The sequence below is a fragment of the Gaoshiqia sediminis genome, from assembly GCF_025907915.1.
In the GTDB taxonomy this organism is placed as follows: Bacteria; Bacteroidota; Bacteroidia; order Bacteroidales; family Prolixibacteraceae; genus Gaoshiqia; species Gaoshiqia sediminis.
Map to the genome: position 1 here is coordinate 1 of NZ_JAPAAF010000012.1, position 57,671 is coordinate 57,671.

Genomic DNA, 57,671 nt, shown 5'->3' on the forward strand with positions numbered 1-57,671 from the left:
GGTGAATTTTTGGGCCCGCCTGCTCGATGGGAATCATGCCATGAAACTGATCAAAGATCAACTGACGCTGGTTGATCCGGTGAATGGCGGAAGAAGCGGGGGAACCTATCCCAACTTTTTCGATGCGCACCCGCCATTTCAAATTGACGGGAACTTTGGCTGCACGGCCGGCATTGCCGAAATGCTGATGCAAAGCCACGATGGTGCCATTCATTTGCTACCGGCCTTGCCCGATGAATGGAAAGATGGTGAAATAACCGGACTTCGGGCTCCTGGTGGTTTCGAGCTGAGTTTCACATGGAAAAATGGAGAAGTTCAAAAAATTGAGATTAAATCAACTTTAGGTGGAAATTGTCGTATTCGAGTTCCTAACGAAGTGGTTCAGGCAGCAGGAAATGGCTTGGTAGCAGCAACAGGAATCAATCCCAATCCGTTTTACGAGACAGCACAAGTTAAAAGGCCGCTAATTTCAGAAGCAGCCCAGCTGAATACCTTGGATCTCAAACAAACGAAGGTATACGATTTGCCAACCGAGGTAGGCAAAACGTATTCCATCGTGATTAAATAATGGATTCTGAAATATTAATGTCCGGTAAAAATAATTAGCCGGGCCACTCCTTTTTCAGACTCACCCGGTATGGTTACTTTTGAGTTACCACACAAAAAAGAGAGCCGTGGGTAAAAGTGTAAATTTTTGCGGATAGCTGATCTTTAGTCAGCTGTGAAAGTTCATTGACAAGAGTACGATTTAAAAGATAGCAGAAAATCTAGAGAAGAGCTATATGGAAGTTTACCGCCTACGATCATCTTTTGGTGATGCTTTTTATTGGCTATTATGGTTGTCTTACATAGGCGTGTGCCGTTTTACTCTTTTTCTATGGTGGGCAGCTGGTTAAGCGATTCAGCCTTAAAACGACTGTATATTATGGATCCATCCACCGTCTCCTTGTTTAAGAATATTTTGAAAGGGGGTGGACTCAATCCTAAAAATGGCCGGAAGAAAGGTGAATAAAGGCGCATGTCATCATCAAAGCCAGTGAGAATGTTCCCTGTTTAGGGTGGTACAGCGAAGCGTCAAAGCAAGACCATCTGTTGCTGAAAGATGTCCTGGGCCTGCCATTTATGTTGTTTTAAGCTTTCGATGCCATATAGCTTTATTTTATATTGGGCTGTTTTTGAGGAGGAAGGTCACTTTTGTTTTCATGTAAATCCGCTATCAGTATATTTATGGGAGGCAGACAACTTTTTTATATCTATTTTGTTTTTTATAAATGACAAAATATAGTATATTTGATTGTTTGTCACTTATAAATACAATGAAGCTATATATTACAAGAGAGATCTATAAGAAGCGGATTGACCGCTACATCGGTAAGGAGCTTATCAAAGTGCTTATCGGCCAGCGGAGGGTTGGGAAGAGTTATTTGCTATTCCAAGCAATGGACAGTATTCGTGAGCGGTTCCAAAATCCAAACATTATTTATATCAATCTTGAATTGAATGAGTATGAAAAACTCAATACATCGACGGCCCTTTATGACTACGTGAAATCAAAGTCAATTGATGGAGGGCTCAATTTCCTCATGATAGATGAGATTCAGGTAGTTCCTGAATTCGAGAAGGCACTGAGAAGTCTTTTGGCAGAAGGGGGCTTTGATATCTATTGCACAGGAAGCAATGCCAATATTTTGTCAGGAGAACTGGGTACATTTCTGGGAGGGAGATATGTTGAAATCCCTGTTCATACCTTGAACTATCCTGAGTTTTTAGTTTTTCATAGACTCGAAAATACAGTGGACAGTTTAAACCAATATCTGAAATATGGCGGACTTCCATACCTGATTCACTTGGATCTTACTGACGAGACGGTTTTTGACTACTTAAAGAATATAAGTCAATCGATTCTTTTTAGGGATGTTGTTTCCCGTTTTGAGGTTCGCAATGTCGATTTTCTGAATCGTTTAATCAGGTACTTGGCGAATGAAACTGGAAACTTAATATCGGCCAGAGGGATTAGTAAATTCTTGAAGTCGCAAAATGTGTCTATTTCAATCAACGCAATTTTGAATTATCTGAATTACCTGACAACTGCGATGTTGATAGCGGGCGTGCAGCGCTCGGATATTCAGGGGAAGAAAGTTTTTGAGGTGGGCGAGAAGTATTATTTCAACGATATTGGTTTGCGAAATTCGATTGCCGGCTTTTCTCCCTTTGACTTGGGACAGATCATCGAAAATGCAGTTTATCTTCATTTGAGAACAATTGGTTACGATGTTTTGGTCGGCAAGCAACAAGAAAAAGAAATTGATTTTATTGCAGAGCGGAAAGGGGAAAAGGTGTACATTCAGGTCGCTCTGAGAATCACAGAGAAGCAAACCATGGATCGGGAATTCGGGAACTTGCTTGCGATAAAAGATAATTATCCGAAATACGTTGTTACGTTGGACGAATACTCCGGAAGTAGCTTCGAGGGGATAAAGCACATCCCGTTGAGGCAGTTTTTAACCGAATTTGTATAGGGGGTATTGGCTGTTTTTGAGAAAAAATAGAAGCATTTAGCAAAATTTGGAGGATATCGCTAAATTTGCAGAGTGTATTGCTAATCAAATTATTGCAAAATATATGGTTATGAGTAATACCATGAGTTCTGATAGAGAACATTGAATTAAAGTGTTGTTATTGAGATGTTTGCTGGATATGGTTCGAATCCGGTACAGCCCACGAAGGCTATACTTCAAAATGAATCAAAATCCAGTAAATCAAATGATTACTGGATTTTTTGTTTCTTCCGGTACCGCAATAATCGAATCAAGTGACGGAAGAATCTAAAATATCTATGAAGAAGGAGGATCAGTCTTGATGTTTTTTGATTCTTATTTTGGAAAAAATACTCCGTAACTTTTGATTTCTATCATGAGCGAAAAAATGAATAGCTTTGTTGCCAATCGCGGCTTCAGGCTTATCATGCAAAAGAATTTCGATTTTGAAATATGGCAAAGGTTTAGGAGAGGGGATGAAAAGGCTTTCTCGTATATCTTCGATACCTATCATCTGCAGTTGTTTGAATATGGACGGCGGTTTACTTTAGATGAAGACCTTGTTCGCGATAGTATCCAGGATTTGTTCTTTGAGCTGGCCAGTAAAAAAGATAAGCTTTCACCCACTGATAATATTTTGTTTTACCTGCTTAAATCGCTCCGGATTCGAATTTTCGGGAACTTGCGAAAAAATAAAAACCACAGCATTGAGGTGAAAACTGAGCTTACTGACGAATTCTTTTTGAGTTATGTAACTGATTCGGATGAATTGGAAAAAGAGTTCAGGCTGGATTTGCTGGCTGAAGCCGTGAACGAATTACCGGCTCGTTTAAAGGAAACCATCTATTTAAAGTTCTACAAAAATCTTTCGAATGCTGAAGTGGCTGGAGTTATGCAAGTTAACTACCAGTCGGTTGCAAACAATATTCAAAAGGCCATCCATAAGTTGAAGTCCATTCTTCAATCCGATTCGGATTCCATTATCCTGTTTTTTCAAAGATATCTTCGTTAATTCCTCCAAATATGCTGCGCAGCATATTTTGGCGCAGGGTATATTTCTTCCTTTCCTGCTTTTGATGATAGAAAGCAATATTCCCGACAATGAAAAAAACAACTCCAGATTACTTGTTTGATCCGAAATTCAAGGACCGGATTTCAAAGGACTCCTTATCCGGGCTGAAATCGGGGAATCAAGAACCACAAAGAAAACTGGCCTGGCTTATTGGCTATGTATTAAAGTTAAAGCGGAATGAATTTCAGTTGGATTCCAGGCTTGATTTTGAAGATATTCGCGAACAATCACTTGAATTGTTCCGCGAAAATAAAACGGGTGCATTCCGCATCATGAACATCAGAAAGGTTGCTGTTGCTGCATCCATTTTAATCTTGGTTGGACTCGGAGGGTACATGATTGGTAAATCCGGCATAACAGCGGTTTCGGAACAACAAGCTCAGGTTATCGAATTCAATACCCCTAAAGGGCAGCAATCGGAGTTGACCTTGCCCGACGGAACGTTTGTTGCCCTGAATTACGATTCCAAACTGAAATATCATCTTGGCAACAACAAAAGTTTGCTGGAAGTTGAACTGGAAGGAGAAGCATTTTTTCAGGTCACGAAAAATAAATCACGCACATTCAGGGTAATTACACGCGATATGAGTGTGAACGTTCTGGGTACCCAGTTTGATGTACGCGCTTATGCCAACGATTTACATACCGAAACAACATTGTTGGAGGGAAGTATTGAAATTAAAGATATTCCGGACCAGGAAAAATCTGTTTTGCTGAAGCCTGGACAAAAGTGGCTTTATAACCGGAATGACCATCAGCAACAACTTGTTTCGGTTGATCCGCAACTTTCTACATTATGGCGCAACGGTGAATACTACTTCGAAAAGGTCCGGTTGGGAGAATTGGCCAAAACACTGGAGCGTATGTACAATGTAAGCATCCATTTCCAGGATTCCGGACTTGAGGATGAAATGTATTCCGGCAGTGTGTATCAAAGCGACGAAATCGGGAAGTTGTTTGAGATCATTGGCTTGACTATTCCAATTCACGTGCGGACGGATGGCCGGGATATTTGGCTGGCAAATAAATAAGATAAAAAAACCCGGGAAATGTTTGCAGCATCGCCCGGGAATAATCAATTAACGAATAGTTGACGCTATTCATTAGTAATTAATTAAGCTGTACAAATTTATGAAAAAAATGGTGAAATGTTGTGCCCTTCCCCGGAACGGCATAAGTAAACTGTGGCGAATTATGCGACTAACTTTCTTCATTTTCCTGATTAGCTTGATAAACGTATCAGGGAGTGTGTATTCTCAAGGGAATAAGATGAGCTTAAAGTACTTTAATGTGACTTTGAAGGAGGCTTTTGGGGCTATTGAGGAAAACTCGAACTACGTTTTCTTTTACAATGCTCAGCAAATCAAACTGGATGAAAAGGTCAGTCTGAATGTTGAAAACAAAAGTATTGAAGAAATTCTGGATGGATTGTTTCAGGATAAACCGATAACTTATAAAGTGATTGACCGCCGGATTGTGCTTTATCCGAAAAGTGAAGATGCCAGCCCCGGCATCATGCAGCAATCGTTACCGGTAAAGGGGAAAGTAACCAGCCGCAGCGGCGAGCCGGTCCCGGGAGTCACCGTGTTGGTGAAAGGGACCATGACAGGTACGGTTACCGACTTCGATGGTAACTATCAGTTCACTGACATCCCGGGAAATGCCATTCTGGTTTTCTCTTTTGTGGGATTGAAAACCGAGGAAATTGAAGTAGCCGGAAGGAGTACAATCAACGTGGTATTGCAAGAAGATGCTATTGGGCTCGAAGAAGTGGTTGCTATTGGTTATGGCACCCAACGCAAGAAAGATTTAACAGGCTCGGTTTCATCCATTAGCACCGAAGATATGAAATCCCTGCCCATGCCAAGCATTGGCGATGCCATGCAGGGCAAAGCGGCTGGTGTGCAGATTATTTCGAACGGAACACCCGGGAGTGACCCTACTTTTCGTATTCGCGGGGTAGGAACCATCAACAATAACAACCCACTCATGGTCATTGATGGTGTTCCAACCGAAGGTGGATTAAACCAACTCAATATGGATGACGTTGAATCCATCCAGATTCTGAAGGACGCTTCGGCTACGGCCATCTACGGATCAAGAGGAGCTAATGGAGTCGTGATCATTACTACAAAAAGTGGCGAAAAAGGGCAAGGTACAATCAATTTCAATGCATATTACGGTGTACAGGAAGCCACAAGCATGGTTGATATGTTGAATGCTTCGCAATTTGCCGCATTGCATAACGAGATGATGGAAAACGCAGGATTGGTCAAAAACCCGGCCTTTGGCGATCCGGCATCACTGGGAGTAGGAACCGATTGGGCTGGTGCGTTATTTAGTACAGCTCCCATTCAGAATTATTCCTTGTCGTACTCCGGCGGAAACGAAAAAACCACCTACTATGTTTCCGGCAATTATTTCGACCAGGAAGGCATCGTGCTCAATACCGGTTTTAAACGGTACACGCTCAAGTTCAATTCAGAAACTCAGCTGTTTGACAAGGTGAAATTTGGCAACATGATTTCACTGAACCACGATGACAAGTACAGTGGCTCCTTCAGCATCCTGGATGCCCTGCGTGCCTTGCCAACGCAACCAATCTATAATCAGGATGGAACTTACTCCGGCCCCGAAGGAATTCCGGCCTGGTCGGGCGACATTGCCAATCCCATTGGTAAAGCCACCATCAATGAAAACACTACCTTGGGGTACAATCTTTTAGGTAGCTTTTTTGGAGAAATTGAACTGATGAAAGGATTGAAGTTCAGGTCGCAGGCGGGCCTGAAAGCCAACTTCTGGCAAAGCCGAAACTGGGCGCCCAAATACGATTTTAAACCCAGTCCGCAGGAACAATCCTACCTGGGCGAAGCATCCAATAAATCCATCACCTGGAACTGGGATAATACGTTGACTTACAATACAACCATCAACGAAAAGCATCGACTGACCATTTTGGCAGGTACCAGTGCCCAGGAAAATAAGTTCGAGTACATTAGCGGATCAATTCAGGAATTTGCCAGCGATCTCACTCAGCAACTGGATAATGGACTGAGCCAGAAAAATATCAACGGAAACGGAAGTTCGTGGTCGTTGCTATCGTACATGGGACGTGTTAATTATACTTTTGCCGACAAATATTTGGTGACTGCAACCGTGCGTCGCGATGGTTCTTCCCGATTTGGAGCCAACAACAAATGGGGGATTTTTCCATCTGGTTCACTGGCCTGGCGAATTTCGGAGGAAAATTTTATGCAGTTGGCCGGGTTTATCGATGACCTGAAACTGCGCGCCGGCTATGGGGTAACCGGTAACCAGGAAATCGGAAATTACTCGTTTGCCTCAGCTCTGAGCACGATCAAATACAATTTCAACAACAACCTGGTCAATGCGGTGGTGCCGATTGTGATGCCGAACCCAAATGTGCAGTGGGAGTCGCAAAAGCAAGCCAACATTGGTTTTGATGCCACCCTGTTCGATCAGCGAATGAACCTGACGGTTGATGTTTATCAGAAAAATACGGAAGATATGCTTGTGCCAATGGCTGTGCCAATTACCAGTGGTTATTCCGATGTTGTTGTGCCATTCATCAATGCGGGAGAAGTCGTGAATAAGGGGATTGAACTTAGTGTTAATTCACATAACCTAACCGGGGATTTGACCTGGGATACCGATTTCAACATTTCATTCAACAAGAATGAGGTAAAAAGCCTGAACGACACCATTCCGCTGGCGCGTGGCAGTGTTGGTTTTAACCAGCAAGTTGCACGGATTGAAGCTGGTAAGGCAATGGATGCATTCTACGGGTTTGTTACCGATGGTATTTTCCAAACACAGGCGGAGGTTGATGCGCATGCCCTGCAAGTTCCCGGAGATGATATATACTCCAGAACCTCGCCCGGCGACATTCGCTTTAAGGATTTGAACAGCGACGGGATCATTGATGATGATGACCGTACCTATATCGGGAATCCAAATCCGGACTTCATTTTTGCCTTAAATAACCGGTTTGCGTATAAGGGATTTGATCTGAATATTTTTCTACAGGGAGTTTACGGAAATGATATCTACAACGCGAATCGGATTTGGAGCGAGGGAATGGCTGTCGCGCAAAATCAGAGTAGGGCAACGGTTAATCGCTGGACGGGAGTAGGAACCAGTAATGCAATGCCGCGGGCTGTTTTTAATGACCCAAACAAGAATATCCGGCCTTCTGACCGGTTTCTGGAAGACGGAACTTATTTGCGGGTGAAGAATGTAACCCTGGGCTACACCTTCAAAAACATGCTGGTAAAGCGATTGCACATGAAATCAGCCCGGTTGTACGTTTCAGGAGCTAACCTATTGACGTTGACCAATTACAGCGGTTTTGATCCGGAGGTTTCCCCTAATGGGATTGACCTCAATACCTATCCGTTGACCCGAACAGTCAGTATTGGTGCGAATATCAGTTTCTAACCCATTAAACTTTTAAAAATGAGAATTCTAAAATATATACCAATCATCCTGTTGATCGTCACAGCAGCATCCTGCAGCGAGGATTTTTTGGACAAATCGCCATTGGACACGATCAATACCGAAAACTTTTATCAAACTGAAGAAGATGCGATTGTTGCCATCAATGGCGCTTATCAGCCCCTGCAGTGGCCAAAACTATACAACATGCGCATGTGGACATCCGACATCATGGCCGGAAACAGCATCGTGGGAGCCGGTGGTGGTGATGACGGGCGTGAAACCCAAGACATGTCGAATTTTGTAACGGCAACCGATAACCCCGGTGTTCTTGACTTATTCCGCGGGCCTTCTCCCGGCATCTTGCGAAGCAATGTAATTCTGCAAAAAGTTCCTGAAATGGACATTGACGAGCAGGTGAAGAACCAGGTTTTGGGTGAAGCTCATTTTCTGAGGGGATTGTACTATTTCATTTTGGTTCGCTATTTCGGCGATGTTCCTTTAATTACTGAACCGCAGGAACCGGGTGATGATCTTCGTTTGGAAAGAACACCAAAAGCAGAAGTTTATGAGCTTATTATAAATGATTTGACTGCCGCTATGGAAATGCTGCCGCTTAAATCAGCCTATTCATCCAACGACTTGGGGAGGGCCACTAAAGGAGCTGCTACCGGGCTGTTGGCTAAAGTGTATTTAACGCTTGGAGACTGGGAACAGGTGGTGAGCCTGGCCAGCCAGGTCGAGGCTTTGGGCTACAGTCTGAACCTAAATTATGCCGATAATTTTGACGTGAATAACGAAAACTCGGTTGAGTCTTTGTTTGAGGTTCAGTATGTTGGCGATGCAGGAGAAGATTTCTGGGGCAATGAAAATCAGGCTTCCTGGTTAAGTACATTTCAGGGGCCGCGTAACTCGGGAATGGTTGCCGGCGGATGGGGATGGAACCAGCCTACCCAGGAGTTTGTCGATTCATACGAGACGGGAGACTTGCGCAAGGATGCTACGATCTTTTATGAGGGCTGCCCGGCTTTTGATGGTATGGAATACGATCCGGCCTACTCTTCAACCGGATATAATGTCCGTAAATTCTTGGTCACCAAAGCTGTTTCACCGACCTACGACAACAGTCCAAAAAACTTTCCTGTCCTGCGATTTGCCGACGTATTGCTTATGAAAGCAGAAGCGTTAAACAACCTGGGACGCACAGACGAATCCGAATCTCCTTTAAACAGGGTTCGCACCCGTGCCGGACTAGTTGCAGTTTCGGATCTTTCGCAGGCCGAAATGAAAGAAGTGATTTTGCACGAACGCCGGATGGAGCTTGCCTTTGAAGGCCAGCGCTGGTTCGACCTGATACGGGTAGATAACGGCCAGTGGGGACTGGACTTCCTGCATTCCATCGGAAAATTGAATGCTACGGAGAAGCACCTGCTCTTCCCGATTCCTCTGAAAGAGATTGAATCGAATCCAAACCTGACTCAAAATCCAGGCTATTAATGGCTTGAAGTGATTAAAAAGATAAATAATCACCATGATTAAATCGAATAAAATGAAAAATAAGAAATATAAAATCCAACCTGTCCGGAACATACTGAGCTCCGGAAGCCAATTTTTGCTGGGTGCATTGCTGCTGTGTGCAGGCTTTTTTCTGAATTCCTGTCAAAAAGAGGAAGAAATCGTCATCTCAATGGGCGAACCGATCGCGCTAAGTGTGTCGGACAGCATTTTAGTATTGTCTCAAAAGCAAGCGGAAAGTAACGCTCTGAATATTAACTGGACTCGCGGAACGAATCGTGGCACAGGAAGCTCCATGGCGTATACCCTTGAAATTGACAAAGCTGGCAATAACTTTTCATCAGCAAAAAGCTACGCTATGGGGAAAGGTGTTTTTGAAAAGAGCTTCACCGTTCGAAGTTTGAATCAACTGGTTCGCGAAGAATGGGCCATTGCTGACGGTGTCACAAGTAGTTTTGAAGCCCGGGTATTTGCCGACATTACCATGGAAGGAGTTGATGATGATACTACGGAAGTGAAAACCTTCTCGGTCACGCCATATAAACCGGTATCCGAAGTGCTCTACGTGGTAGGTGATGCAACACCCGCCGGATGGAACATTGCCGGCGCAACCCAGCTGACAGCGCTCTCTTCAACTCCCTGGGTATTTATTTACCAGGGGCAATTGTCATCGGGTAACTTCAAATTTGCGGTCAGCCAGGAGGATTGCTGGTGCCAGGATTTTTACACCAAAGATCCCGACAGCGAAGGAACGATTGTCTACAATGAAGGGGGTAGCGGCGATGATATTCAATGGAACCTGGAAGAAGGAGGAAACTATAAACTTACCGTCAATCTTCTTGACCTGACTATTCAAATTGACAAACTGGAGGGTGCCGCTTATTCCAACCTGTACATTGTGGGCGACGCCTCGCCAAGTGGTTGGAATATTGGAGACCCCGAAGCCTTCACCAAAAACCCGGATGATCCGTTCATTTTCACGTATGAAGCTCATTTGACACCAGGTGACTTTAAAATCTCAACCTTTGCCGGCGACTGGTGCGATGGTGACTGGCTCAATCCATCTCAGGCTGATCAAGTATTGACAGCGACTGATTTTATTGTTACCACCGGATGCGACGGACCAGATAATAAGTGGCGGGTAACTGCAGAAACAGCGGGACGTTACAAGATTACGGTGAACCTGTTCAACAGCACCATCAAAATTGTGCCGGTTAACCTGTATCTGGTTGGTGATGGAGGACCTAATGGGTGGAATATCAACAATCCGGAACCCTTGGCATTTGCTGACGGTGTGTACACCTTTACCGGTGAACTGGGTGCGGATAACCCAACCGGAGAATTTAAAATCGCCAAATTCAAAGGCGACTGGTGCGATGGTGACTGGATTAACCCTGCCAGCCCCAATCAGTCTCTTACTAATTCCAGTTTTATTGTTACCAAGGGCTGTGATGGACCTGACAATAAGTGGAAGCTACAGGACGGTGATGCCGGAACCTACGTCATAACCATTAACCTGGATACGGAAGAGATGACGATAACAAAACAATAGTTTGAGAAGCTACGGTTGCCTCTATAGCGCATTGCAACAGTGTTTGCATACCGGGGCAACCGCAGCTTTCAAAAAAATATAATAGATCGATGAGGAAAAGGCAGATGAAGCAGTTGAAGACACTATTTTTAAGTTTGATATTAACCGGTGTGTTTATCGGTTGTGGTCAATCAGATGACGGCATTGTTCCGGATCCGGATCCGGAAATTCCGGCTAATCCGGTCACCCCCGGCTTTCTGAGTTTGTCCATTGAAACCGATATGGCAGCATACAATCCCGGAGATGAAGTGACTTTTGCCATGGACAACTCCTCCCTGCCCTCAGGGGCCAGGGTAAGATACAAACACCTGGATGCAGTGATTGAAGAAGCTGCTGTTTCAGGCGCTACCTGGAAGTGGCAGACACCGTCAACCGATTTCCGCGGCTATATCGCCGAAGTTTACACGCAAACCAATGACACGGAAACCATTTATGCCACGATTGGCGTAGATGTGTCTTCAGACTGGACCAAATTTCCACGATACGGATTCCTGTCTAAATTTCATCAGCTAAGCGACGCGGAGATTGAGGAAGTGATTGGCAGCCTGAACCGCTATCATATCAACGGACTCCAGTTTTACGACTGGCACAACAAACATCACCAGCCATTGCCGGTTATCGATGGTGCACCGGCAGCCAGCTGGAAGGACATCATTAACCGCGATATTTATTTCAGCACCGTTGAAAAATACATTGCCCGGGCGCATAGCAGGAATATGAAAGCCATGCACTACAACCTGATTTACGGGGCATGGAAAAACGCTGAAGCCGACGGCACAAAAAAAGAGTGGTATGTATATACCGACAATACACACACCAATCGTGATTTTCATCCGCTTCCAACACCTCCGTTTCTGAGCAACATCTTTTTGCTCGATCCGTCGAACAGTGAATGGCAGCAGTACCTGGCCAGTGAGAATCAGAAAGTTTATGAGCACCTGAATTTTGATGGTTTCCATATGGACCAGTTGGGTGATCGCGGAAATCGCTACACCTATGACGGCAATTCGCTGAATTTGGCACAGACTTATCAGCCTTTTATTGAAGCCATGAGAACAGCCAATCCGGATAAGGAAATTGTGCTGAATGCGGTCAATCAATATGGCCAGCAAGGGATTGCACAATCCTCCTCCGATTTCCTGTATACCGAAGTTTGGTCGCCAAATGATAGTTATAACGATTTGGCGAACATTATACAGGTGAATAATGCCTACAGCAACAACTCTAAAAACACCGTACTGGCGGCTTATATGAATTATGAGTTGGCCGACAATCAAGGCTATTTTAATACTCCGGCGGTGTTGATGACCAATGCCGTTATTTTTGCTTTCGGTGGCGCCCACCTCGAATTGGGAGAGCACATGCTGGGGAAGGAGTATTTTCCAAATTCGAACCTGGCTATGAAGTCGGATCTGCAAAAAGCACTCCCTGCCTACTACGACTTTATGGTAGCCTACCAAAACCTGCTACGCGACGGTGGCTCATTTAACGTGGTTTCAGTGAGTTCTATGGATGGGAAACTGCCGTTGGCCAACTGGCCTGCAAGTAAGGGGAGCATCGCGACGGTATGCCGGAAAGTCGACGACAAGCAAGTGGTTCATTTCATCAACTTCAAAGATTCGAAAACATCCAACTGGCGAGACAACCAGGGAATTCAGGCAATTCCAGCCTTGGTGAAAGATGCACAGATAAGCCTGACCAGCGCTGGAACGGTGAAAAAGATCTGGACTGCTTCGCCGGATATGATTGGAGGAGCATCGCGTTCGCTAAACTTTGATCAAAGCGGGAACCAAGTCGCATTTACCTTGCCCGAGCTCAAATACTGGAGCATGGTCGTCGTCGAATATGAATAGCTGATTTCATCCCGGAAATTTTAATTACGGAAGGCATTTTTTGTCTTTCCGGGACTTTTTTGTTTTAATTTTTAACTTAAACCATCATGAAACCATTGATTCGATTTCAATATTTACTAACTCTTTTTTTGCTTGCAACGGTTGCCAGTGCACAGGACTTTGAAAAAGCAGGCAGTTGTTTTTCTTATGAAACACACGGAAACAAGGTCGTCTTCACCTGTGAAAACAATGTTCAGGTTGAGGTGGAACAGATCACTTCCGGTATTCTGAAAATCTGGTACGATCAGGATCATTTTCAGCGGAACAACGAATCCTTTGCCGTTATTAAAGCCGGTGACAGCAATCAAAAGATCAATCTTTCGGAACAACCTGCCAGTTACGAAATTTACACCGGCGAGCTCATTGTGCGGATCCAAAAGTCACCTTTCCAAATACGCATCTTCGATAAATGGCAAAAGCTGCTGATGGAAGATTACCAGGATCGTGGTTTTGTAGCCGATTCAGCTAAAATGACCAGTTACAAAACCTTCAAACCCGGGGAGCGGATTTACGGCTTGGGCGAGAAAAATGGCTCCATCAACCGCGTGGGTAGCCGGTTCCGTATGTGGAACAGCGAAAAACCTTGCTACCAAGCCAACGAAGACCCGTTGTACAAAAGCATTCCATTTTTTATGAGTAGCGAGGGCTACGGTATTTTCTTCGATAACACGTACAAGACGGAATACGATTTTGGAGTGGAGTCAGACCAGTACTACTCCTTTTCAGCCCCCGGTGGGGAAATGATGTATTACTTCATTTACGGACCAACGTTGAAGCAACAAATCAGTCGTTACACCGAGCTCACCGGCAGGCCCATCATGCCGCCAAGCTGGGCGTTTGGCTTTGCGCAGTGTCGCGGACTGCTGACCAACGAAACGCTTAGCCGTGAGATTGCGGCGGGTTACCGTCAAAGGCGGATTCCCTGCGACATCATCTACCAGGATATTGGCTGGACACAACATTTGCAGGATTTTGAATGGCGCGATGGGCGGTACGACGATCCTGAAAATATGCTGGCGGATCTTGAAGCGGACGGATTTAAGGTGATTGTTTCTCAGGATCCGGTTATTTCGCAGGCCAATAAAAAACAATGGCAGGAAGCGGATTCGTTGGGGTATTTTACCACCGATGTGCGTACTGGTAAATCGTACGATATGCCTTGGCCGTGGGGCGGAAATTGTGGCGTGGTGGACTTTACAAATCCTGAAGTGGCCGACTGGTGGGGTGCGTATCAGCAGAAAGCGCTTGATGCCGGAGTGCGTGGTTTTTGGACCGATATGGGCGAGCCTGCCTGGAGCAACGAAGAAAGCACCGATCGGTTGTTTCAGCAGCACCACCTGGGCATGCATGATGAAATTCACAACGTTTATGGGCATACCTGGGATGAAGTTGTGACTGAACAATTCAACAAACGCAATCCAAACACCCGGGTTTTTCAAATGACCCGCTCCGCTTTTGCAGGTATGCAACGGTTCACTTTTGGCTGGTCGGGCGACGCCGGCAACGGGAATGAGGTTACCGATGGCTGGGACCAGCTGGCGGCTCAGATTCCGCTAATGATGTCATCGGGCATGGGGCTGATTCCATTCTGGAGCTGCGATATCAGCGGCTATTGCGGCGATATTGACGATTATGATGCCATGAGCGAGTTGTACGTTCGCTGGCTGCAGTTTGGCGCTTTCAACCCGTTGAGCCGGATCCATCACGAGGGTAACAATGCCGTTGAACCCTGGCTGTTTGGCGCTGAGGCCGAGGCGATCAACAAAAAGACCATTGAGATGAAATACCAGCTTTTCCCGTACATTTATTCCTATTCGCGCCAGGCTTATGATACTGGTTGGCCTTTGGCTCGGGCGCTGGTCTTGGAGTATCCCAATGATGAGGAAACGTTCAATCTGAATAGCCAATTCCTTTTTGGCGAAAAGCTTTTGGTGGCCCCAGTCGTTGAAGAAGGCGCTGCAATTAAACGTGTCTATCTGCCCAAGGGAACTTGGTTTGATTTCAATCAGCCACGAGATCGTTATGAAGGAGGGCAGTGGATTGACTACCCTGTCGAGCTCGAAACCATTCCATTGTTTGTCAAACAGGGGTCCATTATTCCGCAGATGCCGGTGATGCAGTTTATAGGAGAAAGACCATCCTATCCACTGCTCCTTGAAGTATTTCCGGCTGGGATCAATAAAAAGGCGTCGTTCGATATTTACGAGGATGACGGCGAGACCAATAATTATAAGTCCGACGTATTTGTGATGCGGAATGTTCGATGTGTGACCAAACGCTCCGGGATGGAGATCAGCTATAAAGAAGTTGCCTCGACAGGGTTTCAAGCACAAAAACGAAATCTGGTCTATCGGATCCACATGAACAAGAAGCCGGCATCGGTCTTGTTAGGCGAGCAAAAGCTGAAAACCTTCAAAATAAAAAAGGACGAAGAAATACTTCCCGAGAACATTGAAAAAGCAGCATGGAGCTGGGATGAAGGGGCGGGGACATGCTTTATCCGGGTTCCGGATAATAGGAGGAATGAGAAAATCACAATTGAAAACTAAAAGAGAAGACCATGAAGAAATATCGGAGACTTGCAGTATTGTTGGTTGCTGGCTTGGTTGCCTGCAACCAGCAACCTGAAGTTCTGTACCAATCGAATGCCTTTACCGTTTATCCTGACAAAGTGGTACAAGGCGATTTTGAAGCCCGGGTGCTTTCGCCGGAGCACATCGTTTCAAACTACCGGAGTACAGCCAGCGAACAATATTCAAGACTAATTACCTTTAAATTCAGTATCAACGAAAAAGACAATGAAAAACCGTCGGGCGAAGATCATTGGTTAATTATTGAAGAAGGGGAGCATGCATCACCGCTTATTCAATTTGGTCAGGATAATGATCCCAACCCGATTGATTCCGGAACGAAACTTCCGGTCAACTACGAATACACTTTTCGGTTGGATCTGCGGCATGTATTGGAACAATTCAATGAAAAGGGCTACTTCGAAGCTTTTGATGGAAGCCGGATCGCAAAAGACGATTTCAAGGCTGTTTACATTGCGGGCGGCGCGGAACCACTGACCTGGGATTTTTCTAACCTGGATGAAAACGGGCTGGCGCTAAAAGACCCGGATGAAGATGGGATTTTTGAGTTGACAGTCACTTTAAACCCATTTGATGAGCAGCAAAATGATGTAAAAGAATGGAAATTATCTGAAGACATTTCCATGAAACCTTCCTACCAATCGGATCAGCCAATTGTCGATGCGCTGTTTAATCTGTCATTGGAAGAGGCGCAGTTAAATATTGAGCCGGACAGCACGCTGCGTACCGGTGCCAAATGGGGCGGAGTATGGACCCGAGACGTGAGCTACAGCACGCTTCTGGCCTTTGCTTATCATGAGCCGGAAGTGGCAAAAATCAGCTTGCTGAAAAAAGTAAAACGCGACCGGATCATCCAAGATACAGGATCGGGTGGGGCTTGGCCCGTTTCGTCCGATCGGACGACCTGGGCTTTGGCTGCCTGGGAAATTTATCAAGTGACTGGCGATCGGCAATGGTTGCATACAGCCTTCAAGGTGATTCGAAATACGCTGGAAGACGATTACAAAACCCTGAGAGATGAGCAAACAGGCTTGTATCGCGGAGAGTCGTCTTTTTTGGATTGGCGCGAGCAGACTTATCCCCGGTGGATGTCGAACGTGGATATTTATATTTCCGAAAACCTTGGAACCAACGTCGTGCATTACCAGGCTCACATTATCTTGGCTAAAATGGCAAAGATTTTGGGTGAGCCAGCCGATCAGTACCTGAGCCGGGCGCAACAAATCAAAGATGGCATCAACAGTTTTTTGTGGATGAAGGACAAAGGTTATTACGGTCAGTATTTGTATGGAAGAACCTACCTGAGCCGGTCGCCCCGGTTCGAAGCCTTGGGCGAAGCACTGGCGATTTTGTTTGATGTGGCGGATGCACAGCAGGCAGAATCGATCGTTGCCAATTCGCCGGTAACCAATTTTGGAACCACGTGCATCTACCCCCACATTCCGGATATCCCGCCGTACCATAACAATGGTATCTGGCCTTTTGTGCAGTCGTACTGGAACCTGGCAGCTGCAAAAGTTGGAAATGAGGAAGCATTGCTGCACGGACTCGCATCCATATACCGGGCCGGTGCTTTGTTTCTGTCAAATTACGAAAACATGGTTGCCGAAACAGGCGACTATGTAGGCACCGAAATCAACTCGCATCGCATGTTATGGAGTATGGCCGGCAACCTGGCCATGGTACACCGCGTGTTTATGGGTATTTCCTTCGAAGAGGGTGGGATGCGCTTCAACCCCGTTATCCCAAAAGCTTATGGGGGAGTGAAAACGCTCAAAAATTTCCGCTACCGTGATGCCGTATTGGATATTTCCGTGACTGGGTATGGGAACGAAGTCGCTTCGGTTTTGTTGGATGGAGAACTACTCGAAAACGCCTTCTTCTCAGCAAATTTAAGCGGAAAGCATTCGATTGACATCGTGATGAAAAATACTGATTTTGGTCCCGGTCAGATCAATTTGGTTTCGAATAAGTTTTCACCGCCCACGCCTCAGGTGAAATTGAAAGATCGGTCAATCAGTTGGAATGAGATTCCTGGTGCAGCTGGCTATCAGATTTATAAAAATGGAGTAATACTGGAGACGATAACTTCCAGTGAATTTCCAATTGAAGGGAATGATTTTGCAGCGTTCACGATCGTTGCAATCGACGCTGAAGGCATAGAATCTTTCGCCAGTGAACCGGTTTTGTTTTCCGAAACACAACAGGAAATGCGGTTGGAGCTGGAGGACTATACCACACGGTCAGATCTGCCCTATTCAAATTACTCAGGAAACGGGTTTATCGAAATCAGTTTGACAAAGAATACGGATCTCAGCATTCCGGTAACCGTTCCCTCAGATGGGAAGTACCTGATTGACCTGCGCTACTCGAACGGCACCGGCCCCTGGAACACCGATAACAATTGCGGCATCCGAAGCTTATACGTGAATCAGGCTTACGAAGGTGTCCTTGTATTTCCGCAACGGGGTGAAAATGAATGGTCTGACTGGGGCTATTCAAACGGCTGTCAGGTGAATCTAAAAAAAGGTAAAAACCAATTAGACATCCGCTTTGAGGATTGGAATACCAATATGGATGGTGAAATCAATGATGCCATGTTGGACTATCTCCGCGTAATCCGGATAGAATAAACCGATTAAAAGCTTTCTCCTGTAGCATCAATGTTTTTTATCTCAATGATTTGATTAGTCATGAAATCCGTTACAGATTTTTAAGACCAGTCAAATCATTGAGAATTATTTACTGCCCGCCGGATTTGGATGAATTTAAGGACCCTATCTCGATGATTGTTTTTATAAGGAACAAATATCCTTCTCAACTTAGAAGTGTTTGTTGTAAATGACAAGATATCCCGTTTTTAATTCACAAACTCGAAAATACAACCGAAAGCCTTAATATGTATCTCAAATACGGCGGGCTTCCTTATTTGATCTTTACGACAATTTCTATCCGAATTTGTCGAGAAACTGAATCTGGCATCATCTTCTTTCGTGTCTTTCGAGAGAAGGGATTTTTACAGAATCACCCCCAACTTCACCAAACCTGTCAGGTTTTCTATTACTTTTGAGGGAAGATAAAACCTGAAAAACCTTGACTTCACTATCCCGGCATATTGATTCGCTGAGTGTAAAGCAGCTGAAAGAAGGCGACCCCAAAGCATTCGATGCGCTTTTTAATAAATATGCCCAGCGTTTGTATAATTTTTCGCTCAAGTACCTCAAGTCGGCCGAGGAGGCCGAAGAGGTGGTGCAGGAGGTTTTTATGTACGTATGGGAACGAAAGGAAGGCTTAAAACCCGACAGCTCTTTTAACTCCTACATTTTCACCATTGCCTACAACATTATCCGAAAGCATTTTATCCGGAAAGCGCGCGACAATTCGCACAAAGACGATCTCATTTATGCTTTCCTGAATGAAGAAAACAACCTCGACCAGACAATCGACTATAAGTTTTTGCTGGAAAAGGTGGAAAACATCATCAACAATCTGCCCGAAAAGAGAAAGGCAATCTTTATCAAAAGGAAGTATGAAGGCTTACCGGTGAAACAGATAGCCGAAGAATTGGGCATCTCTCCCAATACCGTCGAAAACCAACTGGTAGCCGCACAAAAACAAATCCATCGCGAACTTCAAAACGAAAAACTGGCCGGCCTCATCTTTTATGTCCTGTTTTTATCTGTTTGAGGGTAGTTGCAATTAACAGAAAATCAATCGAATAGGAATTATTTAAAAAATAGTTCATTTTTTTCTTGTTTGCGGATAGTGGAAAATGGCCTGAAAAGGACATAACCAGTATCATGGATACCAACAAGGAAAAAATAAAACGATTTATCTCCGGCAAATTTTCTTTCAACGATTATTTGGCGGTTTCGGATTGGTTTCGCCAGGAGGAAAAGCAGGATGAACTCAGGATGAGCATGGAAGAGGAGTGGAGCGAAACAACATCCACCGGACCCGACCAGCAACGCTTAAGTCGGGTGCTCGATAAACTTCATCACCGGATCAACTTGGAGAAACCGGTTTCCGCGACAGCCCTTCAACGCTATTACCGCCTTTTCTCAAAGGTTGCTGCTATCTTGCTCATTCCGGCCCTGATCACAATTGCCCTGCTGGCCTATCTTTCAACAGATCGCCTGGGTTCTGTTGACGCCTGGGCCGAAATCCATTCGCCGATTGGCACAAGGACTAAATTTCAGTTGCCCGACGGAACGGTTGGTTGGCTGAACAGTGGCTCGGTAATCAAATACCCGGTAAGTTTTCTGAGCAGCAGGCATGTGGAGGTGTCGGGCGAGGCCTGGTTTGACGTCGTTCACCGGGAGTCCGATCCGTTTTACGTAAAAACTCCCTGGTTTCAGGTGAAGGTTTTGGGCACTCAATTCAATGTTATTTCTTACGAGGATGAAAAAACGGCTGAAGTGATTCTGGAGAGAGGAAAGGTTCAGGTTACCGGGGTGGATACCAAATTTAAAAATACGCTGGAGCCCGACCAGCACTTGGTTTATGACAAATCGGCCCGGCAAACCTTCCAGACGCGTATCGACGCAAAATCATATACCAGTTGGAAAGACGGGCTGATGATCTTCAAAAACGAACCCATGGCCGAAATTGCCCGGCGGTTGGAGCGCAGGTACCATGCCGAGATTATTCTGCATAGCGATTCGCTGAAAACATCGGTATTCCGGGCCACGTTTCAGGATGAAGACCTGGACGAAATTTGCCGAATGCTCTCCACGGTTGCTCCTATCCGGTACAAAATCCATGAGCGGGAGAAAAGACCGGACGACACATTTACAAAAACCAGAATTGAGATGTGGCTGAATAATTAACCATCAAAACAGATAAAATAACCTATGAAGAATTGACTTAAAGAAAAAACAGGGAGGTATTCGCACTACCGCCCTGTCATGAAGTAGAATTAACTTAATGAAGTAGTAAATCCACTAACGTTCAAATTTATGAAAAAAAAGAAGAACCCTTGGCCGTTGGCAAACACCGGCCTGTTAAAAATGATTAAAATGATGCGCTTTACCATCTTTATCGTGCTCGTTTCCCTGACTCAAACCTTTGCGGTGAACAGCTATTCGCAGCAGACGAAACTTAACTTCGATTTGAGAAATACCAGGGTGGAAGACGTTATAGATCAGATTGAAAGAAACTCCGAATTCTTTTTCCTCTATAACCGGAACCTGATTGATGTGGACCGCAAAGTTGACATCAAGGCTGAAAACGAAAGTGTTCGTGAAGTACTCGAAAAAATGTTCCAGGGAACCGATGTTTCCTTTACAATTAAGGACAGACAGATCATGTTGGCTAAAATTCAAACCGAAGGCAACCAGCCGAACGTCCAGCAAGCTTCGGTAACCGGTAGGGTGACCGATACCGCCGGGCTTCCGCTGCCCGGAGTCACCGTGTTGGTAAAAGGTACTACCACCGGAACAATTACGGATGGGGACGGACGTTACAGTCTTTCGAATGTTCCGCCCAATACTATCCTGGTATTTTCATTTGTAGGCATGCAATCGAGCGAAGTTGAAGTGGCCGGTCAAGGAACCATCAATATTACCATGAAGGAAGAGTCGATAGGCCTGGAACAAGTAATTGTAACTGGTTATCAGACTCAAAGGCGGGCAGATTTGACTGGCGCCGTTGGCGTTGTTGAGGTGGATAAAATCAAAGAAATGCCAACAGGTAATGCTATCAAAGCATTGCAAGGACGACTTGCCGGGGTGTACATCACAACTGACGGTAACCCGGGGTCGTTTGCTACGGTTCGTATTCGCGGGGGTAGCACCATGGGGTCAGGGAATAACAATCCCTTGTACATCATTGACGGGGTACCGACAACCGGAGGTATCGAACAACTTAATCCGAACGACATTGAATCGATGCAGGTATTGAAAGATGCTTCGTCTGCCAGTATTTACGGTTCTCGCGCTAACAACGGGGTCATCCTAATTACAACAAAAAAAGGGCAACAAGGTGTCAGTAAGGTTGAATTCAGCTCGTATGCTACCATTCAACACTATGCCAATAAACTCGATGTATTGAACACCTACGACAGAGGTTTGGTAAATTGGCAAGCCGCCATTAACGATGGAAATACGCCAACATCAGCTATTTATACCTATGACTGGCATCGCGATGAAAGCGGGAAAGCTATTCTGGACCGGATTCTTCTTCCGGAGTTTATCGATCCGGCACAGACCATGCGGCCAGCTGATACTAAATGGTATGACGAAGTATCTCAGCAATCACTAATCCAGTCGTACAACCTGACCTTTTCGAACGGAAATGAAAAGAGCAATACGCTGTTCTCGTTGAATTACTATGATCACGACGGAATCATCAAGGAAACCAATTCCAATAAAATAACTGCCCGTATCAATTCGGATTACAGATTTCTGGATGGCAAGCTAAAAGTGGGCGAAAACTTGACTATTTCGCGGGTAAAGAATGCTGAGATTCCTGTGGGAGATGTGATGTACCTGGCTTTGGTTCAGCAACCTGTAGTTCCGGTTTATTCTGTGGATGGTGGCTGGGGAGGCCCTGCTCCGGGCATGACCGACCGTCACAATCCGGTTCGTTTAATTGAGCAAAATAAGCAAAACGAATCGCGCACAGCGCGGGTGTTCGGGAACATGTATGCAGATCTCGAAATCATCAAAGGATTGAATTACAGATCTAATTTTGGTATTGATTATACGCAGAATTACTACCGGAAGATGGATTATTCATATGAATCCGGGTTTCTAATCAGTGATATCAGCCGGGTGACAACTTCACAATGGCATAATATAGCATGGACATGGTCCAACACCTTGAATTACAAATTTGAAAAAGGCAAACACAATATAGATATTGTTGTGGGTACTGAAGCCATTAAGGCAGAATACGAATCGTTCTATGGAAGCCGCGAAGGATATGTCATCGAAGACCCGGAATACATGTTCCTGGATTCCGGTACGGAGAAAATCCTGAATGGTGGAAGTGGTGCCGGTAACTCGCTGTTTTCTTATTTCGGAAAAGTAAACTACGTGTTCGATCAAAAGTATCTGGCTTCGGTCACTGTTCGCCGCGATGGTTCATCCCGTTTTGGTAAAGATAACCTGTATGGTACTTTTCCTGCTTTCTCTGTTGGTTGGCGGTTAAGCGAAGAAGACTTTTTTAAAGAAGCCTTGCCTCAGTTTTCAAACCTGAAATTCAGGGCTGGCTGGGGGATTACCGGTAACCAGGAGATCAGTAATGAAGCTATTTATTCCATCTACCGTTCGGATTATGGCATCGACCCAACCTGGGATTTTGATTCAGGAACAGCCTATGATATTACTGGGGCTGACTCGGGACCCCTTCCTTCAGGTTTTCGTAAAATCCGCGAAGGCAATACGGGCTTGAAATGGGAAGAAGCCACTCAAACTAACTTAGGGATCGATTTTGGATTGATGCATCAGAAATTGTATGGTAGTTTCGACTATTTCTTCAAAGAAACCAAGGATATTTTAATTGAGCCTCCTTACCTGGCTGTTAAAGGCGGTGGTGGCAACCAATGGGTGAACGGTGCCACACTGGAAAATAAAGGTTGGGAATTTGTGCTGGGGTACAATACCAAACTGGGTAACGGATTGGAAATTGACCTGACCGGAAATATCTCATCCTATAAACGTGAAGTTACCTTTTTACCAAATGAAGTACTCACCGGCTACCCGGGAGACCCGTCAACCGGAAAAAGTGGGGCATTCCGACCTGGTTCACTTCGGTTATATAGCCGACGGTATTTTTAAGAACCAGGATGAAGTGGACGCTCACGCTTCTCAAACAGGAAAAGGCGTTGGCCGTATTCGTTATAAGGATATTGGCGGCTTGGATGCTGAAGGTAATTTCGTATATCAGCCTGATGGCGTGGTAGATGCGCTTGACCGTACCTGGCTTGGCGACCCGAATCCCGATTTTATCTACGGTCTGAATGCCAGTTTTGCCTACAAAGGATTTGACCTGAATCTTTTCTTTCAGGGGATATACGGCTCCGATGTGTACAACGAATTTAAACACCTGACCGATTTTACCTCGATTTGGCAGGGAACCAACTTTGGCTCACGAACACTACAAGCGTGGACACCGGACAATCCAAACTCAACGATTCCGATGTTGACCCGTACGGATACGAACAATGAAAACCGCGGTTCCTCTTATTTTATTGAAGATGGTTCGTACCTGAAACTGAGGAATATTCAGATTGGATACCAGGTTCCGGCTCGATTAATCCAGAGTTTACGCATGTCTTCTGCCCGGATCTATTTGCAGGGACAGAACGTCTTCACCATTAAGGATAGAAAAGGAGGCGATCAGTTTACCGGCGTTGATCCTGAATCTCCCGGGTTTGCCTACCCGATCCCATCTAGCTACACAATTGGTATTAATGTAACATTCTAGAAAATACAGACAATGAAAAAGATAAGCAACAATATATCCGCCTGGATTCTGATAATAGCTTCAGGGTTACTGTTTTCCTGTTCGGACTCGTTTCTTGAAATGGCACCAAAGAGCATTGTTAGCAGCGACCAGCTTTTAACACTCGAGAATGCAGAGAGTATGGTCATTTCTGCTTACGCTGAATTGGGTAATGACCACTATACTGCACCGAATTCCTTATGGCCTTATGCCGACATTACCAGTGGCGACTCCTATAAAGGGGGCGGTGGAACCGGTGATATCTGGGAATTCAACTTCATGGAATTATTTGCGTTTAACACGACAGATAATCCGTTGGTTGATCAGAAATGGTACCGGCTCTATGTCGGCATTGGGCGAGCAAACGAAGCGCTTAAAGTTGTCAATCAGCTATCGGCAGAGGAGTACCCCCAAAAACTTGCCCGTCAGGCTGAAATGCGTTTCCTCCGGGCACATCACTATTTCATTTTGAAAACCATGTTCAAGTACATGCCTTGGATTGATGAAACAATTGAAGGAAACGCCTACAACGAAGTGTCAAACCGAGAATTTTCCGATCAGGAATTGTGGGACAAAATTGCTGCCGAGTTTCAGTTTGCAGCTGATAATCTGCCCGAAACCCAGAACGACAAAGGACGGCCAGGCAAATACGCCGCGTTGGCCTATTTGGCAAAAACCAAGTTGTACCAAGCCTACGAGCAAAATGAACAACACAGCGTAACCAATATTAGTGCATCAAAACTTCAGGAAGTGGTTAACCTGGTTGATGAAGTGATTGCCTCAGGACAGTATTCCCTTTTTGCAGATTTTGGCTACAATTTTTTGCAGACTCATGATGAAGGAAGCACCGAATCGGTTTTTTCCATTCAGCGGTCTATCGAAGATGGCACACCTAAAGGTCGCCTGGACTGGGGAAATGCACTGAATTACCCCATGAACCCGGAATACGGCTGTTGTTGGTTTCACATTCCGTCTCAAAATTTGGTGAATTCGTTTAAAACGGATGCTGCCGGCCTTCCCCAGTTCGATACTTTTAATAATTCAGACGTTTTGGAAGGCGACGATTTTCAGGAAAATACCTTTGATGCCCGTTTAAATCACACCGTGGCCATTCCCGGGCATCCCTGGAAATACGATCCTGATTTTATTTACCAGAAAGATTGGGCCCGTGCTACCCAGATTTATGGACATTTTTCTTCGCTGAAAGAAAATCAGCATTACGCATGTGCCTGCTTCGAGAAAGTGCCGCCATTCATGGCTAGCTCCAAAAATACCGATATCATCCGGTTTGCTGATGTTCTGTTGTGGAAGGCTGAAGCCCTCATCGAACTTGGTCGCGAGGACGAGGCCCTGCCCATAATTAATGATGTGCGCCAGCGGGCAATCAATAGTACAGCCATGCTTATGGACAAGGATGGAAATCCGGTTTCAAATTACGGCATGGATACTTACAAGCCGGGAGAAAATTGTACCTGGAATCAGGATTTTGCCCGTCAGGCATTGCGTTGGGAACGTCGCCTTGAATTGGCCATGGAAGGTATCCGATTTTATGATCTGGTTCGCTGGGGAATTGCTTTTGAATACATCAACAATTACTTTACCGAAGAATCGGTTAAGCGGGAATACCTGAAAGATGGACAGTTTACAAAAGGAAAACACGAGTACTTTGCTATTCCGCAAAACCAAATTGACTTCAGCAAAGGATTGTACCAGCAGAACTATGGTTGGTAAAGAAGGAAGTGTTAAAACGTAAAAGACATTCGAAATGAGAAAACATATATTAAATCTTTTAGCGATCGTATTCCTTGCAGGCATGATTTCTTGCGATGAAGAATACAAATCCAACTTGGTATTGGATAAAGATGTTACGATCTCAGCCTTTTCAGTCGATGGTGTTGAAGGAGTAATCAATGAAAAAAATAAAACGATTTCGGTTACAGTACCTGATGGCACTGATTTGGCGAACCTCAGCACAACGATTCAATTGGCAGAAGGTGCAACGATTACTCCTGCAATTTCAGGTAATATGGATTTTTCGAATCCTCTGGAAGTGATGGTTGTCAATGGTGATGTATTCAGTAAATATACGATCACTGTATCTGAACTATTTTACATTGGCTTTTTGGGCACAGCGCCTAATGTTGGGGCGATTGCCGATGACGATGAAAAAGCCGCTGCCGAATGGTTCTTCGAAAACTACGATAACGGAGTTTACGTAAGTTTCGATGCTATCAAAAATGGCTCAGTCGATGTGAATGACTTCCGGGTGCTTTGGTGGTACTATGATTCGGGCCGTGATCTTCCCGCTGCTGCGCTGGATAGCGATGTACTCAACGCCATCAATAATTTCTACAAAAATGGCGGCAATCTACTGTTCAATGGACATGCCTGCGCTTATTTGTGGACTTTGGGGCGAATCACGAACAATTACAACATGGTGATCGGCGACGGAGAGGGGTTTGAAAATGGCGATACCTGGACGATTGGAGCAACCGTGGGAGCACATGACATGACTGGCCATCCGATTTATAAAGGGATTACTTTTAACCAGGATAATGATGGTTATCAGTGGGTGCCAATCATTGGACCGGGCTACCGCGAAGACCATAACTATGTGATTGTTGAAGTAGCCGGTTTCCATGGTTACGGAAATGGAGACGAAAACGCCTATACGGCTTTTACTGCATCAAACCAGGTTCAATGGCTTGGCGTTTGGGGCGGCATACGCGACTATTTTATGGCTGGTGTTATGGAACTGCTTCCAACCGATGAGTATCAGGGGAAGGCAATTTATCAAGGTATTGGCGGTTTTGAATTCAATCAAAACGAGCAGGGGGACATCAATCCTTCCGGCGAAAATGCGTATCAATCCAATATTAACCTGATTACAAAGAATTCACTGAATTATTTGTCTCAAAAAAATTAATCAACGGATGTTGAGGTGGGCTAAAAGCTGTATCTGTGGGTCGGCAAGAAAAATCTTACCCGGCGAAACAGCTTTTGGCCTCCTTTTTTTACAGAAAACAGACAAGCTTTTTCAAACCGGAAAGCAGATTGTCTCCGAAAACTTATAAATAAATGAAACTTAGCAAGATCATATTTTTGATGTCCGTGCTGCTACTGGGAGCCTGCAGCGATAACGAAGAAACTGACAGCAGTGCAGATGTGATGTATCACCACAATTTCAGGCCTTACTATCATTACACGCCGCAGGCAAACTGGATGAACGACCCCAATGGGATGGTTTATTTCGACGGCAAATATCACCTTTTCTACCAGTACTATCCTAATGGAACCACCTGGGGGCCTATGCATTGGGCGCATACCGTCAGTACTGATTTATTTCATTGGGAAGACCAGGGGATCAAGCTATATCCCGATGAGTTGGGGTATATCTTTTCAGGGAGTGCGGTGGCAGACCTAAACAACACGGCCGGATTCAAAACTGGAAGCGAAACGCCATTGGTGGCCATTTTCACCCATCATCAAAATATAACCGGGAGGCAGGTTCAAAGCCTCGCTTACAGCAACGATAAAGGGGATACCTGGGCCAAGTACGAAAACAATCCGGTTTTGGACAATCCGGGGATAGCTGATTTTCGCGATCCAAAAGTAATTTGGCACGAAGCCACCCAAAGATGGATCATGGTGCTGGCCGTTTACGACCACATTCGTATCTATTCATCGCCAGACTTGAAAGCATGGGAACTGGAAAGTGAGTTTGGAAAAAATGAGGGATACCACGGGGGCGTATGGGAATGTCCCGACCTGTTTCCGTTGAAGGATGAACAAGGAACCGAAAAGTGGGTAATGCTGGTTAGTTTGGGAGGAAACGAGTATAGCGAACCAAACGGCGGTAGCGCAACCCAATATTTTATCGGAGAGTTCGACGGGAGTTCCTTTGTTTCAGAAAATGACGAAATCCTGTGGGCCGACTATGGCATCGATAACTATGCCGGTGTTACCTGGAGCAATATTCCCGAAACAGACGGACGGCGCCTGTTTATTGGTTGGATGAGTAACTGGGCGTATGCCAATGTTGTACCTGAATCCGGTTGGCGCAGCGGAATGACTGTTCCGCGAGAAATCAAATTGAAGAAAAGGCAAGACAATCGCTACATTCTTCATTTCTCTCCGGTGGACGAGCTGAATACATTAGTTGATCCGCAAAAGACGATTGCACCCGAAACCCCGGCCAATCAGATTCATGTTGATTACCACGAAATTATCGCCGGGGGCAGCTATCAAGTCGAAATGGAAATCATTCCTGCGGAGATAGATCAGTTTACCATTTCTCTCGGAAATGAATTGGAAGATCTCACGATCAGTTACAGTACAACAGATGGTGAATTCACGATTGACCGTAGTAATTCGGGGCATGTCACCTTCAATAATTTATTTATGCGCGAAATTCGTTGCGACTACCAAGCTACAGGGGCAACCCTGCCTCTTACATTGCTGGTCGATCAGAATTCAGTTGAATTGTTTATCAATCAGGGAGAAAAGGTTATGACCGCCTTGTTTTTTCCAAGGTACAATTACAAGTTTTTAAGACTTGACGGCAACACGCAGAGTAAATTTGTCAAGTCATTGACGATAAAAGCACTCAAGAAGTCAATGATCCGATAACACCTAAAACAAAAGAAGAATGAAAAAATATTTGCTCATTGCAGTTCTGGCTATCCTGGCTTCGGGCTGCGCACAAAAGCAACAGACAACCGAACAATACGCAGAACAGTACCGCCCGCAGGTTCATTTTACACCCGATAGCATGTGGATGAACGATCCAAACGGCATGGTTTATTACGAAGGAGAGTATCACTTATTCTATCAGCATTACCCCGACAGCACCATTTGGGGGCCCATGCATTGGGGACACGCTGTCAGCACCGATTTGGTGCATTGGGAACACATGCCAGTGGCGCTGTATCCCGATTCTCTTGGTTGGATATTCTCGGGCAGCGCGGTGGCGGATGTAGCAAACACTTCGGGTTTGGGAACTTCAGAAAATCCTCCGTTGGTGGCCATTTATACCTATCACAATCCGGAGCTTGAACGTGCAGGCTCTGATACTTTTCAATACCAAGGCATTGCTTACAGTATCGACAAGGGACGCAGCTGGACAAAATATGCCAATAATCCGGTATTGAGCAATCCCGGTATCCGTGATTTCCGCGATCCGAAAGTGATTTGGCACGAAGAAAACAACCGCTGGATTATGATCCTGGCTGCCCAGGATCGGGTGCAACTCTATTCTTCGCCCGACCTGCTTGAATGGGAATATGAAAGTGACTTTGGCCAAAATATAGGCGCTCATGGAGGTGTGTGGGAATGTCCCGATTTGTTTCCAATGGAAACTGGCGATACGGTCAAATGGGTCATGTTGGTCAGCATCAACCCCGGTGGACCAAACGGTGGCTCGGCCACACAATATTTTGTGGGTGATTTTGACGGGCATCAGTTCATTCCAATTGGCGACAAAACCAAGTGGATTGATTACGGCAAAGACAATTATGCCGGGGTCACCTGGTCAAATGTTCCGGATGAAGACGGACGACGACTGTTTATTGGTTGGATGAACAACTGGCAATATGCAAACGAGATACCTACGTCGGGATGGCGTGGAGCTTGTACGGTGGCCCGCGAGTTGGAGCTGGTGGATGTGTATAACGAATATTTGTTGATTTCGAAGCCGGTTGCTGAATTCGATCAGTTGAAAATGAAAGAACAACTGATTCCAGCCACTACCATTTCCGGCTTGCATGATCTCAAAAAGCTTTTCCGGTTTCCAGTCGAGATTAATCTGAATTTCGATACAAAAGATGCTACCAGTTTTAATTTCGCCGAAAGCTTCGGAGTTGTTCTTTCCAACAGCAAGGGCGAAAAGCTGGTCATTGGATACGACAACCTGAATAAACTGTTTTATGTTGATCGCAGCCAGTCTGGATGGCAAAGTCCAAACAACGAATTTGCAGGCATCCATTATGCGCCGTATATTAACAACGACCCATCGATGGATATGAAACTGATAATTGATCATTCATCAGTGGAATTGTTTGCCAAAGGCGGTCTGGTTGTAATGACCGAATGTTTTTTTCCAACAGAAGATTTCACGATGGTCAGCCTTTTTTCAGAAGGTGGTGACGTGAAATTAACTCAGGGTTCAGTTTGGCAACTGGCTGGAATTTGGTAATCCATGGAAAAGACTTTTTTGTCCATCAACAAAAAACAACCAACTGCCTTATAGAGGTGGTGCTGTTTAAATACAGGCAGACAGCGGAAATGGGTTTCACTAGAGTATCTTGATTATAGTCTGGCAACGCGAATTTTAAAACCAATTAAAAATTAATCAACTTAATGATGACAAAAACTAACCATGCCCCACAGGGCTATTTATACTGGATCACCTTTGTGGCGATCAACGGAGGCCTCTTGTTTGGGCTGAACATGGCCGGTATTTCGGGAGCAGTTGATATGCTGAAAGATGAGTTTTCGCTCACCGACAGCGGACTCGGAACAGTGGCAGCCTTATTGACCATCGGCTGCCTGATCGGCGCCCTGTTTACCGGTAACTTTACGGAGAAATATGGCCGAAGAAAAGTGATGCTGGCCACCGCAGTTTTGTATATTATTTCGGCGCTGGGCTGCGCCCTGGCTGAATCGTCTGCCATCCTGATTGTTTTTCGTGTATTGTCGGGTCTGGCCGTTGGCGCCACTTCGGTGGTGGGGCCCATGTACATTTCCGAGATATCGCCGGCTCATAACCGGGGCCGCCTGGTGTCGATGAACCAGTTTGCCATTACCATCGGCATTGTGCTGGCTTATATTTTCGACTATCTGCTCATCGGTTTGGGTGACAACAGCTGGCGGTACATGCTGGCCGTACCAGCCCTGTTCGGGTCGCTGTACCTGGTTTTCATCCTGGTGTCCTTCCCCGAAAGCCCACGTTGGCTGGTATCGAAAACCCGCAAAGCTGAGGCCGAAGCGATTATGCTGAAAATTGGCGGTAAAGCCTTGGTGGCAAGCGAGCTGCCCCAGATGGAGAAAGTCATTTCGGAGGAGAAGAAGAAGGAGAAGTTAAAAATATCGGAACTGTTTAAAGGTAAAACCGGCAAAATTGTGTTGATAGGGACCTTGATAGCTGCCTTGCAGCAAATTACGGGCATTAATGCGGTGATCATGTTTGCTCCCGAAATGTTCAAGGCAGCCGGCTCGGCCAAGGGCGATTCCATGATGCAGGCCATGGTGGTGGGGCTGGTCAACTTTCTGATGACCATCGTAGCCCTTTGGCTGGTGGATAAGAAAGGGAGGAAAACGCTGTTGCTTTGGGGTGCTGTTGGAATGATTGTCTCATTGACCTACCTTACCTGGGAGTTTGCCAAACCGGTGCAATACGGTCCCGGCGTGCTGGCGGCCCTGCTGGTGTACATTTCGTTTTTTGCCGCCTCGTTTGCCCCCGTCATGTGGGTGATCATCTCCGAAATTTACCCGAACCGCATCAAAGGCGTGGCCATGTCGTTCTCTACAGCGGTGAGCTGGTTGTGTACATTTCTCACTGTTTACTTTGCCCCGGTCATTCAGGGCGGACTCGGATTGAGCTACCTGTTTGGTATCTTTGGAATCTTCTCGGTACTCGCTTTCGTATTTGTGAAAATATGGATACCGGAAACCAAGGGCAAATCACTGGAACAAATTGAAAAAGAATTGGGAATCATTTAGAAGATACGACAATGAATAAGAAACCATTGGTAATAGGAATAGGAGAGTTGCTGTGGGACGTTTTCCCCGACCATAAACAAATGGGGGGAGCGCCCTGCAATTTTGCCTATCATGTTTCCCGTTTGGGAATCGACAGCCTGGCGATCAGCGCCATCGGGCATGATGAACTCGGGGCAGAAATCATCCAGAAACTGGATGCAGTAGGATTGCAATACGATCTTCAAGAGGTTGATCATGTCACGGGGATCGTTCAAGTGACCTTGAGTGGAAACGGCATTCCGCAGTACGAGATCTGCCAGCCTGTAGCGTGGGACTTTATCGGGATGAAATCCGAATATGCGGATCTGGCAAAGCATGCCCGGGCCGTTTGTTTTGGTTCGCTGGCACAACGGGGTGAAGTTTCGAGGGCTTCCATTCGTGAGTTTGTAAGTCTGGTGCCCGACAGCTCATTGAAAGTGTTCGACATCAACCTGCGGCAGCAGTTCTTTTCAAAGCAGCTGATTGAAGAATCACTTCAGCTTTGCAACGTGCTGAAAATAAATGATGACGAAATCCGGATTTTAGCCGATCTGTTTGGCCTGAGCGGGAGCGATGAAGAAATCTGCCGGACACTGATCGACCGCTACGGGCTGAAACTGCTGGCCCTCACCTGCGGAACCGAAGGCAGCTATTTGATTACCCCAACGGAAACCAGTTTTCTGGAAACCCCGAAAGTAGAAGTGGCCGACACGGTAGGGGCGGGCGATTCATTTACGGCGGCAATGGTTGCAGGTCTGTTAAGCGGAAAATCACTCAAAGAAACCCACCGGATGGCCGTTCAGCTTTCAGCCTTCGTATGTACCAAAAACGGCGCCATGCCTGCCTACGAAATAGAGTCGGTGCTGGCATAAATCATCACGCCGGAACTCAAACAGGAGAAAAGGAACAACAGGTTCGCATGGTTAATCCATCGGGTGTTGTTCCTTTTATTTCTATGCGGTTACAATTTTTGCAGCCACTGCGGATAGTCCTCTTTTAGCAAATCTTCGGCATAATTTCGCAGGTAACTGTAGCCAACCCGGCGTTCGTATTCGATTTCTTCGAGCCGGTATTTTACCACTCCGTCGCGTCCGACAAACATGGGCCGGTTGGTGCCGATTTCATAAAAACGCGCCCACAGCGGTCCGGCTTCAGGATCATCTACCACCACCAGGTCGAATCCTTTTGGTAAGGCAGGATCTTTCTTTCGTTCCACCCGCTGCCCCTCAATTTTCACCTCTTCAAACCAGGCAATGGCACTTTTAACTGCAAGAATAACCCGCTCATCCTGGTTTTCGACCTCCATCAGGTATTTCACAATGCCGACGCTTTCGCCTCCGCTGAGTGAAGGCAGCTCGTAGGCACGTGCTTTGGCCGGGAGCAGGATTTCTTTATCGTGCTGGGCACACCAGGCGGTCAGCTTTCCATCCACCACTACCTGCGTTTTCAGGATGATATCCAGCCCTTTTTCAACAGCCTTCTCAGCTTTTTGCTTTCTTCCTTCATCCACAAACGAAAACGGGTCGTCGTTTCGGGCAATTCCCCGAAGCAGGCGCATGACGCCAATCATGGCATTGTCGTTAAAGGTGATGTTTTCGTAATAACCTTTTCGGATGGGATAAAACTGGGGCCATCCGCCATTTTCGTACTGCGCCTCCAGCAAAAAATCAACTCCTTTCAGAAAAGCCTCCCGGAAACGGTCATGCCCCGTAGCTTTGTACACCCGAGCGAGGTAGTTAAGCTGGGTATGAGTGGCGCCATTATCAATGGTGGTACCGGTTTTCTGTGATTTTTCTTTTTTTAGTTTTTGGACTTCGGAATGACTTAACTCTTGGGCCATGTCGATGTTTTTCGACCAGCCTCCGTTGTTGTTTTGGTACAACAACACATTGTCGGAAATGCGGATGGCCTCGGCGCTGCCATACCACTCAGACGGCTGGCTCATAGCCCGGCGCCAGGTAATTCCTTCGGCTGGTTGAGCCTGGGTTTGTCCACTCAGCAAAGAAATTAACAGACTGATCAGACAGGTTTTCAACATCAGTTTCAACGCGTTTAATTTCGATTTTTGAAGACGGTAAGGTCTGGTGATAAACATGATTGGTATTCGTTTTATGATTTGAGCTCGCAAGGTACAAAATATGGCTAACAAGGTGCAATTACCGGATCGTTTCGCTAACATAAACCGGTAACTGCCAGCCCTCAATTTCTAAAAGATTACTCATTCAATCCGTGTCAGCCGCAAGGCTTGATAGGGCTTCCCGGGCAATTGGATACTTTGCCCTTTTTCGTCAACAAAACTGTAATTGTCCAGCTTTTTCAGCTGAAACGTATGTTTCACCAGGGTGATGGTCATATTCCAGGTATCGATGATTTCGGCCTGGAACACCATGCCCTCCTCCAACTCATTATCCGGTAGTTTTACCGGCCATTCCCGGATGTTTTCTTTTCCGAAATAAATCAGGTAATATTCTCCCGGCTTACCGGCCATGTTCAACTCGTAGTACTGATCGATGGGGTTCAGTCCTTCTGCCGGCCCCGATTCCACAATCCCGCGTAAGAAAGCAATCCGGGCCGGGCTGGTGCCGGTGAGCAGCCCGCCGTTCGACAGCCACCCGCCTTCAATGGCTTCGCCGTGTGTAGCATACGCCCCGCCAATATAGGTATTCCAGAAGCGATACGTCATTTCGTCTCCGCTAAGTTGTCCCCAGCGACGGCTCACGTTACCTTCGTAGTTAATTTCATCCTGAAGAATAGGCTTTCGGTACAAATCGCGAAGCAACGCCGACACACCGGGAACACGCACCGCGTTGTAATACTGTAAGCTCACATGGGTTACCCATGGCTTGCTGTAATCGTAAATGCGTCCGGCATTGTGGATGGAGCGCATGTGACCGTAAGGATCATATGTTTCAACTATCTGAAAAAGATGGTCCCAATCCTCGTCGGTGAGGTGACGGATAAAACTGTTCTCGTTGCACAAGCTCCACCAGATGTTCCGGAAGGCTGCAAAACGGGCGATCATGTACCGGGTGAATTGCTCGTTGCATTCGGGGGTCATGGTATCGAACCCCCAACGGCCATGGTCGTAGGGGCGGAAGAGAATCAGATCGGCTATCACACCGATTTCCTGAAGATCCGTCACGCATTTTTCCAGCTCGCGGAAAAACTCTGGATTGAAGCACGAGAAGTCCCAGTTTTGCGGCGGTGTTCCTTCATACGGAAAATGATGCAGAGAATCCGGGCCGCTTTGATAACGATCGCCAAACGGGGGCACGGCCAACATGCGGGCCTTGTTGAAGGGTGAATTTTTCAGCGTTTCAATGGTTTGCTTTTTTCGTTCATCGGATTGGAAAGCCCATTCGTAAATAGTTGTGCCAAAGGGATAATACGGGGTGCTGTCGGCATAGGCAAAATGATAGGTGTTGCGAATGCGTACCGGACCGTGATTACCCGCCGACGGGGCAACACAGACAAATTCTCCTTTGTGTCCGTTCAGCCCGGCAAAGTTGCTGAGCGTTTCGTACGTCCAGGTTCCTTCGGTACCGGGCATAAAGCGCACCTTGTACACTCCGTTGCCATCGTAAAAGCCTTCCGGGGAATACGTTTCTGTGCCATTCGTAAAAGTGGCCGACAAGCTGATCCCCACAAATGGGTTTCCGGGGGGCTGCGCTTCCAAACGAAGCTCGAATATTCCCCATTTCTCTACCGGCTCATGGGCATTGGCCAAAATTGCGAAACACCAAAGAATGGCTGCCCAAATGATTCTGTCTTTCATAGTAGTTCGATATCAGATTATTGGATAGTTTTTAAAAAAGCTGCAGATGCTGCTATTTGCGAACGATCAACACCCAATCGGTTGAAGCCGATGGCGGAACAAAATCAACAGATTCGGCTGATCCGGAAACGGTCATCTCATTACCGGACTGCTTTTCGCCGGTTTTGGTATCAATCCAGCATACCCGACTGTAAGTGCCGGGCTGCAGGGTCAGCGCAAAGGTATTTCCGCCGGGCGAAAATACCAGGTACTGTTCACCCGGTTCGGCCAGGGCATATACCTGCAGGGGTTGATGATTGGTAAGCAGATTATCGTTGGCTTTCATCCGGTAAAAGTCTACTTCCTCCTGCATCACACCGGCCAGCACATCGATCGCCTGTTCGGATTGCAGAAACGGATTTTCCTGGTTGAAAGGCAAGCCGGAAGGGCCACCGGCGTACAACTCGTATTCCTTTTCGTGTCCGTTCCAGGTAAATGAAGCGCCTGCTGTGGCACAGGCCCAGGCGCTACGGCGAAGGTCGTCCTGGGTGGCGCCGGTACGTTCGTGCCAAAACCGGCGCCAAAGAGCATTGCCCTCGCTCATAAACACCGGCTTCCCCGTGTAGCCAAGCAGGCAGGCCATGTGGTGGGTCCAGGCATCGCGCCATAAATTGCGTTCCAGGTTCTTTTCGGGTGCGGCAATCTGGTGGTTCTCGATGGCTGCAAAAGAATATTCGGGCAGGTGATAGAAATTCTCCCGGGGAAACTCGTCTTCATACGTGCGAAGGTGATCAAAAACATCAAACTCCTTCACCAAACGGGCAAACCCCAGCTCATGATTTTCGCGGTCGCCCGGAACTTCCCAAACAAAATTCCATCCGGCCAGGTTGGCAAATGGAGCCAGACGGGCCACCATGTATTTCACCAGGAAGCGCTTCTCCTCCGGCGTAAGTTTGTTCCAGGCCGGGCCTTCGTTTTGGCTGCCGTCAACCCCCAGAAACATGTGAACCCCCATGTCGCGTTTGTTCAGCCAGCCCAGATGCTGTTCCATTCGTTTCCAAACATCTAGGTTCATCGTTTCGGTCAGCTTTCCCTCCTGGTATAGCGCCAGGTCAAGCGTCTCCGGCTCGGGGCCATCCAGGTAGTACTGCCCGAAACAGCAAAGCGACAACAACCAGTTTACCTGCAGGTGGTTGTAGCCGCGATCGGCCAAGGGCTGATAAACGTGGGCCACAATCCAGTCGAAGTCCTGACCAATCGATCCGTGCCCCGTTTCGTAATACGATTTCAGCCAAACCGGTTCGGTGCCGTTGTAAGCAAACCAATGCGGGTTATGAGCGTAAGCTTTCAGAATGCCCTTTCCGGCGCCTTGCCCGGAACAGGTAAAGCTGCCTTTCCCGCCCGGCGTTCCGTCCGACCAGCGGTAAACATACTGCCAGGTTCCAGCTTCGTCCGGCATAAAACGTATTTTCCAGATGTGCCCATTCCGGGCATCGCCTTCCCCCTGACCATTCCCGTCATAAAAACCGAAAAAATTAACAATCCTCCCCGACGGGGCCTGGTACTGCACCAACAACTCCACATCGGTAAAACGATTGGCATACGGCTGCCGGTTTTCCACCACTTGCTCAAAAACACGGTATTTCCCAACAGATACTGCCTTCTTCGAAGAACCGGCGGCACACAGTTGAATAGAAAAAAAGATAACCAGAAGTGAAAGAAACAGATTTTTCATTGGTTAGCGTTCGATTAAGTTGATGGACCGCCCAATAGATTTCCGGCATTTTGAATCGATTGCAGGACCATTTTTTGGTTTGAAGGCTGAAAAGTAAGAAATCTTGCAGATATGCCGGTGGGACGAGAAACTGTTATAGAGCAATCGATTGCTCTATGGCAAAAAATGCTACTGTCATGTATGATTGGACACTAGTTAATTTTTAATAATTCATCCATTTATGTTTCTTAAAAGCTATTCTGTGATTTCTCTATTCTAAATCTCCCACACAAATCCGAAGTATTCATTATCTGCAAAAAACATCTCTTATCTATTCTTTAGACTGGTTTGTATCCTGGATAACTCCATTTATAAAATGGTAGGTATTTATCAACAATCCTTTTTCGTCCCAGTGCATAGAAGGACCATGCGCTACATATCCCAAAAAGTTTCGTTTTAAATCACGGGCCTCAGGGTTTAAATTCCATGTCGATTCGATTTTTTTATTCCCATTTGCCCAATAATGAGTCCAAACACCAATGTTTCTTTCTATATCCCGATCCCATCTCCAAACCATTTTTCCGTCAGGTGACCAGTATAATTCCTCTCCCGTTTTACGGCCATTTTTATAGGTTACAAGATGTTGTTTTGTTCCATTCTCAAAATAAGTTATTTGTTCGCCATGAAGTAAATACCGCCCATTGGAGCAGATCCTTGCACTCCACTTCATTCTAAGTTGACCATTACTATAACGTTCTGAATACTCCTTTATAATTCCTCCTGTTGTTTCTGGAGAAATGTCACCAGCTTCAGACCAAATCCACGCCTCATTAAATTCATAATGTAACGGAGGAAGAGTCACAGTGGTCAATAAATGAATAATTCCATTGGGTGCTTGCCTGGCAGTGACATAACCTAGAGAAGGATATTCGACACGTTGATGTGCAGGTATCTGAACAGGTAAAGTTTTAACATGCCAAGACTGACCATTATCTTTTGAAATCGCCACAAAACAGCTGTTTCCATATTCCCATCCCGTCGGAGGTGGTGTCTTTGCTTTATGATTGTAAGAATCGCTGACTAAAAGAAGATTTCCCGAGTTTAGCCGAATCATCGACGGTCGTTGAGCTGATCCTAATGGAGGAAATGGCGCCTCTTCGCTTTCGCTCCATGTTGCGCCCCAGTCGGTTGAGATATTTTGTGGCGACCAGCCATTTACATTGGCATTTTTTCCACCAATTGAAAGCAGCGTGCCATTATCATCTAAAGGAATAATTGTAGAATGACGGCCACCTGTACGCCCCCCCATATCTTTCCAATGACTTCCATTATCAGCACTGCTCCATAAGAAACTTTGAGAACCATCTGCATCCATTGAGAAATAGATCGTGCTATCCGGAGCACGAAAAGCATTGGTAATAGGTTGGGCAGTATAATCTGTAGCTGGCTTATCTATTTGCGGAATAGAATATATCCAATTAACTCCATTGTCCTCAGAAACAGCTAACCGGAATGGAACGTAATCTGAAATATTTCGACCACCTCCAAAAAACCAAATCTTCTCGTTATCGCTCCATAGCAAGCCTGATTGATCATTAAATCCATTGGTTTTGAAGAATAATTCTGGCATATCCCAATCTTCAGAACCATAGCGCAAACGTGCTTGAACAAATGAAGTAGAAGGATCTGCTTCTGCTTTTCCCATAGGGGTGCTAAAATAGACGGCTAATGCATCTCCATTTGGAAGAATTTCAAATCCGGGAGAATGATTATGATGGAAAACCATTGAATCTATGCCGACGACTGGACCAACTTCCGTCTCATTGTAAACAGGTGGAATTGGCATTGAAAATCGAACGGTGAAATATGGTATATCTGGATCAGGGCCCAAAGATGCTGGCTCTATGCTTTGTTTTACAGCTGATTGGCAAAAAGGAACCGTTCGTGTTGTTTCAATTACGAACTTAAGATAGTTCGAATCATTGAAAGCGACCATGTTCGAACCATTTGAGAAATTCGATGCCTTTACTGAAATAGTTTTAGTCTCACCGGGAAAAACTTTTTCATGAAAACAACTCATCATTGTAAAACTTACGAAGAAAAGAGTTAGTAAATAAACAGTTGTAACTTTTGCTAATTTCATTTTCCCTCCTTTTTTGAAGAATTATATGATAGAAACCATACAAATTATATAAGAGCACCTAATTTAGTACTCAATCTCACAACTCATCTAGTCTAGATAAAATGCCGCCTGTAAACCAGGCAGCATTTTAGATTCTAAAAATTCACATTCCTAATACCCTGGATTCTGAAAAACTTCCGGATTAGTCTGATAATTTAATTCTGATTTTTCCGGTATCGGACGCAAGAAATGTACATCTGCATTAAAAGCTCCCCGAGCCTTAATATCAGGATTGCTGTTGACATATTGTGCAAACACAGTTTTTCCCATGCGTTTCAAGTCCATGAAGCGAGTATATTCACCACAAAGTTCACGTCCTCGTTCAGCTAGGATAAAATCTGTATTAATGTCGCTTGCAGCAACATTCATGCTACCATCATGATTCTCACAAGCACGGTTACGAATCACATTGAAATAAGTCACAGCGGTCGGTGTTTCACCTAATCGGAAACAAGCTTCAGCAGCTAATAAATAAGTCTCAGCAAAACGGTATACAAGATGGTCTGCCCAAGAAAACGATTTATGCAATTCCCCTGCATACATCCCAGGGGCTTCATACTTCTTCAGGACTGGGTGGCCAACATTTGTATAATTCGTGTTAATTGTTCCATCTTCATTATAGACCAGATCTCTATCCAAACAAGCGTAGTCCAAAGAAAACGGATCTGCTATGTCCTGACGGGTAAAAGACATCCCCAACTCGCCAACAGAGATCGTTTTCTTCCCTTCAAAAACAGCAGGATCTTTGCCAAATTTGGAGCAGTCCCCTGCAGACCATGTATAATCACCATTGGCAATGTAATTTTCACGAAAGTAAGCGTCATAACGGGTATCTTTGTTTCCGTATAAGTCCAGAAGTGCCCTGGTAGGCATAATTCGATTTTCACATTTGACAAATTCTGAATTAATATCCCAAACAATCCCACACTGGTTTGTTGATTGTAGTAATCCAAATTGTTTGTAAACGCGATTCCAATATTTTGATCCACGTGGATTTAACGTGCTACTTTGAGAATGGGTGGCTACCCAAATTGCTTCCTCATTATTTTTGTTGTTTGCGACATCAAAAACTTCAGATGGATCATCATAAAGTCTTAAACCATAAGATGCCTGGTTATTAATCAGTTCTAGTGCAGCATTCTTCGCGTCTGTATATAACTCCGTTTTATTAGAAACATCGTCATAAGAAGCATATTGAAGGGATGCCTTTGCATAAAGATGGTAGGCTGCTCCTCTGGTTGCACGTCCTCTTTCTTCCTGTATTTTAGGCAAATATTGCATAGCAAATTTCAAGTCTGCAAAAATTAAATTATAAAATTCTGCCACAGAAGAACGAGGAACATCTGTTATAGGAGAGGTAGTCTCTTCTAACGGAAGATACACTGCTCCAAATTGTTCAACTAAAAAGAAGTTGAAGAATGCCCTTAAAAAATGAGCCTCTGCAACCTTGGCATTGCGCTCAGCATCATTGGTAAAACCTGCATTATCTATAAGATGAATCGCAGCATTGCAATAATTAACACTTTCATAACTGGATTGCCAAGGCTCATTTAAATGAGCTGTTCCCCCGTTTAATCCGGTATAATAAAAAATCTCTTTCATCCAACCCTCACCTTTTGGGCAAGTCCATAAATCCGTACCACATTCTGCTGAATATACTGTATAATCCTCTCCTCCACCAGTCCATGAACGGGTTAGAGGAAAATAACATGCATTTATCAATTCACCGTAACCTTCAGGTGTAGAATAATGTTCCTCTGCTGTTGGGCCGCCGGAGGGATTAAATTCCTCAAGTGAACATGCTGTAAATAGTAAGACTCCCGCTACTACTGCCCAACTCTTTGAAATAATACTTTTTGTTTTCATATGACACATCAGATTAGAATGAAATATTTACACCAATTACAACTTGTCTTGCCAATGGGAACTCATCAGCTCCTCCCAATTCCGGATCATAATCCTTCAAGTAATCGCTTTTAGTGTAAGTGAATAAGTTTGAAGCCGTTGCATAAATCCTGGCTTTTGTAAGATCCAGTTTTCTCAGAAGTGATTTTGGAAGCGAATAACCTAATGTCAGGTTACGCAGTTTGATGTATGAACCATCGATATAAAAGAGACTGGTAGTTCCCAACGGCATATTCGCAAAACGACCATAAGAGGCATTTGGACGAGGGAAGTGACCTCCAGGATTTTCAGGTGTCCAATAATCTGCAAGAGCGGGACCATTGCCCGTACCGTCAGGATTGTACCAGCCCATGATCATATAATTCATCATCCCTCCCCAACGGGAATCTAAAAAGATTGTAAGATCAAATCCTTTGTAAGTGAATGTGTTTGATAATCCAGCTGTCCATTTCGGCGTTGGTGATCCAAGCACAACACGATCATCAGTGGTGTATTGGCTATCTTTATTGTAGTCCAGAATCTTTACATCTCCCGGAACCCTCCCAAATACAGCAGCTTCCTCTGCTTCATTCTCTTGCCAAATACCAAGATATTTATAATCGTAGTGAGAGTTTATTGGATGCCCTTTCACCAAATAAAGTCGACCATTTGTAACGGGTGCATCGCTCGTAAACTCTGTAATCTCTTCATGGTTCCTCGCAAATGTCAGTGTTGTTGACCATGTAAGTTCCCTGTCTTTCAAATTATTCGAGTTAATCACGGCTTCAACCCCTTGATTCAAAGTCTCACAAACATTTTCCCAAATGGAATAATTGCTTGTTTGGTAACCTCCGGTCGACGCCGGGAGGTTTCGATTGAATAAAATGTCTTTTGTATTTGTTCTATAAGCATCCAGAGTGATGTTTAAGCGATTTTTAAACATATTTAGATCAACACCGGCATTCCAGTTATATGATTTTTCCCAGCCAAGATCTTTATTGGCGATATTTCTTGAAAACATATAATAAGGAGCTGGTGTTTCCTGAAATGCGAGGTTTGAACCTGCTGCACCAAAGCTTAAGGTCGAGTAGGCATCTGCCCCTGCATTACCTGTTATTCCGTACCCAACACGAAGTTTCAGATTATCAATACTTGACGCATCTGTCATAAAAGGTTCATCACTGATCCGCCAAGCAATTGCTGCTGCTGGAAAATTATCCCATTTTTTACCCTCAGCTAAAATAGAGGAACCATCCCAACGATTGGAGACAGTGAACAAATAACGATCTTTATAATTATAATTTAAACGGGCAACATAAGACATCAATTGAGTTCTTGTATAATTAGATGTTGCCACACGACTTGTTCCATCAGTAGCTGCCAGATTGTGGAAAAGATATTTATCCCAGTCGATGTTATAGCCGAGGATACTAGAATTCTCGTTTTGATTCTTCGACCAGCTTGTCACACCAGTAAAAATAAAATGGTGATCATCTGAAAGATCATACTTATAACTAAGAATATTCTCCCACTTGTAGTTATATATGTTACCATTAATTACTTGAGCTGAACTCTTCCCATCTCCATAGCCATCAGCAGACAAGGCACCTTTATACAGGCCATGCCGCGAAAAGTTCAAATAAGAGCTTAATACAGTTCTCAATGAAAGCCCTTTTACTGGGTTGATTTCCAAATATGTTGTTGGATTTACTCCAAGAATATGATAGTTGTTTGTGTATTGGTTTTTAGCCATATCTGCCAATGGACTCAACTGGGTATCTCCGGCTAATGGGAAAGGATTTATCAATCCATCTTCATTATATGGAGTTCCTAAAGGCATCAAGCTTAATACACGTGTGAAGTATTGCCCTTTGCGTTCGTTACGGTCAGTAAAAGCTCCTAAAACGTTTAACCCACCTTTTATCCAATCATTAATTCTGTGTTCAACACTTCCCCTGAACGAATAACGTGTATTGTCGTCATCTTTTAAAATGCCCTCTTCATTATAATAATTCAAGGAAAAGTATGCTGATGTTTTATCATTTCCTCCTGACATGGAAAGTGAATAGTTCTGTAAAGTACCATTTCGTGTTCCCAAATCAAACCAATCGGCCCATTGATCATTTTCAATGGCATTCCATTCGTCGTTAGTAAATACCTTTGAATCTGGGTCTCCAGTAGACCAAGCCCCTATTGTTCGATTGGCCTGACGTCTTAATTCAATATAATCATCACCTGTACGTACTGCAGGAAACTGCAATAGCCCATTTACACCAGTATAAGCATCAAAGTTAATTTTCAATTCTCCCTTTTTCCCGGTTTTCGAAGAGATAATAATAACACCGTTAGCTCCAGCTGAACCGTAGATTGCCGTTGATGAGGCATCTTTCAATACTTCAATTGATTCAATATCATTAGGATTGATATCTTCGTAATTACCTTCTACCCCATCAATGATAAATAAGGGGGTATTACTTCCGTTTATAGATCTGGTTCCTCTCAAACTCATGATCATCTCAGCACCTGATCTTCCCGAGGAACGGTTTATGTTCAACCCGGCAACTCGTCCTTGAATTGATTCCATTACATTACCCTTGGGCGCGATAACAATATCCTCGCTTTTAACGGATTGAACTGAACCAGTAAGATCCCTCTTACGTACTGTACCATAACCAATCGCTACCACCTCCTCTATGCCAATGCTTTCCTCTTTCATGATAATGTTTAAGCTGGATTGCCCGTTGACGGGCACTTCCTGGTTACTCATTCCCACAAACGAAAACACCAGTACGGCATCTGCCGGAATATTCTTCAGGTTGTAATTCCCGCCAAAGTCGGTAATGGTACCGTTGGTAGTTCCTTTGATAAGCACTGTGACCCCCGGTAAGGGTTGCCCAGAAGAGTCGGTGACTTTACCCGATACCGTTTGCGGTTGTTGTACGCTGGATGTGTTTTCCTTTAAGTTGGTCAGGATAATCTGACGGTTTTTAATCACAAAATTGACGTCCGATTGATCGAAGAGTTTGGTCAGCACCTGATCAATGTTTTGATTTTCAACATCAATGTTTACCCTTCGGGTCACATCAACAAGATCCTGATTATACAGAAAGAAATAATCGGTCTGGTTCTCAATGACATTTAACACATCAACGACCTGCGCGTTTTTTAGAGCCATCGAAATCAGGGTTTGCTGCGAATAGCCGCTCTTGGCAGTAACCTGCAACAAACCAAGAAGAATAAGTAGAATTGTTAGTCGCATGAGCATGAACGTTTTTTTTAAGGCATGCCAAAGGCCTACCCTACATTTCTCAGATTTTTTCATAAATTTACGGTTGTAGTGTTAATACTAAATTTGCTGAAATGACACTGCAAAGATGACAGGGAAGTGGTACCAGCACTTTCCTGTTTTTGCTTCCGTCAGTTTCTTTCGATAATGACTTTCTTTTTCATATAAATTCCATGTGTATTGAGTTTACGGTCTTCAATCCGGTATTTCATCGGAGTGGTCAGAGCAATCATCTCCAGGATATCTTCCAGCTGTTCGTCCTGAAAGGTGGCCGTGAAATTATAATCCTGCAACTGCGGATCCGTGACCTGAATTTCGGCATTATACCAACGAGCCAGTTTTTCCATCACTTCGGACAACGGTTCCTTTTTAAACCGAAGGATTCCTTCGGTCCAGGAAGTCAGTTCTGCGGCATTTACCTGACGAACGGTTGCCTTTCTTTGGATCAAGTCATAAGAAAAAGCTTCATCCGGTTTCATCAGATAACCTTCCCGGTGGACTGGGTCGAAAACCTGAACACTTCCTTCTTTTAAAACGACCTGGACTTCCGGGTCATCATCGTAAGCGGCAACATTGAATGCCGTACCCAACACCTGAACGGTGAGCGCTTTCGTTTTCACCCGGAACTTTCGGCCTTGGCGGCGGGCCACTTCAAAAAAAGCTTCTCCGGTCAGGCTTACTTCGCGCGTATCGGCAAAGGTTACCGGGAAACTGATGGACGAACCGCTGTTTAACCAGCCGGTAGTACCATCCGGCAGTTCAAATTCCGTACGTGCGCCCTCGGGTGAATGAAGGGTAGCCATAGCGCAGGTTTCCAACGATTTGGGTTGAAGAAACCAGATACCGATTCCCAGCAAAAGCGGGATCAGCAAAATGGCTGCTATTTTTTGGTAGTAGTGGAGCAGTCGTACAATCCGATGACCGCTTGGTGGTTGATGTTGTGCCTTGAAGTTCGCCAGCATCCGTTGCAGCCGGGCGGGGAGGGGGTGGTCTGCCGGTATCTCTGTCCAATGATCCTGCATCTGCGAGCTCAACTGTTCATCGTTTTCCTGAGCAAACAATTCGGTCAGCTGCCGGTAGTCGGAACGACTGTAGTCTCCGCTAATTAACCGGTTGAGTAATTGTTGTATGGGTGTTTTCCTTTCCATGAATGTTCTGAATTCACAGGTTATATCTGAAAAATGGGAAAACCCCTATTCGAAAAAGAGAAAATTTTCCGGGATGTTGGAAATAAGTGGCCAGCTGATTGTAAATCAGTTCGACCTGGCAGCGGTTAAATTAGTCAACCATACTCTTTTGCAGATAGAAATAGAGCAGGATCAGATCTTCGGGCAACTCTTTGTTGAACCTTTCCTTTAAATACTTCATCGCTTCGGTGATCTGATTTTCAACCGTCTTGACGGAAATATTCATCTCCCCGGCAATCTGTTTCACCGATTTACTTTCTTTTTTTCGCCACACAAAAATCTGCCTTCTTTTTTCCGGCATTTCAGCAATAAACTGGTCTAACTTCCGGATAACCAACTGGTAATGCTGTTCATAATCAGTAGCCGATGATTCCTCGTCCAACGCATCCACAATCTCCAGTTTAAACCGGTTTGCCCGGGCATTTTCGTTGAAGGTTTTCTTCACCGCATTGAAGGCAATCGTAAAAAGATAAGATTGGAACGAAGTATCTTCTCTCAAAGATTCCCGGTTTGCCCAGATCCGCGAAAATACCTCTTGCACGATTTCCTCTGCCTCGTCTTCATGTTTCAGGTACGAAACGGAAAAACTGAAAAGCTTCCGGGCATAGCGCCGAAACAGCTTTTCGAAGGCAGTATGGTCTCCCCGGCGAAGAGATTGGACCAAATGAAAATCAATATCGTTTCGTGTAGCAGTCAAAAGTTGCGTTTTGAAAGCATAAAGGAATGAAAAATTTGGGAAATGCAGGTTGTGTTGAATTCCGTTTTCTTGTGTGGATATATGCCATTGGCTCGTAAAATCAACAAATCTTGAAATCTATCTGGCTATCTGACGGCCTGGTGTCACCAATGCTGAGAGCGAAAAAGAACAGGATCCGGAACCTGTCAAGGGTATAACAAGCGGTTTCGTACCAATGTCGCCCTTGACAGCACCCAAATCCTGCCCAAAACAGATAAGCCGGACGAATTTTGTCTTTTTCATCAAACCCACCATCCATATATCAACCAATATGATCTAGTTGTAATCGGTATCTTTAAAACCATTTTCCATCATAGCCACTGCCATATTTCACACGATTGATTCGCTGATATTTACTTCAAACAGACTTCAATTGATCTATCCAAAAAGATAAGAAAAAGCAGTTCTTTTTCCTGGCCAATTACTACTTAACTGAACAAGACAACCATTAGTAGCATCAAAATACCATCTATTATTCTTCTCACATTTTTTAATCAATAATTCGGTATATACCATCTTGAGAAATCTCGAAATTTTGCACTTCTCCGCCATTAATTCTATACGATCCTTTTTGCGCGGGCCGACCAAAGATCTCTGCACATTCAAAACGGCCATCTTTCCATTGGATATTGACAGTGAAGTTCCCACGCGCTTTGAGTCCGCTTACTTCTCCGTTTGGCCATGCCTCCGGAAGGGCCGGCAAAAGGTTGATGTTTCCGGTGTGACTTTGGAGCAGCATTTCCGCTATTCCGGCGGTTGCTCCAAAATTGGCATCCATCTGAAATGGCGGGTGTTGACCAAATAAGTTTGGGCTTGTGCTTTTACTTAAAACCGTATTCAAGCTCTCCCTGGCTTTTTCGGCTTCGTGCAGCCGCGCATATTGGCTTACCAGCCAGGCGGCACTCCATCCGGTGTGCCCACCACCGTTTTCAATCCGGTAATCGAGCGACTTCTTCGCAGCAGCAGCCCATTCAGGCGTTTGCTCCACGGAGATTTGTGCTCCCGGATGAACTGCAAACAGATGTGAAATATGCCGGTGTCCGGGCTCCACTTCCGGAAATGCTTCAGCCCACTCCATTAACCGGCCATCAGCGCTAATTTCAGGACCGGCGAGCTGTTCTTTCGCTTCAGCCACCTGCCGGATCAATTCATCGTCTATGCTTAGTTGGTTCGATGCCATCAGGAAGTCAGTGAAAAGCTGCCAGATCACTTGCTGGTCGTGCGCAGGCCCCATACTAATCTGGCTTCGGCTGCTGTCGGGTGCGATAAAGGTATTTTCGGGTGAAACCGCCGGCCCCGAAACCAATTTGCCAGAAACTGGATCTTCAACCAGCCAGTCGAGGTAAAAGCGGACGGACGATGCCAAGACCGGGTACATTCGTTTAAGAAAATTCTGATCACCCGTAAACGCATAATGCTCTGCAATGTGCGTACTGATCCAAGCGCCGGCTCCCGTGTGCATTCCCCAGCTCGCGGCCTCGCCCGGTGAAGTGTATCCCCAAATATTGGTGATGGGGTGAACCACCCATCCATCCAACTCATACTGCGTCTGTGCCGTCTTGGTCCCTGGTTCAACCAGCGATTCAATCAGGTCGAACAAGGGCAGGTGCATTTCGGAAAGGTTGGTAACCTCGGCCGGCCAGTAGTTCATCTCCACATTCACATCCGTGTGGTAATCACCGTTCCAGGGGGTTTGAATTTTGTTGGCCCAAATTCCCTGCAAGTTAGCCGGCAAGGTGCCGGGGCGCGAGGAGGAAATGAGCAGGTAGCGCCCATACTGGAACATCAGCTCAACTAAATGTGGATCAGACGGGTTTTGCTTGAATTGTTCAATTCGTTCGTCTGTCGGTATCGGAGCTATTTCACCGGGAGTCAGATCAAGGCCAACACGCTGAAAATAGTCCTGGTATTCTTTGGTATGGCTACGCTTTAGTTCGTCGAATGATTTGGCAGCTGCCTTGTCAAGATTTTGTTGGGTGATGGTTTCATAATCTCTTCCGGTATAATCGGGGTATTCGAGCACATGGTTGGTTGATGCGGAAAGGAGCAGGGTCACTTCGTCGGCATTTTCAACAATCATCTGATCACCCTCATAACGTACTTCACCGTTTTTGCTTACCGCCTTCAATCGGGCCATGTATTGCAAGCCGTTGCCGCCCTTTCCGTCCGAAAGTGCGCCTGCCATCACCAGTTGGTCATCTTCGGCAGAGGTTTGGTAACGTTCGGGACGGTTCATGGTGCAGGTGAATGAAATCTGCCCCGGTTGGTCTGCCGAAAAGCGGGCAACCATCACTTGGTCCGGGTAGCTGGTGAAAATTTCACGTTGATAATCCACACCATCCTGCGTGTACCGAACCCGAACGACGGCCTCATCCAAATCCAACTGGCGATGGTAGTTCTCGAAGCTAGTTGGGTTGCCATGGTCGATCCACAAATCGCCCAACGTTTGGAAACAGCCAAACGGAACTTCGGCTCCATTGCCATGGCCCGATCCGGCTCCTTTGCATACCATCGTTTGATTGGTTAGCTCGGTAGCTTCTTTATATTTGCCCTCAAAAAGTAGCTGCCGAATCTTAGGCAGGGCTGCAGCTGCCGCCGGGTTATCATTGTCTGCCGGACTTCCCGACCACATGCTTTCCTCGTTGAGCTGGATGCGTTCTTTATTGACATCGCCAAAAACCATCACACCCAACGAACCGTTGCCCAAAGGCAAGGCTTTCAGCCATTCCGGATCATCTTTCCAGCCGCTGGGATCGTCGGCAACTGAAGCATCGGCAGGCTGGTTGTACCACAGTTTGAGATTGGATTGTTTGATGTCATTGGTTGCTGATTGACAGGACCAAAGCAGAAAAATTGCAATTGCGATGAGGTGAGATTGATGGAATTTCATATGATCATTTATCTTATATGCAAGTAAAGTAAATCTAATTTGCTGTTCTGATCGTTCGTTTTTAATGTCCCGGTTAAGAAAACAGGATGCTGTCCTTCGGTTTCGAGGGTTGCTTATCCATGGCTGCCAGTATCCATTGTTCTTTGGAGGCAACAAGATTAATGTCCGGATCGAAGTATCCCTTTTCGCTTTTGTACTGATTTCCATCAGCTGTGTTAAGACCTTGGCCCTTCGCAATTAATCTGTGTTAAACTTGCACCGCCAACTTCATCAACAATTCCCTTTATCGCGTCATTATCAGTCAATGAGATCAGTTCAATATTCAACAAGTTGTCGGTAGCCAAAGTTGTCACGCTTGTATCGCTGGCTATCCCTTTCCTACCGGCTTCAGTAAATATATCTTAGTTATCAAAAATAGCTGTCCTTTCATCGTAACATCAAATCTACTGAAGCGTTATTAGGCTTGCCGCAAAACCTCCCCTGCGGAGCAACTTCACATCGACCCGACTAGTCTTATCTACTACCAAGTATTTGACAGAAAGAATTTTGTCGTGTATTCCGTCGGCGATTAGTGTAAGTTTATACTTTTGCCCGGCTTTCAGGAAATCAAAGCTTATCGTTTGGGTCTTTTCTCTATTCTCTGAATTAATCCCTCCGATATACCATGAGTCGCCCGTTTGGCGGGCAAGCATCACATCACGCCCGGGAAAACCTCCCAGAAATTTCGTGTCGTCCCATGCAGCAGGCACTTCTTTTAAAAACCACTTTGCGGCATCGGGCAAATTGAAGTAGCCCTCGGGACGGTCGGCCATGTGTTGAAGCGCTGATTCGAAGAGCACGCTAAGGGCAAGTTCGTGCCCGTACGATGTGATGTGAGGATGCTGCGAATTGGTAAAAGTAACCGGGGTATAGTCCATTGAACCTACGACATTCCGGGTAAAGGGCATTACTGAGTTATGCTCAGGGGCAGTGGTTGTCAGTTCCGGGTTATTGTTGTACCATTCGGCACCGCGAACGCCTTCGTAGGTCATCAGGTGCGGGTAAGTACGCGCCCAACCGCGTGGTACCAGGCATCCATGAAAATAAACCAACAATTCGAATTTGGCAGCATCTTCAAGAATATCGAGGTAATAATCAATCATGTATTGTTTTTCACTGAGAAAAAAGTCAACTTTTATTCCTGCAAATCCCTTCTCATGCAACCAAGCAAACTCTTTCATTCTATTCTCGTGGGTTTTCATCCGATCGACTGGAGTTGCCGTAATCCACTTATCCATACCGGAATTGTACCATATTAAAGGTTTAACACCTTTTGAAAGGGCATATTTTGCTGCGTCTTCAACGTTGCCTCCATTGGCCATTACATCCCACTCCCAGTCGAATAAAGTGTATGGCCAGTCCATAGCGGCAGCCAAATCGGTAAACTCACAAACGGTTTTAAAATCGCGGGTGCCATGATTGTCTGACCAATAGTTCCAAGACACCTTGCCCGGCTGGATCCAATCGGTATCATCTAAAACCGAAGGGCTGGAAATATCGTCCACCAATGTCGATTCAACAATATCGGATAAGCCGCCAACAATGATGACACGCCACGGCGATTTCCAGGGAAGCTTAATGGTTGGCAAGGCCTCTCCTTCGCCTTCGTGAGGATAAGGAAGGCTTACCTTGTATGAAGATTGGTCGTCAAGATTGCTGAGCTTTGTTGCACAATAGTCTCTGTCCACATCGGCCTCATGCACAAGATACCAACAAGCATTATTGCCAACATGGAAAAGCGCGGGGTAACTCCAGTTTTGTTTCGCCTGGTCATCTTTCATGTGGCTGTACAAGCCTTCGTTCGAAAGATCAAACTTTTGCAGCCAGCGTTCGGTAGTATCGGATATGACATAAGCAGTGAGTTCGTCCTGAATAGTAAATGCGCCTTCTTTTTCAGGGAATTCATACCGGAATGCAACTCCATCGTTATATGCCCTGACAATAAGGTTCATTTTAGCTTTGCCGGGATTTTCGAACGCTACCACCACTTCGTTGGCCTCATTGCTGCATAGGGAGCGTTTACCATGTATTGCGCTATAGTTTTCTTTTATAGTGGTGGGGGTTCCCGCCTTCAGAAATTTAAGGTCTTTTGAGAAACCCTGATCATTTCTGATCAGTCCCAAATTAATTCGGGGAATAACTTCTGAAAGCAGAGTATCTTTGTGGTAACTGACCTTCAAATACCATTCGCCTGTGTTGACCTGCCGGGCATTGAATAGGCTGACACTTATTTTTTGATTTGGGGAAGTAACCGTCAACTTCTGAGAAACCGCAGACATCGCGATTAGAAGCAAGAATGCTGTAAATAGTTTTGTTTTCATTTTATTAGTTGCTAGTGACTGCATTGAACGTCATTTTTTTCATCGCAAGTTGGACCACACTATACAGGTAACCTCTCCATGTCTCTGATTGTGGTGGCCTTTGCGGATAATATGACAAGAAAGATTTAGCGTTAGATTTCTGTGGTAAAACAAGAACCGATTTTGCCAGATTTTCATGAGTCTTTGTTTTAATTCTGGCTATTTGTTGCTTATTTCGTGTGTTTTCAATTTTCCGGTTAACGTTTCAGTATTTTGGCCTTCGGTTTCGATGGTTACTTTCACCTGGCTTTCGGTATCCGGCACAAAGTTTTTGTTGTTGACCAACTGAACCATTATCTTTCCAAAAGGCTCGAGTTCAGGAATCTCCCCGGAAGCAACCATATTGGACTGCCCGTCCAACAGCTGTTCAATCTTAACCGAACTGACTTTGGAGCGTACCTGTCCAAAATTTTGAATTTCAACCTGCAATTTACAACCCGCCTCCAGCTTATCAGCAACCGGCAACCGAGCCGACAGAGCGGGCTCATTGTAATTGAGCCACGGCAGCCGGGCATAGGCAAACAGCAACTGTCCCTGGCTGGTTTTACCTAACAGCTTGGCTACAAAATTATCCTCCGACAGTCCGTTTCCGGCTCCTTCGAATACTAGAATTAAGTTAACACCTGCTTTTTCGGTTCGAACCAATTTGCTGCCCCGTCCAAAGTTAACTTCCTCGGACGCTCCAAAATGTAACGAGCTTAAATCAATATCCGAATGAGGATCAAATCCTTCTTCAGCCTGAACTTGAAGCCGGATTTCAGGTGTATCCGGACCAATCTTCTCTTTGTTCAGAATGGTGATGAGCTTGCCAGCCGTTAAAGGGATACTGATATTTTTTGAACTATGCCGATCGTTGGGCTTGTCTTCAAATTTCAAGGTATCAATCACTGCAAAATTTGCCTGTATCGCCCGGCCGTATTCATCCTGAAGGATTTTAATTCGCTCATATTTAAACCAATCCTCTGTGGTTCCATCCTCGTAGTTGGTAATCCCTGGAATGTAGGCTTCTCCTGGATCAATTTTCCAGTGAATCCCATCCTTTGAGCGCAAATAATACGCGATCCGGCCATACCAGTCGTTTACAATCATGTGATATTGAATGTTTGTCTTCCAAATAACTGGATCTTCAAAACGTCCATCAACATCGGGATAAACGCGCTGATCCGTGACCTGATGATACGGAGATATGCCGTCTTTACTGAACCAGATTCCGCCACCCCGGCACACCATGATAAACGAACCGTCTTCACGCTTGGCAAAAGACAGGTTGGAAAGCCCCTCTATGATAGGCCGGTCACGGTTGTCAAATTCAAATTTGTGATAACTCCAGGGGCTCTCCATACTTTCGGCAATATAATATCCATCAATCACATAAATCACAATCCGGCCATCTTCCAAGCGGAAAGCCTCCGGATTATGTCCTTTGCCGATAATTGCTTCAACCCGGTATGGGCCAATCGGATGATCGGAACTGGCTTTTACCACGATGGAATTCGGCCATTCACCGTGCCCTTTGGGAGAATCCTCACGCCAACGGCAAACAAAAAGATGGTAGTTGCCATCCTTTCCTTTCAGCACGTTGCCGCCCCAGTAGGACCATTCGCTATCCTCAATGCCGTTGTCAATGTATCGGGGAACGACATTCTTGCCTCCCCATCTATCGTCTGTTAACTCTCCAACAACGGGGATTGGGAGAAAGCGATCCATAAAGCGGCCGCCAAAAACTAAGTTACTCCACTCGGCGGGTCGCTCTGTTTGTTTAAATTGAGCATTGGACTGCCACGACACTCCAACAAGAACAACGAATAAATAGATTTTTTGAAGTATTTTTCTTTTCATTTTGATGCTGTTTAAGCCAGATGAAAGAGTAGGAGACGAGAAAGAAATCCTCTCTCGTCCCACTGCTTTATTGACTATTGATAATCAGGGTTCTGGATTAGAACTCCTTGACTTTTATCAATTTCGCTTTGGGGCAACGGCCAGTGATAGAACCTGTCCTCCCAGTTATATTCAACCAAACCATCCGTAACATTATTCAAAACATCCCCGGCAATGTGCCATCTTTTTAAGTCGAAATAGCGCAGACCTTCAAAAGCCAATTCAATTCGGCGTTCATGGCGAATCCGTTCGCGCATTTCTTCTTTACTCAAACCTGCCGGGTAGGGTGGCATATCAACCCGTGCCCTCAGGTCTTCCATTGCCTGATACACAGATGCATCCGGTCCGGCAATTTCATTTTGGGCTTCAGCATACATTAACAGAACCTCTCCTAAACGAAGAACGACGGAGTTCTGTTGGCTAAGTGTTGAATATCCAATAGGGGTATTTTCCGGGCAAAGGAATTTTTTCAACCCGTAACCTGTTGGCCTGCTGTTGGTAGGAAAATGTATATTCCCATCTCCCCAGTCAGGGTGGTCGACAAATACCGTTTTATTTAACCGCGGATCCCTATTTTCAAACGGATTATCCTCATCGGTAAGTGGGGACACTCCCCATGGAAGGCCATCGCTACACTCAAAAGCATCGATGAAACTTTGCAGCGGACTCACAATTATCCAGTCCCCATATATTAAATCGGTGCCATAGGCCGGTACATTATCAGGAGCAAGGTAGTTCACAGCATAAATGATTTCCTTATTGCCACTTTGCCCTTTATCCTGAAAAAGATCCTCGAAAACGGGGCTTAACTCGTATTTCGGCATAATATCCAGGCACAGATCCCTTACCTGACCCAAAAGGTTGTTGTCCGGTACCCCGGTTGAGCCGTAAGCTTCATAAATTAACACCCGTGCCTTAAGCGCTTGAGCTGTCGATTGTGCGACGTGCCCTGTGTTGACGTAGTACGGAACGGTATTCAGGTTAGCAATGGCATAATCCAAATCTGTCAAAACTTGTTCGTAGATCTTATCTTCGGACACCTTAGCCTGTAACTGATTTTCAAGAGTTAAAGGTTCAAGAACAAGAGGAACATCGCCGTAGGTGCAATACAATTGGAAATAATAGTAAGCTCTAAAGAAACGAACTTCTGCCTCAGCAATCTTCTTCTCGGCATCTGACATATCCGAGCCTTCATATTGGCCCAGCTGGCCGAGGAAAATATTGATACGGGCAATTGCCTGATAACTGAGTGAATATACCACTGATTGATAGCCTCCGGTTGTTGATGTGATATCTCCGGCAACAATATTCTTCGTATTAAAGTAGTTATGCTGACCGAAGCTATTGTCAGTCAGATTATCCCAGTTCGGCAAGTGATAAGCCCAAACTCCGCCTGGGTAATTATCCCAGGAAGCACCAGTTGTATTTATGCCGTATATGGCTGTCAATGCCATTTCGAAATCTCCTTTTGACTGCCAAAACGTACTGGAAGAAATCTGATCCAAAGGTTGTCTGTCCAGATAATCGCTACATCCACCGAAAAAGAGGACTGATATGAAGATGATGAGTATTTTATATCGTTTCATGATTCAAAATTTTAAAATTTAACATTCAACCCGAAGGAATAAATCTTATTCTGAGGGTAGTTAACAAACGATCCGCTTCCTCCCCGTTCTGGATCCAAACCCGGATAGTCGGTGATAGTAAATAAATTGTCTCCCGAGAAATAAATTCGTAATTGTTTCAGTCCAATTTGTTGGGTCAGCTGATTAGGCAGCGTATAACCAACTGTTAAATTTTTCAATCGTAAGTAAGAACCATCCTGAAGGTACCATGTCGATCTTCGGCTTATACGTTCCGGAGCGCCCCATCCCCAGTAAATCCGTGGCATCGTGGTTGAAGGATTCTCTTCTGTCCAGCGATTTCTCCAGTCGGTGGTCGGAGGGGCACCCTGAACAAAGGGTATTGTACCCCAACCATCCACGTAGTATTTCACATTATGGACACCCTGCAATTGGGCTGATAAATCAAATCCTTTCCACGTGGCACTAAAATTCATAGAATAGTTAAGGGCAGGGTAACGTCCTTTTATAGGAACCCGGTCATCGTTGTCAATTTTTCCGTCTTTGTTGGCATCTTTAAATTTTAAGTCACCCGGTACTGTAGCATCATTGAACTGTTTGGGAGAATTGGCAATTTCTGTAGTTGACTGGAAAATGCCAATTTGTTCAAGCATATAGAATGTGTCCCATTCATAGCTTTCTTCTCTCAGGTAATATCCACTGATTTCCCGTGCGCCAAAATCAACCAGCTTATTTTTGTAGTGATCGGCATTCAAACCAATACGATAGTTTAAACCTGCAAAATATCCACCTTTTAGATGATTCTGATACTGAAGGGTGGCTTCAATACCTGTATTCTCCATCGTTCCGTTATTAATGGTTGGTGGATTGAGTCCTACTACCCCGGTAACCTGAGAGCCTCTCAATATATCTGTAGTTCGTTTCTTGTACCAATCTAAAGTAAGGCTTAATCCATTGAAAGCGGTCACGTCCAATCCAAAATCCAGAACACTGGTTGACTCCCAGCGAATCTTTTCATTTGAAAGAGACTGTTGGGCAACCCCTGAGCCCAAACTTGCATCATCGAAAGAATAGTTGCTGGATAAAGCAAGCATCGATTGATAAGGATATAGACCAATATTCTGGTTTCCTAACTCACCATATGAACCACGCAACTTTAGGTTATTTAACCAGGAGGCGTTCAGACTTTTCATAAAATTCTCTTCATTGATCCGCCATCCTGCAGAAAATGAAGGGAAAGTTCCCCAGCGCGAATCTGATGCAAAGCGAGAGGAACCGTCACGACGGATGTTGGCCTCGAACAAATAGCGATCCTTATAATTGTAATTCAAGCGTCCAAAAAATGACATAAGCGCCCATTCATTCTTTGTTCCGTTGGCTTGTTGGACTGAAGGACTACCGGCATTCAACTGGCGAAGGATATCACTCGGATACTCTTTCCGGTATCCTCTCAGGTATTGGTAAATGTTATCTTCGATGCTGTAACCTCCCTGTATAAAAAAGTTATGGTCTCCCAATTTCTTTTCAAGACTCAGGTAGGTGTACAGGTTTTGATACACATTTTGATCATCTTGCACAACTAAACCCGCGCCTCCCACATCAAGCAACGTCATATAATCACCTGTGTGGAAGTTGTACAATGGAACCTGAGGCCGGAAATCGTCAAATTTACTGAAATCGAGATTTGTAGCTGCCTTGGTGTACCATTTCAGGTTTTTGGTCAGCTCAACATCTAACCAACCCTGCAAGGTAATAGCATAATCGGTCGTATTTTGAAATACCTTTTCATCTATAATGGCGATCGGGTTTTTGTTGTTGTATTCAAAATCGTAGGCTTTAAATGTATATCTGCCACTGCCATCAGGCAAATAAGGCCCATATGTAGGTGGTTGGGCCATGGCTGCAACAAAAGAATCTTGCGAACCTGACCTTGGACCAGAGCGTTCACCCTTCTTCACCGACATACTGCCGCCGAATTTGATTTTTTCGTTCACCATAGAGCTTATATTGAACCGGGTATTGAATTTTTCATAATCAAATCCTTTCATTACACCCTCTTGGTTCACGTAGCCCAGGGAGATATTGAATTTAGTCGATTTACTTCCTCCGCTGAAAGCTAAGTTATGAGTCTGGGTTGGTGCCGGGCTAAAGATTAAATCCAACCAATCTGTATTCGGATACAAATTCCTATCTGTAGCATTCCGATAAGCGTCAATCATTTCTTGCGAATACAATGAAGAATTCAGCCCTGAATTTAAGCGAGCTTCATTGTATAGCTCCATATACTCAGCAGAATTTGTGACAAGGTTATACATCTTTGTTGGTTTATGTATCCCATAA

At 45.2% G+C, this 57,671-nt stretch carries 33 protein-coding genes (1 of these 33 running past the window's edge); 20 read left to right on the top strand and 13 right to left on the bottom strand.

Annotated features, from left to right (window positions below):
* The 20 genes from N2K84_RS10080 to N2K84_RS10175 form a co-directional block, all read left to right on the top strand.
* The coding region (locus N2K84_RS10080) for a glycoside hydrolase family 95-like protein (protein ID WP_345894135.1) at positions 1 to 568 on the top strand (568 nt) is incomplete at its 5' end.
* 703 nt (positions 569 to 1,271) lie between these two features.
* Positions 1,272 to 2,519, top strand: a complete 1,248-nt coding sequence (locus N2K84_RS10085) for an ATP-binding protein (RefSeq protein WP_282591682.1) — start codon at positions 1,272 to 1,274, stop codon at positions 2,517 to 2,519.
* 406 nt (positions 2,520 to 2,925) lie between these two features.
* Entirely contained in the window at positions 2,926 to 3,549 is a 624-nt protein-coding gene (locus N2K84_RS10090; RefSeq protein WP_282591683.1) for an RNA polymerase sigma factor, read from the top strand.
* A gap of 89 nt (positions 3,550 to 3,638) precedes the next feature.
* Positions 3,639 to 4,640, top strand: a complete 1,002-nt coding sequence (locus N2K84_RS10095; RefSeq protein ID WP_282591684.1) for a FecR family protein — start codon at positions 3,639 to 3,641, stop codon at positions 4,638 to 4,640.
* 238 nt (positions 4,641 to 4,878) lie between these two features.
* Positions 4,879 to 8,067: a TonB-dependent receptor gene (locus N2K84_RS10100; RefSeq protein WP_282591685.1), complete on the top strand. Its 3,189-nt coding sequence runs from the start codon at positions 4,879 to 4,881 to the stop codon at positions 8,065 to 8,067.
* 18 nt (positions 8,068 to 8,085) lie between these two features.
* Entirely contained in the window at positions 8,086 to 9,561 is a 1,476-nt protein-coding gene (locus N2K84_RS10105; protein WP_282591686.1) for a RagB/SusD family nutrient uptake outer membrane protein, read from the top strand.
* 52 nt (positions 9,562 to 9,613) lie between these two features.
* On the top strand, positions 9,614 to 11,131 hold the full coding sequence (locus N2K84_RS10110) for a SusE domain-containing protein (protein WP_282591687.1): 1,518 nt from the start codon (positions 9,614 to 9,616) through the stop codon (positions 11,129 to 11,131).
* 89 nt (positions 11,132 to 11,220) lie between these two features.
* Positions 11,221 to 13,023: an endo-dextranase gene (locus N2K84_RS10115; protein WP_282591688.1), complete on the top strand. Its 1,803-nt coding sequence runs from the start codon at positions 11,221 to 11,223 to the stop codon at positions 13,021 to 13,023.
* Between the two features lie 86 nt (positions 13,024 to 13,109).
* A complete protein-coding gene (locus N2K84_RS10120; protein WP_282591689.1) occupies positions 13,110 to 15,611 on the top strand; it encodes a glycoside hydrolase family 31 protein in 2,502 nt (833 codons plus the stop codon).
* An 11-nt stretch (positions 15,612 to 15,622) separates the two neighbouring features.
* A complete protein-coding gene (locus N2K84_RS10125; protein ID WP_282591690.1) occupies positions 15,623 to 18,286 on the top strand; it encodes an alpha-L-rhamnosidase-related protein in 2,664 nt (887 codons plus the stop codon).
* 460 nt (positions 18,287 to 18,746) lie between these two features.
* Entirely contained in the window at positions 18,747 to 19,340 is a 594-nt protein-coding gene (locus N2K84_RS10130) for an RNA polymerase sigma factor (protein ID WP_282591691.1), read from the top strand.
* 113 nt (positions 19,341 to 19,453) lie between these two features.
* Positions 19,454 to 20,482: a FecR family protein gene (locus N2K84_RS10135; protein WP_282591692.1), complete on the top strand. Its 1,029-nt coding sequence runs from the start codon at positions 19,454 to 19,456 to the stop codon at positions 20,480 to 20,482.
* Between the two features lie 129 nt (positions 20,483 to 20,611).
* Positions 20,612 to 23,434: a SusC/RagA family TonB-linked outer membrane protein gene (locus N2K84_RS10140; protein WP_282591693.1), complete on the top strand. Its 2,823-nt coding sequence runs from the start codon at positions 20,612 to 20,614 to the stop codon at positions 23,432 to 23,434.
* On the top strand, positions 23,337 to 24,083 hold the full coding sequence (locus N2K84_RS10145) for a SusC/RagA family TonB-linked outer membrane protein (RefSeq protein ID WP_282591694.1): 747 nt from the start codon (positions 23,337 to 23,339) through the stop codon (positions 24,081 to 24,083). Before N2K84_RS10140 ends, N2K84_RS10145 begins: the two co-directional genes overlap by 98 nt.
* Positions 24,084 to 24,095: 12 nt before the next feature.
* Entirely contained in the window at positions 24,096 to 25,832 is a 1,737-nt protein-coding gene (locus N2K84_RS10150; protein ID WP_282591695.1) for a RagB/SusD family nutrient uptake outer membrane protein, read from the top strand.
* A gap of 34 nt (positions 25,833 to 25,866) precedes the next feature.
* Positions 25,867 to 27,027, top strand: coding sequence for a DUF4960 domain-containing protein (locus tag N2K84_RS10155; RefSeq protein ID WP_282591696.1), 1,161 nt, complete (start codon positions 25,867 to 25,869; stop codon positions 27,025 to 27,027).
* Positions 27,028 to 27,179: 152 nt separating this feature from the next.
* On the top strand, positions 27,180 to 28,730 hold the full coding sequence (locus N2K84_RS10160) for a glycoside hydrolase family 32 protein (RefSeq protein WP_282591697.1): 1,551 nt from the start codon (positions 27,180 to 27,182) through the stop codon (positions 28,728 to 28,730).
* Between the two features lie 19 nt (positions 28,731 to 28,749).
* On the top strand, positions 28,750 to 30,294 hold the full coding sequence (locus N2K84_RS10165; protein WP_282591698.1) for a glycoside hydrolase family 32 protein: 1,545 nt from the start codon (positions 28,750 to 28,752) through the stop codon (positions 30,292 to 30,294).
* A gap of 164 nt (positions 30,295 to 30,458) precedes the next feature.
* Positions 30,459 to 31,820, top strand: a complete 1,362-nt coding sequence (locus N2K84_RS10170) for a sugar porter family MFS transporter (RefSeq protein ID WP_282591699.1) — start codon at positions 30,459 to 30,461, stop codon at positions 31,818 to 31,820.
* An 11-nt stretch (positions 31,821 to 31,831) separates the two neighbouring features.
* Positions 31,832 to 32,710, top strand: a complete 879-nt coding sequence (locus N2K84_RS10175) for a carbohydrate kinase family protein (protein ID WP_282591700.1) — start codon at positions 31,832 to 31,834, stop codon at positions 32,708 to 32,710.
* Between the two features lie 89 nt (positions 32,711 to 32,799).
* Here the strand turns inward: N2K84_RS10175 and pelA are convergent, their stop codons facing one another.
* From pelA to N2K84_RS10240, 13 genes are all read right to left on the bottom strand, one after another.
* Positions 32,800 to 33,933 carry a pectate lyase gene (pelA, locus tag N2K84_RS10180; RefSeq protein ID WP_282591701.1) on the bottom strand — a complete coding sequence of 378 codons (1,134 nt, stop codon included), beginning with the start codon at positions 33,931 to 33,933 and terminating at the stop codon, positions 32,800 to 32,802.
* Between the two features lie 123 nt (positions 33,934 to 34,056).
* Entirely contained in the window at positions 34,057 to 35,613 is a 1,557-nt protein-coding gene (locus tag N2K84_RS10185) for a DUF5060 domain-containing protein (protein WP_282591702.1), read from the bottom strand.
* A 52-nt stretch (positions 35,614 to 35,665) separates the two neighbouring features.
* The gene (locus N2K84_RS10190; protein WP_282591703.1) at positions 35,666 to 37,327 is read right to left on the bottom strand and encodes a DUF5060 domain-containing protein; all 1,662 of its coding nucleotides are present in this window, start codon (positions 37,325 to 37,327) and stop codon (positions 35,666 to 35,668) included.
* Between the two features lie 310 nt (positions 37,328 to 37,637).
* On the bottom strand, positions 37,638 to 39,449 hold the full coding sequence (locus N2K84_RS10195; protein ID WP_282591704.1) for an exo-alpha-sialidase: 1,812 nt from the start codon (positions 39,447 to 39,449) through the stop codon (positions 37,638 to 37,640).
* A 150-nt stretch (positions 39,450 to 39,599) separates the two neighbouring features.
* Positions 39,600 to 41,354 carry a RagB/SusD family nutrient uptake outer membrane protein gene (locus tag N2K84_RS10200; RefSeq protein WP_282591705.1) on the bottom strand — a complete coding sequence of 585 codons (1,755 nt, stop codon included), beginning with the start codon at positions 41,352 to 41,354 and terminating at the stop codon, positions 39,600 to 39,602.
* Between the two features lie 13 nt (positions 41,355 to 41,367).
* Entirely contained in the window at positions 41,368 to 44,694 is a 3,327-nt protein-coding gene (locus tag N2K84_RS10205) for a TonB-dependent receptor (protein WP_282591706.1), read from the bottom strand.
* A gap of 95 nt (positions 44,695 to 44,789) precedes the next feature.
* Positions 44,790 to 45,806, bottom strand: a complete 1,017-nt coding sequence (locus tag N2K84_RS10210; protein ID WP_282591707.1) for a FecR family protein — start codon at positions 45,804 to 45,806, stop codon at positions 44,790 to 44,792.
* Positions 45,807 to 45,936: 130 nt separating this feature from the next.
* A complete protein-coding gene (locus tag N2K84_RS10215; protein WP_282591708.1) occupies positions 45,937 to 46,542 on the bottom strand; it encodes an RNA polymerase sigma factor in 606 nt (201 codons plus the stop codon).
* A 529-nt stretch (positions 46,543 to 47,071) separates the two neighbouring features.
* A complete protein-coding gene (locus tag N2K84_RS10220) occupies positions 47,072 to 49,471 on the bottom strand; it encodes a glycoside hydrolase family 95 protein (RefSeq protein ID WP_282591709.1) in 2,400 nt (799 codons plus the stop codon).
* A 443-nt stretch (positions 49,472 to 49,914) separates the two neighbouring features.
* A complete protein-coding gene (locus N2K84_RS10225; RefSeq protein WP_282591710.1) occupies positions 49,915 to 51,831 on the bottom strand; it encodes a glycoside hydrolase family 97 protein in 1,917 nt (638 codons plus the stop codon).
* A gap of 198 nt (positions 51,832 to 52,029) precedes the next feature.
* Entirely contained in the window at positions 52,030 to 53,709 is a 1,680-nt protein-coding gene (locus N2K84_RS10230) for a glycoside hydrolase family protein (RefSeq protein ID WP_282591711.1), read from the bottom strand.
* 74 nt (positions 53,710 to 53,783) lie between these two features.
* Positions 53,784 to 55,334: a RagB/SusD family nutrient uptake outer membrane protein gene (locus tag N2K84_RS10235; protein ID WP_282591712.1), complete on the bottom strand. Its 1,551-nt coding sequence runs from the start codon at positions 55,332 to 55,334 to the stop codon at positions 53,784 to 53,786.
* Positions 55,335 to 55,345: 11 nt separating this feature from the next.
* A protein-coding gene (locus N2K84_RS10240) for a TonB-dependent receptor (RefSeq protein ID WP_282591713.1) crosses the window boundary here: on the bottom strand, positions 55,346 to 57,671 show its 3' portion. It continues 980 nt past the right edge of the window; the window shows 2,326 of its 3,306 coding nt (coding positions 981-3,306); its start codon lies beyond the right edge, outside the window; it ends in the stop codon at positions 55,346 to 55,348.

What these genes read in the sequence shown, in the direction of transcription:
- N2K84_RS10230 (WP_282591711.1), bottom strand. Translation starts at nt 53,709, where the DNA reads ATGAAAAGAAAAATACTTCAAAAAATCTATTTATTCGTTGTTCTTGTT.
- N2K84_RS10140 (WP_282591693.1), top strand. Translation starts at nt 20,612, where the DNA reads ATGAAAAAAAAGAAGAACCCTTGGCCGTTGGCAAACACCGGCCTGTTA.
- N2K84_RS10220 (WP_282591709.1), bottom strand. Translation starts at nt 49,471, where the DNA reads ATGAAATTCCATCAATCTCACCTCATCGCAATTGCAATTTTTCTGCTT.
- N2K84_RS10200 (WP_282591705.1), bottom strand. Translation starts at nt 41,354, where the DNA reads ATGAAAACAAAAAGTATTATTTCAAAGAGTTGGGCAGTAGTAGCGGGA.
- N2K84_RS10100 (WP_282591685.1), top strand. Translation starts at nt 4,879, where the DNA reads ATGAGCTTAAAGTACTTTAATGTGACTTTGAAGGAGGCTTTTGGGGCT.
- N2K84_RS10185 (WP_282591702.1), bottom strand. Translation starts at nt 35,613, where the DNA reads ATGAAAGACAGAATCATTTGGGCAGCCATTCTTTGGTGTTTCGCAATT.
- N2K84_RS10095 (WP_282591684.1), top strand. Translation starts at nt 3,639, where the DNA reads ATGAAAAAAACAACTCCAGATTACTTGTTTGATCCGAAATTCAAGGAC.
- N2K84_RS10175 (WP_282591700.1), top strand. Translation starts at nt 31,832, where the DNA reads ATGAATAAGAAACCATTGGTAATAGGAATAGGAGAGTTGCTGTGGGAC.
- N2K84_RS10125 (WP_282591690.1), top strand. Translation starts at nt 15,623, where the DNA reads ATGAAGAAATATCGGAGACTTGCAGTATTGTTGGTTGCTGGCTTGGTT.
- N2K84_RS10195 (WP_282591704.1), bottom strand. Translation starts at nt 39,449, where the DNA reads ATGAAATTAGCAAAAGTTACAACTGTTTATTTACTAACTCTTTTCTTC.
- N2K84_RS10090 (WP_282591683.1), top strand. Translation starts at nt 2,926, where the DNA reads ATGAATAGCTTTGTTGCCAATCGCGGCTTCAGGCTTATCATGCAAAAG.
- pelA (WP_282591701.1), bottom strand. Translation starts at nt 33,933, where the DNA reads ATGTTTATCACCAGACCTTACCGTCTTCAAAAATCGAAATTAAACGCG.
- N2K84_RS10120 (WP_282591689.1), top strand. Translation starts at nt 13,110, where the DNA reads ATGAAACCATTGATTCGATTTCAATATTTACTAACTCTTTTTTTGCTT.
- N2K84_RS10190 (WP_282591703.1), bottom strand. Translation starts at nt 37,327, where the DNA reads ATGAAAAATCTGTTTCTTTCACTTCTGGTTATCTTTTTTTCTATTCAA.
- N2K84_RS10155 (WP_282591696.1), top strand. Translation starts at nt 25,867, where the DNA reads ATGAGAAAACATATATTAAATCTTTTAGCGATCGTATTCCTTGCAGGC.
- N2K84_RS10110 (WP_282591687.1), top strand. Translation starts at nt 9,614, where the DNA reads ATGAAAAATAAGAAATATAAAATCCAACCTGTCCGGAACATACTGAGC.
- N2K84_RS10210 (WP_282591707.1), bottom strand. Translation starts at nt 45,806, where the DNA reads ATGGAAAGGAAAACACCCATACAACAATTACTCAACCGGTTAATTAGC.
- N2K84_RS10135 (WP_282591692.1), top strand. Translation starts at nt 19,454, where the DNA reads ATGGATACCAACAAGGAAAAAATAAAACGATTTATCTCCGGCAAATTT.
- N2K84_RS10105 (WP_282591686.1), top strand. Translation starts at nt 8,086, where the DNA reads ATGAGAATTCTAAAATATATACCAATCATCCTGTTGATCGTCACAGCA.
- N2K84_RS10160 (WP_282591697.1), top strand. Translation starts at nt 27,180, where the DNA reads ATGAAACTTAGCAAGATCATATTTTTGATGTCCGTGCTGCTACTGGGA.
- N2K84_RS10150 (WP_282591695.1), top strand. Translation starts at nt 24,096, where the DNA reads ATGAAAAAGATAAGCAACAATATATCCGCCTGGATTCTGATAATAGCT.
- N2K84_RS10085 (WP_282591682.1), top strand. Translation starts at nt 1,272, where the DNA reads ATGACAAAATATAGTATATTTGATTGTTTGTCACTTATAAATACAATG.
- N2K84_RS10145 (WP_282591694.1), top strand. Translation starts at nt 23,337, where the DNA reads ATGAAGTACTCACCGGCTACCCGGGAGACCCGTCAACCGGAAAAAGTG.
- N2K84_RS10115 (WP_282591688.1), top strand. Translation starts at nt 11,221, where the DNA reads ATGAGGAAAAGGCAGATGAAGCAGTTGAAGACACTATTTTTAAGTTTG.
- N2K84_RS10235 (WP_282591712.1), bottom strand. Translation starts at nt 55,334, where the DNA reads ATGAAACGATATAAAATACTCATCATCTTCATATCAGTCCTCTTTTTC.
- N2K84_RS10205 (WP_282591706.1), bottom strand. Translation starts at nt 44,694, where the DNA reads ATGAAAAAATCTGAGAAATGTAGGGTAGGCCTTTGGCATGCCTTAAAA.
- N2K84_RS10170 (WP_282591699.1), top strand. Translation starts at nt 30,459, where the DNA reads ATGATGACAAAAACTAACCATGCCCCACAGGGCTATTTATACTGGATC.
- N2K84_RS10165 (WP_282591698.1), top strand. Translation starts at nt 28,750, where the DNA reads ATGAAAAAATATTTGCTCATTGCAGTTCTGGCTATCCTGGCTTCGGGC.
- N2K84_RS10225 (WP_282591710.1), bottom strand. Translation starts at nt 51,831, where the DNA reads ATGAAAACAAAACTATTTACAGCATTCTTGCTTCTAATCGCGATGTCT.